Here is a 54420-nt window from a genome sequence, read left to right as displayed (position 1 = left end):
TACCTGAGCGGCCACGCCAACGACCTCTTCGGCGCGCCCTCCCGCTACGTCGGGGCGAAGCACTACACGGACCTGCTGACCTCGGCGGACTTCCGGCGCACCCTGGTCACCACCGCCCTGTTCACGCTGTTCACGGTGCTGCCCGGGGTGCTCGGCGCACTGGCGCTGGTGCTGCTGCTGGAGAACCGGATCAGGGGCGTGCGGCTGCTGCGCTCGGCCTTCGCGCTGCCCTTCGCCTTCTCGGTGGCCAGCGCCTCCGTGGTCTTCGCGGTGTTCTTCAACCCGGCCAGCGGGGTGCTCAACGGCCTGCTCTCGCACCTCGGGCTGGGGCCGATCGGCTGGCTGACCGACTCCCGTTACGCGCTGCTCTCGGTGGCCCTCACCACGGTCTGGATGAGCCTGGGCTACAACGTCCTGGTGCTCTCCGCCGGCATCGGTTCGATCCCGCCGGAGATCGTGGAGGCGGCGCGCATCGACGGGGCGTCGGGCCTGCGACTGGCCGGTTCGATCACCGTGCCGATGCTCGGGCCGCACCTCTTCTTCCTGACCGTGGTCTCCACCGTCCACGCGCTGCAGAGTTTCGGCCAGATCCACATCCTCACCAAGGGCGGCCCGGACGGTGCCACCCGCACGCTCGTCTACTCCGTCTACGAGAAGGCCTTCGCCTACGGCTCCAGCGACTTCGGCACGGCCAGCGCCCAGGCCGTGGTGCTGCTGGTGGTCGTCCTCGCCTGTACGGCGGTCCAGTTCGGCGTCCTGGAGCGGAAGGTGCACTACGCATGACGACCCTCGCCACCGAGGCCCGGGCGGAGACCGGGAGCGAGTCCGGGACGCCGCCGAGCCGGCGCCCCCTGGCCGGCCGCTCGCCGCGCGACCTGATCGGCCGCGCCGCCGTCCACCTGCTGCTCGCCGTCGCCGTCGTCACCGTGGCCTTCCCGGTGTACTACGCCGTCGCCGGTGCCTTCATGGGCCCGTCCGAGCTCTCCTCCTACCCGCCGGCACTCGTCCCGCACTCCGTCACCGGGCGGAACTTCGCCGGAGCCGTCGACACCGTCCCCCTGGCCCGGCAGTACGCCAACTCGGCGATCACGGCGACGGTCATCACGCTCGCCCAGCTGTTCACCTCGATCCTGGCCGCGTACGCCTTCGTCTTCCTGCCGCTCAGGGCGCGGGCCGCGGTGTTCGGGGTGTTCCTGGCGACGCTGATGGTCCCCTGGGAGGCCATCATCATCCCCAACTACCTGACGCTGTCCGGCTGGGGGCTGGGCAACACCTACTTCGGCCTGGTACTGCCCTTCCTCGCCTCCGGCTTCGGCACCTTCATGCTGCGGCAGGCCTTCCGCCAGCTGCCCGGGGAACTGCGGGACGCCGCGCGGATCGACGGCGCGGGGCACTGGCGGTTCCTGTGGCGGATCGTCGTCCCGCTCAACAAGCCCGCCCTGGCGGCGCTGTCGATCTACGTCTTCCTCTCCGCCTGGAACCAGTACTTCTGGCCGCTGATCATCACCCGCACGGCGAACATGCAGACCCTGCAGATCGGCCTCACCTCGTTGCGCGACTCCGAGATGTCGGACCCGGGCCTGATCCTGGCCGGCGTCGTGCTCTCCCTGCTGCCCACCCTCGCCCTCGTGGTGTTCGGCCAGCGCTTCATCGTCCGCGGGCTGACCGCGGGCGCCGTCCGCTGAGCCGTCGACCCGGAGCCCTCCGGCCCGTCGCTCCCGTACCGGGCACCGAGCACCGCGCACCTCGCACGACGCTCCTCGCACCGCGGGTGCCGGCTCCCGCCGCCCGTCCCGTCCGTCCGCGTCCGTCCCTCCCGACAGAGAGAGAACCCCGTGAACAAGAGTGCCCGCGCGCTCGCGGCCCTGCTGGTGGCCGGCCTGACCCTGACCGCCTGCAGCTCCGGCGACTCCACCGCCGGCTCCGGCGGCTCCTCCGACGCCGCCCCCGGCGCCCAGGCGCTCGACCAGGCCACCGGTGTCACCGGCGTCGAGTTCTGGCACTCGATGACCGGCAAGAACGCCGAGGTCCTCACCGGCCTGGTCGGCCAGTTCAACGCGGCCCACCAGGGCAAGATCGAGATCAAGGCGCAGTTCCAGGGCAAGTACGACGACCTGGTCGCCAAGTACAAGGCGGCGGTGCAGCAGAAGGGCACCCCGGCGCTGGTGCAGGTCTACGACATCGGCACCCGGTTCATGATCGACTCCAAGCAGACCGTCCCGGCCCAGGCCTTCGCCGACAAGGACGGCTACCCGCTGGACGACCTCGACGCGAACATCCGCAACTACTACTCGGTCGGCGGCAAGCTCGTCTCGATGCCCTTCAACTCCTCCATGCCGCTGCTCTACCTCAACACCGACGCCTTCAAGGAGGCCGGCCTCGACCCGGCCCAGCCGCCCAAGGACCTCGCCGAGCTCGGCGAGCTGGCGAAGAAGCTGACCAAGAAGGACGCCGACGGCAAGACCGTCCGCTACGGCTTCGGTGCCGCGATCTACGGCTGGTTCGTCGAGCAGCTGCTCGCCGAGTCCGGCACCATGTACTGCGACCAGGACAACGGCCGTGGCAGCAAGGCGGGCAAGGCGGTCTTCGACTCCGCCCAGGGCGCGCAGATCGTCCAGTGGTGGGCCGACCTGGTGAAGGGCGGCTACGCGGCCAACACCGGCCGCACCACGGACGACGCGCAGGCCGCCTTCAAGGCCGGCACCGTCGCCATGCACCTGGAGTCCACCGGCGTGCTGCGCGGCTACACCGAGGCCGCCAAGTTCACCGTCGGCACGGCCGCGTTCCCCAAGGTCGCCGCCACCGACCAGGGCGGCCCGGTGATCGGCGGCGCCTCGCTGTGGATCAGCGGCCCCGGCCACTCCGACGCCGAGAAGCGCGCGGCCTGGGAGTTCGAGAAGTTCCTCACCGCGCCGGAGCAGCAGGCCGTCTGGCACACCGGGACGGGTTACTTCCCGGTCAACCGCAAGTCCCTGGACGACCCCAAGGACAAGGAGTGGGTGGCCAAGTACCCGCAGTTCCAGACCGCCATCGACCAGCTCAAGGCGACCAAGCCGTCCCCGGCCACGGCCGGTTGTCTGCTCGGCGTGATGCCGCAGGCCCGCAAGGGCGTGGAGACCGCCATCGAGCAGACCATCGCCGGCTCGAAGAGCGCCCAGCAGGCGCTCACCGACGCGGCCAAGGAGCTCCAGCCCGCGATCGAGAGCTACAACAGCTCGGTCGGCTGACCCGGCCGCCCCACGACGGCCCGCCCGGCGCGGCACCACCGCCCGCGCGGGCCGTCGTGCGCCAGCCTTCGTGCGTCGAACGCCGTGGGCCGGCCGTCGTGCGTCAGCCGCCGTGGGGCAGCCGTCATGGGGCAGCCGTCGTGGGTCGAACGCCGTGCGTCGGCCGTCACGCCTCGGCCGTCGTGGTCCGTGCGCCGCGCACTCCTTCGCGCACCGGCCGTCGGGCGTCAGGCCGACAGTGCCTCGCCGCCCCCGGGCAGCACGCACGCCGCGGCGAGCTCGTCGAGGGAGAGGTCCAGCGCGAACGCCAGCGCCGCGATGGTGAAGAACGACGGGGTCGGCGCCCGGCCGGTCTCGATCTTGCGCAGCGTCTCCGCCGAGACTCCGGCCACGGCAGCCACCTCGACCATGCTGCGCGCGCCACGCGCCCCGCGCAGCAGCGCGCCGAAGCGCTCGCCGCGCTCGCGCTCCCACGGGGTCAGCGGAGTCCTCACCATGCCGCCGATTCTAGGCCCTCGCCGGCGGCCCCCGCGGGCCCGGCCCCTTCGGGCCGGTGTCCAGGGGCCGCCAGGCCGTGATAGAAATACCGGTATAAGAATTGGAGCAAGGGGAGTCGCATCACCATGGTCGAAATCAAGACGGACGCCGCCCTGGAGGCCATGCGGGAGGCCGGGCGGGTCGTCGCCGACGCCCTCGCCGCGGTCGAGGCCGCGGCGGCGGAGGGCGTCAGCCTGCTGGACCTGGACGAGGTGGCACGCGGGGTGCTGCGGGCCGCCGGGGCCACCTCGCCGTTCCTGGGCTACCGCCCCGACTTCGCGCCGGTGCCCTTCCCCGCCGTCATCTGTGCCTCCGTGAACGACGCCGTCGTGCACGGCGTCCCGGACGGCTACCGGCTGCGCGACGGGGACCTGGTGAGCATCGACTGCGGCGCCGTCCTGGACGGCTGGGCCGGGGACGCCGCCGTCAGCTTCACCGTCGGCACCGCCCGCCCCGAGGACACCGCCCTGATCGAGACCGCCCGGCGGGCCCTGGCCGCCGGGATCGCCGCCGCCGTGGTCGGCAACCGCACCGGCGACATCGGGCACGCCATCGGCGCCGTCGCCCGGGCCGGCCGCTACGGACTGCTGGAGGGCTTCGGCGGCCACGGCATCGGGCGCCGCATGCACGAGGACCCGCACGTCCCCAACGAGGGCCGCCCGGGCCGGGGCTACCCGCTGCGGCCCGGCCTGGTGCTGGCCATCGAACCGATGCTCATCGCCGGCGGCCGGGACGACTACGGCACCGACCCGGACGGCTGGACGCTGCGCACCAACGACGGCAGCCGGGCCGCCCACGTCGAGCACACCGTCGCCATCACCGAGGACGGGCCGCGCATCCTCACCGTCCGTTGATCCCGTGGGGCCCGGCCGGGGCCCGGAAGCCCGTCGCGACCGGAAATAATTGTTCGTCACGAACCTTCCGTGTGACTACAGTTGGCGCGCTCGATCCAACGAACTGGTCCTCGATCGGAAGGCATTCCGGCATGAAGCTCAGCACGTTCAAGGGATCGTCGATCCGGCGAACCGCCTCCCGCGCCGCCCTGGTCGTCGGCGCGGCGGCGACGGCCCTCGGCCTGACGGCCACCGCGGCCGTCGCGGACACCACCGCGGCCAACTTCACGCTCAGCCAGCCCAACTGGCGCTGCGGGGAGTCCCGCATCTCCGGTAACACCAGGCTGACGTTCCAGTGCGACGGCAACCTGGTGCTCTACTACGGCGGGCAGGCGCTCTGGGCGAGCGGCACCTACTGGGGCAACTACATCCCCACCCAGGTCGACTGGTCGCAGAGCGGCTACATCATCCTGATCGACGACTTCGGGCACCACCTCTGCACCATCGGCGCGACCAACTCCGCGCCGGGCGGGCGGGCCAGGATCCAGGACGACGGCAACTTCGTCTTCTACAAGACCAACGGCGGTGCCGCCTGGGCGAGCAACACCTACGGCGCGGGCCAGGGCAACGTGGACTACTGCCACAGCTGACCGGCCCGCGCCTCGGCGCGGGGCGCGGGTGGCCGGAAGCCGGGCACCCGGCTTCCGGCCACCCGGTGGCCCCGCCGGGGTGCCCGGTAGGCTCGGCGGCGTGACCAAAGGTGTGATGTTCGACTTCTCCGGCACCCTCTTCCGGGTCGCCTCGACCGCCCAATGGCTTGACGCCTTCACCGCCGCCGCCGGCCCGGCGCTGAACGCCCGCGAACGCGCCGAACTGCTGGGGCGGCTGGAGGAGTTCGGGGCCCTGCCCGGCGGAGTGCCGCCCCGCCACGTCCCCGCGGAGGTCGCGGAGGCCTGGCGCACCCGCGACCTCACGCCCGAACGGCACCGTGCCGCGTACACCGCGCTCACCCGCGCGGCGGAGCCGCCCGCGGCCCTCGACGTCGACGCGCTCTACGACACCCACATGGCGCCGGAGAGCTGGCGCCCGTACCCGGACACCGCGCCGGTGCTGCGCGAACTGCGCCGCCGGGGCGTGCCGGTCGCGGTCGTCAGCAACATCGGCTGGGACCTGCGGCCGGTCTTCCGGGCCCACGGGCTGGACGGCCTCGTCGACGCCTACGTGCTCTCCTTCGAGCTCGGCGTCCAGAAGCCCGATCCGGCGATCTTCGAGGCCGCCTGCGAGCACCTCGGCCTGGCCCCGGCCGAGGTGCTGATGGTCGGCGACGACCGCACCTGCGACGGCGGCGCGACCGCCCTCGGCTGCGGTTTCCACCCGGTGGAGCACCTGCCGGTCGAGCAGCGCCCGGCCGGTCTCACCCCGCTGCTCGACCGGTTCGCCTGACCGCGCCCCGGACGGGCGTCCCGGCGCGACGCGACGCAGGTCACAGCCCGGCGCCCGGACGCCCGGAGTAGCGTGCGGGGCATGACCGATCAGGACTTCACGACGCGGATCACCGTCCGCGGGTACGAGACCGACGCCCAGGGCCACCTCAACCAGGCGGTCTACCTCCAGTACGCCGAGCACGCCCGCTGGGAGTACCTGCAGGCGGCCGGCATCCGGCAGGCCGAACTGGTGGCCAAGGGGGTGGGCCCGGTCGTGCTGGAGACCACGGTCAAGTACCTGCGGGAGCTGCGCGCGGGTGACGCGGTGGACGTGAGCTGCGCGTTCGTCTGGCGGGGCGGCAAGACCTTCCAGGTGGTGCAGCGCCTGACCCGGGCGGACGGCGTGCTCGCCGCCGAGGTGACCGGGGTCGGCGGCATCCTGGACCTCGCCGAGCGCCGCCTGGTCGCCGACCCGCGCGAGCCGCTGCGCGCGCTGGCCGCCGAACCGAAGCTGCTCGGCCTCTGAACCCCCGGCGGCGCGTGCCCCGATCCGCGGTGCTCGCGCGTGCCTGACAGTCCGCCAGGAGCGGTGCCGGGCCGGGGGATTGCCCCACCCCCGACCGGCCCGCTGCCCGGATGGGCCGGCCGCCCCCGGCGCAGCAGACTTCCCGGCATGCCGAACATCAACCGCACCCTCGCCGCCGCCACCGCGGCCGCCGCCCTCGCCGTCACCGCCCTGGTCGCCCAGCCGGCCGCGGCGGGCCCGGAGACCGCGGGGCGGGACCGCCTCGCCTGGACGTCCTGCCAGGGCGGCGCCGATCCCCGCCAGCAGTGCGCCACCGTCAGCGTCCCGCTGGACTACGCCCACCCGGAGGGCGAGCGGATCACCCTCGCCGTCTCCCGGATCGCGTCGGCGAAGCCGGGCCTGCGCCGGGGCGTGCTGCTGACCGTGCCGGGCGGGCCGGGCGGTTCCGGCGTCGACGTCCCGAGCAGTGCGGTGAAGCGCCTGCCGCAGTCCGTCCTGGACCGCTACGACCTGGTCGGCTTCGACCCGCGCGGGGTGGGCCGCTCCACCCCGGTCAACTGCGGCCTGGAGCACGACGACCTCGCCATGGTGAAGCTGCGCCCGTGGCCGGCCGCGGACGGCTCCGTCGACGGGAACCTGGCCACCGCCCGCAGGGTCGCCGAGACCTGCGCCCGCAACGGCGGCCCGGTGCTGCGCAGCATCTCCACCCGCAACGAGGCCCGGGACATCGACCGGATCCGGGAGGCCCTCGGCGAGCGCCGGCTCTCCGCCTGGGGCACCTCCTACGGCACGTACGCGGGGGCGGTGTACGCCACCCTGTTCCCCGGGCGCACCGACCGGATCGTGCTGGACAGCAACGACGACCCGGACCCGGCGCGGGTGGGGCGCGGCTGGCTGGCCGCCTTCGGCCAGGGCGCCGAGGACCGCTTCCCGGACTTCGCCAGGTGGGCGTCGGCCCCCGGGAACCCGGACCGCCTGGCGGACACCCCGGTGGAGGTCCGCCCGCTCTTCCTGGACCTCGCAGCCCGCCTGGACGCCGCACCGCTGCCCTGGCCGGGCGCCAACCCGGCCGAACTGAACGGCAACGTGCTGCGCGAGACGATGCTGGAGAGCCTGTACGCGGACGCCAGGTTCCCCGGTCTGGCCCGGCTGGTGCTGGCGGGCCTGGGCCGCCGGCCGCTGCCCGCCCCCGTGGCGCCGCCCGAGCAGGTGCTGCAGAACACCATCGCGGTCTCCGTGGGCACGCTCTGCAACGACGTCTCCTGGCCCGCCGACCCGGCCGCCCTCGCCGAGGACGTGGCCGCCGAGCGCGCCGCCCGGCCACTGACCGCGGGCATGCCGGTGAACGCCATGCCCTGCGCCTTCTGGCCGTTCGCGCCCGCCGAGCCGCCGGTGCGGGTGACCGACCGGGGCCCGGCGAACGTCCTGCTGGCGCAGAACCTGCGCGACCCGGCCACCCCGTACCGGGGCGCGCTCCGGCTGCGCGCCGCGCTGGGGGAGCGGGCCCGGATGGTCACGGTGGACTCCGGCGGCCACGACGTGTACGTGGCGAACGGGAACGCCTGCGGTGACGCGGTGGTGACGGACTTCCTGGTCACCGGCCGTCGACCGGCCGGGGACACCTCCTGCCCGGCGGGCTGACCGGGCCGGGCCGGACCGCACTGCGGCGGTGCCGGGGTGACGGACCGTGGACGAACGGCCCTTGCCCCGGCGCGACCGCCCGTGCGACCGACTGGAATGAGCCGAATCTGTGGCGGATTTGTGACAAAGGTTGGCCAACACCCCGCCCTCGCAGGCGATTCGCGGCCGTAGTGTTCCAGCTATGTCACGGAAGAGTCGCATACCTGCCCCGGACGCGGGCGACACCTGGGTGCCGCGCCCCCGGCGCCGTGTGACCCCCCTCGGATTCCTGGGCCACACGGTCACCTTCCTCGGCAGCTGCACCCTCGGCGGGGTGCTGCTGGCCGGCCTGGTCCTCCCCGCGGCCGGCGCGGTCGGACTGGGCGCGAAGAGCGGCGCCGAGAGCTTCGAGAGCATCCCCGACGACTTCAAGACCCCTCCGCTGACCCAGGCGACGCAGATCTACGACGCCAAGGGCGGCCTGATCGCCAAGGTCTACGAGCGCGACCGCACGGTCATCCCGGCCGAGCAGATGTCGCCGCTGATCCGTCAGGCACAGGTGGACATCGAGGACGCCCGGTTCTACGAGCACGGCGCCGTCGACCTCAAGGGCATCCTGCGGGCGGTCACCAAGAACGCCGAGAGCGGCGCGGCCGTGCAGGGCGCGTCGACGCTGACCCAGCAGTACGTGAAGAACGTGAACGTGGAGAAGGCGGGGGACGACCCGGTCGCGGTCCTGGAGGCGCAGCGCAAGACCCTGGGCCGCAAGATCCAGGAACTCCGGTACGCCATCAAGCTGGAGGAGGACCTGACCAAGGAGCAGATCCTCACCAACTACCTCAACATCACCTTCTACGGCCACCAGGCGTACGGCATCGAGGCCGCCTCCCAGCGGTACTTCAGCAAGGACGCCAAGGACCTCACCCTCCCCGAGGCGGCCATGCTCGCCGGGCTGGTGCAGAACCCCTCCCAGTACGACCCGAAGCTGCACCCGGTGGCCGCCCAGAAGCGCCGCGACACCGTCCTCGACAAGATGGTCGAGAACAAGCACATCACCGCGGACCAGGCCAGGGAGGCGAAGGCCGCCCCGCTCGGCCTGAAGTACAAGGACCCGCAGAACGGCTGCATCACCGCCAAGGCCGGCATGGGCTTCTTCTGCGACTACGTGCGCCACGTCGTCAAGCAGGACCCGGTGTTCGGCAAGAACGCCGCCGACCGCAAGAAGCTCTGGGACCAGGGCGGCCTGAACATCTACACCACGCTGGACCCGGAGAAGCAGGCCGCCGCCCAGAACGCCGTCTCCCAGCAGGTGTACGTCACCGACCCGGTGTCGGCGGCGATCACGATGGTCGAGCCCGGCACCGGCAAGATCCTGGCGATGGCCCAGACCCGCCCCTACGGCCTCGCGAAGGAGAAGAACGAGACCGTCGTCAACTACAACGTGGACGCGGCGATGGGCGGCGGCATCGGCTTCCAGCCCGGCTCCAACTTCAAGCCGATCGTGGCCGCCGCCGCCCTGGAGGCCGGCCTGTCGCCCACCCAGCGGTACGACTCCCCGAACCGCATGGACTGGCCGACGATGAAGACCTGCGACGGCACCTGGAAGAACCTCAGCAAGGGCAAGAAGGAGGGCAGCATCCCCAACGAGAGCGCTCGCGAGGTCGGCCCGTACGAGCTCAAGGAGGCGATGGCGCTCTCGGTCAACACCTACTTCGTGCAGATGGAGCAGGAGATCGGCCTCTGCGCCGTCAAGCAGATGGCCAACAAGCTGGGCGTGGCGGGGAAGGCGAGCGGCGACCCGCTGCAGGAGGTGCCCGCCCTCGGCCTCGGCACGCAGGAGGTGAGCCCGCTGGTGATGGCCGATGTGTACGCCACCTTCGCCGCCCGCGGCAGCTACTGCGCGCCGCTGGCGATCAACCGGATCACCACCGTGGACGGCAAGGACGTTCCGGTCAGCCCGGCCAAGTGCTCCGACGTGATGTCGCAGAGCACCGCCGACGTGATCAACAGCGTGCTGCTCGGCGTGACGGAGAAGGGCACCGCCAAGGACCTCGGCCTGGAGGACGGCCGCCAGATCGCCGGCAAGACCGGGACCACGGACGAGAAGAAGTCCGCCTGGTTCACCGGCTACACCGGAAACCTGGCCGCCTCGGTCTGGCTCGGCAGTCCGGGCACCAAGGTGCCGATGAAGAACATCCGGATCGGCGGCCACTACCAGCAGGAGGTGTTCGGGGCGACCGGCCCCGGCCCGATCTGGCAGCAGGCGATGGAGGAGGCCGTCCGGACCATGCCGGAGAAGGACTTCCCGACCGTGTACATCCCGGACCCGCCCAAGCGCGACCCGGCCTGCAGCACGCCCGGCGGGCCCACCAGTCCGACCTGCACGTCCGGCGGGAAGCCGCGCTCCACCAACAGCCCGGTGGGCCGGGCGGGGCCGGCCACCCCGACGGCGCCGGCCGCCCCGCAGGACCCCGAGGACCACTGAACGGCGGCGGCCGGTGATCGCCGCCGGCCGGTGAACGAGGCGATGCGAACCCCGCGGCCCCGCATGAGTACCCGTACTCATGCGGGGCCGCGGTCCGACGGCGCACGATGGCGCCATGCCGCACAGCATCCTCGGAGTCCCGGCCGTGTTCTGGCCCTCGATCGGCTACCTGGCCGGGTGCCTGCCGATCGGGCTGGCCGCCGCCCGGGAACTGCGCACGGGCGGGAGCGCGACCGGCACGGCCGGCCGGTGGGCGGCCGCGGTCTGGACGATGCCCGGCTTCCCGCCGGCGCTGGTCCTCAACCCGCTGCCGGACGGCACCGCGGGCCGCTTCCTCTCCGCCACCGCCGCCGGTGCGGCGGGAAACGCGGTGCTGCTGGTCCTGTTCTCGCACGCCGCCGGACTGCGCTGAGGCGTCGTCCGGGCCTGACCGGGGGACCGGACCGGCCCGACGGACTGCGCCGAGCCGCCGGAGGCGCCCCGGCGCCTACCGCGCCTCGACGGGCTCGCCGCTGTCCTGGTCCAGGTTGAAGACGCGCCGGTACGAGTCGGTGACCACGGTGATCTGGTCCCGCCCCGTCCAGCTGGCCTCCACCAGCCGGGCCTCGTCCGGGGCCCGGCCGATCTCGAGCAGCGACCAGCGCCGCGCCGACCAGCCCTCGCCGGACTCCAGCAGCACCTGCCAGCTGTCGCCCGTCCGCGCCGTGGCCGCGTACGAGCGGTGCACCACGACCAGGGCCCGTTCGGGCCTCGCCGGGGCGGTCTCCCGGCTGCGGGTCTCGGCCGCCGCGACCTTGTGCGCGGCCAGTACGCCGAGCAGGAACACCACCCCGGCGGTCACCGTCACGGTCCGGGTGGCCGTGCGCAGGGCGGTGCGGCGGTCCCCCAGCCAGGCGGCGGCGATCAGTGCGGCCAGGGCCGCGCCGAGTAACAGCTCGGGCCGGTTCAGCAGGTCGGCGACGAGCATCAGCCCGCCCGACCGGCTCTCCCACTGCCCCTCGGTGTACAGCAGCACGGCGGCCACCCCGCCCGCCACCAGCAGCCTGACCAGGATCCGCCGGGCCTTCGGTGTCCGTTTCCTCATCGTCCCCCCGTCCGAGGTGTCACAGCTGCGCGAGCAGTTCGCGGCCCTCCGGCCAGTCACCCAGCCCCGATTCCGAGTTGAGGTGCCCGAACGCGCCCGGCTCGACGTACCGGGCACCCCACGCCCGCGCGAACCGCCGGGCCCGCTCGGGCGCGGCCCACGGGTCGTCGGAGCTGGCCACGACCACGCTCGGGAACGGGATCGGCGCCAGCGCCACCGGGCGGAAGCCCACCAGCTCCGGGACGTCCGCGGTGTCGATGTCGGCCGGAGCCACCAGCAGCGCCCCCCGCACGGCGGAGGTCCGTGCGGCCGGCGCGGTGGCCGCCCAGCGGGCCACCGCGATGCAGCCGAGGCTGTGGGCCACCAGCACCACCGCCCCGTCGGCGGCGGCCCCGGCCACCGCCGCGTCCACCCGGGCCACCCAGTCCTGCGGGTCGGGCCGGTCCCAGTCCGCCTGGACGACCCGCCGGAAGGACTCGGGCTCGGCGGCCTCCCAACGGCTCTGCCAGTGCTCCGGCCCGGAGTTCTGGTAGCCCGGCAGAACGAGGTAGGTGGTGCGGTCCGGCATGGGCTCCCCCGGGAGGCGGTCGGTCGTGGCGGGCAGCAGGAGTCTAGGCCGCGCCCGGCCGTCCGCCGCAGCGGGGCGGTGACCCGGCGCACACGACCCATGCCCGGCGTGCCCCGCCGCTCACGCGCCGCAGCACGCCCGGTGCGCCCTGTTGCCAACGGAGGTGCCGGTGCGGGAGTTTGGACCGGCGCCACGGTGGGTGGGGACATCCGAGGGGCGTGCCAGGTCGGTCGTTCGATCATGTGGAGGGATGTCGGCGATGACATCGAAGATCCTGCTCGTCACCGGGGACGCCGCCGAGTCGCTGGAGGTGTTCTACCCGTACCAGCGGCTGCGCGAGGAGGGCTACCAGGTCGACATCGCCGCCCCGACGAAGAAGCGCCTGCAGTTCGTCGTCCACGACTTCGTCGAGGGCTACGACACCTACACCGAGAAGCCCGGTTACACCTGGCCCGCCGACCTCGCCCTCGCCGACGTCGACCCGGCCGACTACGTGGCCCTGGTCATCCCCGGCGGCCGCGCCCCCGAGTACCTGCGCAACGACCCGGACCTGCAGCGGATCGTCCGGCACTTCTTCGAGGGGGACAAGCCGGTCGCGCAGATCTGCCACGGCCCGCTGATCACCGCGGCCGCCGGGGTGCTGTCCGGCCGCCGCAGCGCCGCCTACCCGGCGCTGGAGCCGGACGTGAAGGCGGCCGGCGCCGAGTACGTCGACGGTGAGGCGGTCGTCGACGGCGTGGTCGTCTCGGCGCGTGCCTGGCCCGACCACCCGGCCTGGCTGCGGGCCTTCGTCGAGGTGCTGCGCACCAAGGCGCCGCTGGCCTGACCCGCCCCGGTCCGGCTGCGGCCCGACCGGGCCCGCCCCCGGCCGCCGCGTCCCCGGAACCGCCCGGGGCGCGGCGGCCGGGCGCGGGTGGTCGAGGCGCGGGTGGTCGAGGCGGGGGCGGTCGCGACGGGGGCCCCGTACGGCGGCGCCGGTGCGTACCCCTACGCTGACCGCCGACAGGAACCGCCGACCGCCACCAGGAGGACGCGCCATGGCAGAGCCGTTGATCGCCGCAGTCGGGGGCCGGGTGCCCGCCGTCGACCCGGGCGCCTTCGTCGCGCCGAACGCGGTCGTGGTGGGGGACGTGACGATCGGCGCGGGCGCCGGCGTCTGGTACGGCGCGGTGCTGCGCGGTGACGCGGAGTCCATCACCGTGGGCCGGGACAGCAACATCCAGGACAACTGCACCCTGCACGCCGATCCCGGGTTCCCGCTGGTGGTCGGCGAGCGGATCTCGGTCGGCCACAACGCGGTGCTGCACGGTTGCCTGGTCGAGGACGATGCCCTGGTCGGGATGAACGCCACCGTGCTCAACGGCGCCCGGATCGGCGCCGGGTCGCTGGTCGCGGCCGGTGCGGTGGTGCCGCAGGGCATGCAGGTGCCGCCGGGCTGCCTGGTCGCGGGCGTGCCGGCCAGGGTCCGCCGGGAGCTGACCGAGGACGAGCGGGCCGGCATCAAGTCCAACGGCCTGGGCTACCTGCTGCTGGCCGAGGCCCACCGGGAGATCGAGCCCCGGGGCGCCGGGGGCTGACGGCCGGGGCTCGCCAGTCCGGCGTCCACACGCGAGACTGGGGTCATGTGCCGCAACATCAAGACGCTGCGACCGCCGGTGACGCCCGACGCCGACGAGGCCGACTTCCGGGCCGCCGCGCTGCAGTACGTCCGCAAGGTGTCCGGGTTCCGCGCCCCGGCGGCGCACAACCGCGAGGCCTTCGACCGGGCGGTGGACGCCGTCGCCGAGGCCACCGCCAGGCTGCTCGCCGAACTCGAGGTCCGGGGCGCACCCGCCCGGGCCGCCGAGGCCACCGCGTAGGACAGGCCCCAGCCGGGCGAGCGGCGGGCCCGCCCGCCGGGACCAGGAGATGGCGATGAACCCACCCGACCGTTACGCGCTGACCTTCCCCGGGACCCCGGGCACGCAGGCCCCGCAGGACGTCGTCGTGGTCACCCGCACCAGCGGGAAGGGCCCCGGCGGACACCCCGTGTACGAGGACGCCAGCGGCATCGTCCGCGCGGAGATCAGCGACGCGGGGGAGGTCCGGATGCTCGCCAGCGGCGGCCACCAGACGCCGCACCTGCCGGTGCACGCACAGCCGCTGCCCTGACGCGTCGACGCGGAGGTCCGTCGGCCGGATTTCGCCGAACCGCCCGGCGCGCGGTGGTGCCCGGGGCAGAATCGCTGCCATGACCACAGCGCGCTGGCAGGGCACCGTCGTCGCCGAGAGCGACCGGACGATCGTCGTCGAGGGCAACCACTACTTCCCGGCCGATTCGGTCCGTGGCGAGTTCCTGCGCCCGTCCGACACCACCACCGTGTGCGGCTGGAAGGGCACGGCCGGCTACTACACGCTGGAGGTGGACGGCCTGACCAACCCCGACGCGGCCTGGTTCTACGCCGATCCGAAGCCGGAGGCCGAGCAGGTGCGCGACCGGGTGGCCTTCTGGCGCGGGGTGGAGATCAGCGAGTAGCGCGTACCGGTGGGGCGGAGGGGGTACCCGACCCCCATGGCACTCTTCCGAAAGAACGGACGTTCGGAGCCCGAGCCGGCCGCCGCTCCCGCCGTCCCGGGGCCGGAGGCCGTTCCCGAGGGCGCCCTGGCGGGCGAGCTCGCCGAACTGGTCGAGGGCGCCGAGCGCCCCCTCGGGGACTGGCAGGTCGCCGAGTACCGGGCCGAGCGCGGCCGCGCCCGCGCCCTGCTGGCCAGGACGGCGCGCCGGCTCGGCAGCGGAGGCAGGGCGGCGGCCAAGGGCGCAACGCTGGGCGGCCGGGCGCTCACCGAGCAGCTGGTGCAGGTCGCGCCCCGGCTCCCGGTGCGCGACCTCGCCACCCTGCGGGCCCAGCACCCCGATGCGGCCCACCCCGAGGCGCTCGCCGACCTGCTGGTGAGCGGTGCGGTCCGGGCCTCCAGCGCACTCGGCGCGGGCGTGGGCGCGATGGCGATGCTGCCGGTGCCGCCCGCGATGGCGCTGGAGATCGCGGCCGAGACGCTCGCGGTGGCGGCCGTGGAGATCAAGCTGATCGCGGAGCTGCACGAGGTCTACGGCGCCCGGGCGCCGGGTTCCGGGGCGCAGCGCGCCGGGGCCTACCTGGGGGCCTGGGCCAACCGGCGGGGCGTGGACGCCGGGGTGCTGGCCCGGCCGGCCGGCTTCGCCGCCTTGGCGGTCGGTGCGGAGGTCCGCCAGCAGGTCGGCCGCCGGCTGACCCGCAGCTCGTTGCGCCGGCTGCCGTCGGTGACCCCGCTGCTGGTGGGGGCGGGGATCGGCGCCACCATGAACCGGCGCGACACCCGCCGGCTGGCCGACGAGGTCCGCGCGGACCTGCGCGCCCGCCGCCCGGTGGAGCGCGGCTACTGGGCCGCCGCGGCGCCGGTGGTCAAGGGCGAGGCGGTCGACGGGGGCTGACGGCCACGGCGTCGACGGCTCGGACGGACGGGGCCGGCGGGGCCGGTGAGCCGGGGGAGCGGCGGGCCCCGGGGCGGAGGCCGGCCCACGCCCGGCCCGGAGAGGGGGCGTGGGCCGGAGAGCGGCCGGGCTCAGGTCCCCGGTGGTCCCGGGGCGCCCGCGCCGCGGCCGGCCTTGACGGCGTTGACCATGGCCTGGTGGATCGCCCGGGCGGTGATCTCGTCGGCGGCCGCCACCGGGCTTCCCGCCACCGTGTACCAGTCCAGTGCGCCGGTGTACTGCACGGTCAGCCGGGCCTCGCCGTCCACCCAGGTGGTGTGCACGGTGAGGTCGCCGGAGATCGGGCCGACCTCGGCGGTGGTGACCCCGCCGGGCCCGCTGATGATCGACTGGGTGGTCCAGGTCGCCCACGTGGTGTGCGGGTCGACGGGCGGTCGGGTCTGCCCGCTGGTTTGATCGTGTTCGGTCATGCGCTTATCCTCCCCCGCCGGTGGGTCGCCGCCGGGGCAGCGACACCTGCGGTCACGAAGGCCGCCCGGTCCCGCCGGGCGGCCGCTGCTCACGGATGTTCAGCCGTCCACGCCCCACTCGTCCGGAGTGGGCTCGCCCTCCGCCTGGGAGGTCTCCTGCGCGTGCAGGTTCTGCATCGAGGTGACGCCCTCCTCGGGATCCGCGGCGCGGACGTCCTCGTCGCGGTCGGTGCTCACCTCGAACCGTTCGCTCATGTCGGTCATCGCGGGCTCCGTCCGATCGGCCGGCCCGGGCGCGCCTGACCGCAGGCGTCACCCGGCCGGGTCTGTCCCTCCCCTCCAGCGTGCCTCCACCCCGCCGCCGGGGCCAGCCGGGTGACCGGTCCGCGGCCCGGCGGGGGCGCCGTCCGGTCGGACTCGGCGGCCCGGCGGAGCGCCGACCGTCCGTGCGGTGCCCGGCCGTGCGGTGCCCCGCCGTCCGCCGCGAGCGTCACCAGGTGACGGGCAGGGACCGCATCCCGTAGATGAGCGCCTCGGAGCGGAACTCCAGCTCCTCCCGCGGGGCCGACAGCCGCAGGCCGGGCAGCCGACGGAAGAGCGTGGCCAGGGCGATCTGGAGCTCCGCGCGGGCCAGCGGCTGTCCGAGGCACTGGTGCACGCCGAAGCCGAAGGCCATGTGCCGCCTGGCGTCCCGGTCCAGGTCGAGCTCGTGGACCGGTCGTCGGTCGGCGCCGCCGAAGAGCTCCTCGTCCTGGTTGGCGGTGGAGAGCAGCGCGATCACGCCCTCCCCGGCCCGGATCAGGGTGCCGCCGAGCTCGACGTCCTCCAGCGCCACCCGGGGCAGTCCGCTGTCCACGATGGTGAGGTGGCGCAGCAGCTCCTCCACCGCGCCGGGCAGCGCGGCGGGATCGGCGAGCCGGGGGATCTGGTCGGGCTGTTCGAGCAGCAGGGCGGTGGACAGCGCGATCATGTTCGCGGTCGTCTCGTGCCCCGCGATCAGCAGCAGCAGGCCGGTGGCGGCGACCTCGCGCGGGGTGAGGTCGTCCCGGACGGCGAGCCGGCTGAGGATGTCCTCGCCCGGCTCCTCCCGCTTGCGGGAGGTGAGGTCGCCGAGGTAGTCCAGCAGCTCGTCCTGGGCGGCGGAGACCTCCTCGACCGGGCTGTGCTTGCTGAGCAGCGTCCGGCTGAGGCCCTGGAAGCGGTCCCGGTCCTGGTACGGGACGCCCAGCAGCAGGCAGATCACCAGCGAGGGGACGGGCAGGGCGAAGTCGGCGACGAGGTCGGCCCCGTCCCTGCCCCCGGTCATCCGGTCGAGCGCCTCGTCGACGATCCGCTGGATGCCGGGGCGCATCGCCTCGACCCGCTTGACCAGGAAGTCGCCGGTGACCATCCGGCGCTGCCGGGCGTGCTCGGGGTCGTCGAGCCGCAGGAAGCTGGGGGGACTGGCAAGGATCAGCTCCCGGCGGCCGGCCACCAGCATCGGGAAGGCCGGGTGGCGGATGTCCGCGCTGAACCGGCGGTCGGACAGCACGGTGCGGACCTCGGCGTAGCCGGTGGCGAGCCAGCAGGACTCGCCGCCCGGCAGGTCGGCGCGGGTGACGGCCGCGGTCGCGGCGGCCTCGGTGTAGGCGGGCGGCGGGCTGAACGGGCAGCCGGTGTCGCGCGGGGCCGGCATCGGCACGGCCCGGGTGGTGGGTGTGCTCGTCAAGGTGGGGTCTCCTTGCGTCGCGTGTCCTCGGTGGGGGAATCGGGTGTCGTGAGTGATGTCGTGATCCGGTGGCGGTCCGGGGCGCCGGCGGGCCGGCGCCCGCGGTCAGCCCGCGTCCGCGGCCGGCTGCGGCTCGGCCTCCACCGCGTGCTCGGACCCGGTCCCCGGCGCGGGCTCGACGACGCTGATCGCGCCGCCGGGGCAGAGCTGGGCCGCGAGTCTCAGCACCGCGAACTGCTCGGGCCGGAACTCGGTCTGACGGAGCCTCACCAGACTGTCCCGGTCGTCCTGGTCGAAGATCTCGGGGGCGTTCATGACGCACATGCCGGAGCTGCAGCAGCGGTCCCGGTCGACGCTCACCTGCATGGGTGGGCACCTCTCGCCAGGGCGGCGCCGGGCGCCCGGCGGCCGCCTCTCGTTGTCATTGCCAACCTAACCGCCAGTCCTGCGTCCACGGAGGGTGCGGTGCCGGGATCGTCCAGATTGGCCGATTCGGTACGGGTTCGGAACTCGACCGCGGTACCGGAGGTTTGAATTGACGTTACTCCGTCAACGTACGGTTCACAGCCCCTCTGCGGCCGCGATTTCCCGGACGGCGGCGAGGGTGTCGGCCTCGGCCGCGGTCTTGTCCGGCCGGTAGCGCACCACCCGGGCGAACCGCAGGGCCAGCCCGGCCGGGTAGCGGGGGCTGCGCTGGACGCCGTCGAAGGCGATCTCCACGACCAGTTCCGGTCGGACCCGAACCGTCCAGTCGTCCCGGTCCGTCTCGCGGGCCAGGAGTTCGGCGGTCTGCCAGGCGAGTACCTCGTCGGTGAGCCCCTTGAAGGTCTTGCCGAGCATCACCCAGGGGGCGGCCCCGGGTTCGTCCGCCGCCCGGGCGCCCAGGTGCAGGTTGCTGAGGAACCCGCGCCGCCGCCCGCTGCCCCACTCGGCGGCCAGCACCACCAGGTCCAGGGTGTGCCGGGGCTTCACCTTGATCCATCCTGCCCCGCGGCGTCCGGCGGCGTAGCCGGCCGCCTGGTCCTTGACCAGCACGCCCTCGTGGCCGAGCGCCAGGGTGTCGCGGAAGAACGCCAGGGCCCGCTCGGTGTCGCCGGTCTCCGTCCTGGCCACCCGCAGGCCGTCCGGGACCGCCTCGGCGAGCGCCGTCCAGCGCTCCCGGCCCGGTCGGTCCACCAGGTCCTCGCCGTCCCGGTGCAGCAGGTCGAAGAAGTAGGCGTGGAGCGGGACCTCGGCCCGCAGCCGGTCCGGATCCCGGCGGGACGCGGTGCGCGCGGCGGTCTCCTGGAACGGGCGCGGCCGTCCGTCGGGCCCGAGCGCGATCGCCTCGCCGTCCAGCACCGCGGAGCGCAGCGGCAGGGCGAGCGCGGCCTCGACCACCTCGGGGACGCGCGCGGTGATGTCGTCCAGGCCGCGGGTGAACACCGCGACCTCCCCGCCGTCCCGGTGCACCTGGATCCGGATGCCGTCCAGCTTCCACTCCAGGGCGGCCGGCCCGGTGCGCTCCAGGGCCGAGACCACGTCCGGCGCGGAGGCGGCGAGCATCGGCCGCACGGCCCGGCCGACCTCCAACCGGAACGCCGTCAGCGCGGGCACCCCGCCGCTCAGCGCGGCCTCGGCCACCGCGCGGGCCGAGCCGCGGAACATCAGCGCCCGCCGCACCTCCGCCGCCGGCACCCCGGCGGCCAGTGCGACGGCGTCGCCGACCACCGCGTCCAGCGCGCCTTGGCGCAGGTCGCCGACCAGCACCGCGCGCAGGAACGCCTGCTCGACCTCCGTCGCCCGCGCGAAGAGCCCGGTGAGCAGCCGCCGCCGCTCGGCCTGCGCGCCCGTCCCGTGCACCGCGGCGATCCGCTCCAGCTCCCGTTCGGTCTCCCGCACGCCGAGGGAGGCCCCGGCGGCGGGCGGCGGCAGGTCGCGCAGGCCGGCCGGGCCGATCCCGGTGCGCAGCCGCTGCGACTCGCCCGAGAGCAGGGCCACCGCCGACGGGGCCTCGGCCGGGCCCAGCTCGCGCAGGCAGTCCGCGAGCAGCGTGGTCTTGGCCCGCCGTCCGGGTTCGGCCGCCACGGCGCGGGAGGTGAGGGCCAGGTGCCGCAGCCGCATGAGGCGCTCCTCGGGTGGTCCCGGTGCGGCCGCCGACGGATCCGGGCGGCCTGGTCCAGGATCGGCGACCGCGGCGGGCCCCGCACGGCGGCGCGCATCCGGTACACCGCCGGAGTGGAGTACGCGGACGGTCGGTCCTGTCCGCGGCGGAGATCGGCGCGGGGCCGACGGGCCGTCATGCTGGCGCCACACGCGGCCCGGCGATCCCGGGCCCGCCCGACCGAGGAGACCGAGTTGACCACCACCACCCGCTGGACCGTCGGTGCGCCGGAAGCCGCCGACTACCCCGCCTGGCGCGAACTCTTCCGCGGCTACTGCGCGTTCTACCGGGTGCCGATGCCGGAGCAGAAGGCCGAACTGGTCTGGTCCTGGCTCACCGACCCGGAGCACGAGCTGTCGGGCCTGCTGGTCCGCGACGCCGGGGGGACGCCGGTCGGCCTGGCCCACTACCGCCCGTTCTCGCGCCCCCTGCACGGCGCCGTCGGCGGTTTCCTGGACGACCTGTTCGTCGCCCCCGGGGTGCGCGGCGGCGGTGCGGTGGACGAGCTGCTGGCGCGCCTGCGGGAGATCGCCGCCGAGCGCGGTTGGACCACCGTCCGCTGGATCACCGCGGACGACAACCACCGGGCCCGCAGCAAGTACGACCAGGTGGCCACCCGGACGATGTTCGTCACCTACGACATGGCCCCCGACCAGTCCTGATCCGCCAGCCCCACCGGCCGCCGGTCCACCGCGGCGGCGTGTCGCCGGGCGCCCGCGCCGCCGCGGACCGCGGCGGGACCGGGCACGTGACGACTCCGCCGGACATTCGTTCGGACTTTCTGTTATCCGCGCGCCGCCGGAGGGTCTCCCAGGTGTCGGCACCCGACGGCCGACCCGGACAGAAAGCGTGGCCACGTGAACAGCGACGACAGGACGACCATCCTCCCGGCGAACGGCGCCGAGGGGGGCGTGCGGGGCGGAGCGCCCGGACGCTCCGCCCGCCGGGCCGCCCAGCGGCACGCGGAACACCACGGAGGCCGGAGCCGAAGGGGCCGGAGGCGCGGCCCGCTCGGACCGGTCACCGCGGTCGTCGCCGCGGTGGCGGGCACCGGGCTGCTCGCCGCCCTCGCCGGGGCCGGCTACGCGGCGTACGGCGGCAAGCAGACCGACCGCGACCAGGCGGGCCAGGAGGCGGTGGCGGCCGCGCTGATCGCCGCGGAGGCCGGCACGCACGACGGCATCCAGGTGCCGGGCGCCGGGGGAGCCGACTTCGGCGCGTCCGGAGCCCCGGTCAACATGTCCGCCACCGAGCCGGCGCCGACCCCGACCGGCTCCACCGCCCCGGCCTCCCCGACCGCGACCGCTACGCCCTCGCCCACCGCCACCGCGACCGCCACCACGAGCCCGACCGCCACCACGAAGCCGAGCCCGACCGCCACCGCCAAGTCCACCGGCACCCCGACCGGCACGCAGCGCAGCGGCGGATCCGCCGCCGCGAGCACCGCTGCGCCCGCTCCGGTGGGCGGCGGCGCCTCCCCCTCGTACGCCCAGCAGGTCGTCGACCTGGTCAACGCCGAACGCGCCAAGGCCGGTTGCGGCCCGGTCACCGCCGAGTCCCGGCTGGCCAGCGCCGCCCAGTCACACAGCGACGACATGGCGAACCGCAACTACTTCGACCACGCCAGCCCCGAGGGGTACCACGCCGACCACCGGATCGAGGCGGTCGGCTACCGCTGGAGCACCTGGGGCGAGAACATCGCCCGCGGCCAGCAGGACCCGGCCGCGGTGATGGACGCCTGGATGAACAGCCCGGGCCACCGCGCGAACATCCTGAACTGCGCGTTCAAGCAGCTCGGGGTGGGCGTGCGGACCGGGTCCGGCGGTCCGTGGTGGACCCAGGTCTTCGCCGCCCCGGCCTGATCGGCCCGCTTGGTCCAGCCTCGGGTCCGACCCCTTGGTCCAGGCCGATTTTCCGATTCCGCGAACATTGTTGTTATCTGATCACTCCCCACGGGTCTCCGAGGAGGCATCGGCGGACGGAACACGGCAAGACGGAGTGCGGACCATGAACGCTGACGTGCAGAACAGGACCGGGACCACCCTGGTACGCGCGGCCCAGGCGGGCGACCGGCAGGCGCAGGAGGCGCTGGTCGCCGCCTGGCTGCCGCTCGTCTACAACGTGGCCGGCCGCGCCCTCGGCGGCCACGCCGACGTCGACGACGTCGCCCAGGAGACGATGATCCGCGCCCTGGACGGCCTCGACGGGCTGCGCGACCCGGACTGCTTCCGGTCCTGGTTGGTCGCCATCACCATGAACCAGGTCCGCCGGCGCCACGCCGCCGGGCAGCAGCAGCCCACCGTCGGCGGCCTCGACGAGACCTGGGAGGTCCCGGACCCGCGGGCCGACTTCACCGACCTCACCATCCTGCGCCTCGGCCTCTCCGGCCAGCGCCGGGAGGTCGCCGAGGCCACCCGCTGGCTCGACCCCGACGACCGCGAACTGCTCTCCCTCTGGTGGCTGGAGGCCAGCGGCGAGCTCACCCGCGCCGAGCTCGCCGAATCCCTCGACCTGAGCCCGCAGCACACCGCCGTCCGGGTCCAGCGGATGAAGAAGCAGCTCGAAGCCGGCCGGGTCGTCGTCCGGGCCCTCGGCGCCTACCCCCGATGCCCCGAACTCGCCGAGGTCACCGTCGGGTTCGACGGCACCCCGAACTCCGTGTGGCGCAAGCGCATCGCCCGCCACATCCGCAGCTGCGTCACCTGCGACCGGCTCGGCCGCGACCTCTTCCCCGCCGAAGGACTGCTGGCCGGCCTCGCCCTCGTCCCGATCCCGTTCGACTCGCCCGCACTGCTGCACTTCCAGCACACCGCCGCCACCGTCGCCGGCGCCCAGGGCTCCGCCGCCGGCCACGGCGCCGCGGGCGCCCACGGCGGCTGGGCCGGGACGGCAGCCCGCAAGGCCGTCCTGGCGAGCGGGGCGGTCGCGGTGGTGGCCGTCACCACCCTCGCCCTGGTCTGGTCGCGCCCCGCCGAGACCCCGGTCGAGGCGGCTCCCGAGCCCACCACCCCGGCCGCCGCCCTCGACACCCCGGTGGTGGACACCCCGACGGCCACCGCCACCCCGGTCGCCGCCCCGGTCACCCTCGCCGCCACGCCGGCGCCCGCGCCGACGCCCACCGACACTCCCACCGGCACGCCCACGCCCAGTGCGACGCCCACCGCCACCCGGTCGGTCGCGGCCCCGCCGCCCAGCCCGGAGCGGCAGCTCGTCGACCTGGTCAACGCCGAGCGCGCCAAGGTCGGCTGCGCCCCGCTGCGGATCGACCCCCGGCTGCACGCCGCCGCCCAGAAGCACGCCGAGGACATGGTCGCGCGCGGGTTCTTCGACCACGTCAACCCCGACGGGGTCCGCACCGACGCCAGGATCACCGCGGCCGGCTACCGCTGGTCCCAGTGGGGCGAGAACCTCGACCGGGGGCCGACCGCGCCCGCCGTGGTGTTCACGCGCTGGATGGACGGCGGCATCCACCAGTCCAACATGCTGGACTGCGGCTTCAAGGACGTCGGCGTCGGTGTGGCCACCGGCCCGGCCGGCGGCTACTGGACCCAGGACCTGGGCGCGCCGCTGAGCTGACGCCCCGGCCGGCCGGGCCGGGGCGGGCCCGGTCGGGCCCGCCGTGGCCGGAAAGCCCCCGGCCGGAGCCGCTGTGGCCGGAGGGGAGGGGCGGTGGGGCGGTGGGGCGGTGGGAGACGGGCCGGAGGGCGGCCTCGCTAGGCGGGGGTGACCCCGACCAGGCCGTCCGCGGACCCGGTCACGAACCCGGTGGCCTCGCCGACGACGCCCCCGGCGTCCCCGACCTGCCCGGGCAGCGCGTCGGGCGCGCTCGTCGACGGCCCGGGCGTACCGTCCTGCCCCCCGACGGCGCTGGCGTGCGCGCTCGGCGCGGTCAGCGAGGCGACGAAGCCCACGGCGAGCGAGGCAACGGCAAGCATGCTGCGCTTCTTCATGGCAGGCCCAACGAGACTGGGCCGCCCGGGTTACGGGTCGGGGCCGACGCCGGGCGACCTTTCCGGTGGCGGGAGGTATGGGAGGGCGGTGGGATGGGGAGGGGTCGGGAACGATTCCGGCAAATCGGTCGATTCGCCGTGTGTCGGAGTCGCCGCCAGGACCTGTCAGGACCTCCACCGCGACACGAAGGGCAACCGATGCACGCAGCCGAGCTCTCCCCGGCCGTCCTCGCCGAGCTGCGCCGCCCCCGGCGCTACCCGGCCGTCTCCGTCCTGCTGCCCACCCACCGCAGCGAGCCCGAAAACAGCCAGGACCCGGTCCGTCTGCGCAACCTCGTCGCCGAGGCGAAGAACCGGTTGCACGCCGACGAGGCCGTCAGCCGGGCCGACCGGCTGGACGTCGTCGAACAGCTGGACCGCGCGCTCACCGAGGTCGACCTCGTGCACGCCGAGGACGGCCTGGTGATCTTCGCGGCGCCCGGCGAGTACCAGGTGTGGTCCCTGCCGCGCCCGGTGCCGGCCCGGGTCGTGGTGTCGGACACCTTCCTGACCCGCAACCTGGTCGCCGCCCACGCCGGGGGTGCGCCCTTCTGGGTGCTGACCGTGGCCGCCGACCGCGCCGCCCTGTTCGGGGGGAGCGGGACGACCCTGGTCGAGCACACCGGGGGAGGCTTCCCCGTCGACCACGTCCGGCCCGACTGGGACGTCGAGCGCCAGGAACGGATCGGGGACGTGCCGAGCACCTTCCGCGACGAGGAGACCCGCCGCTTCCTGCGCTCAGCCGACACCGCGCTGGCCGCCGTGCTGGAGGCGGACAACCGGCCGCTCTTCGTGCTCGGCGAGGCGGCGGCGCTCTCGCTGCTCGACGAGGTCGGCGGCGCCGCCAAGCGGGCCGCCGCCCAGGTCTCCCGCGGCGGCCTCGGCCACGCCTCCGCCGCCGCGGTGGCGGAGGCCGTCCGGGCAGCCGTCGCCGAGCAGGGCCGCAGGGCGGTGACCGAGCTGCAGGAGCGCCTGGACCAGGCCCAGGGCGTGAAGGGCCTGGCCGCCGGCATGGACGAGGTCTGGCAGTCCGTCAGCGAGGGCCGGGCCGCCGTGGTCGTGGTCGAGGAGGACTACTGGGAGCCCGTCCGGGTGACGGACAACCACCTCGTCCCGGCGCCCGCCGGTGAGCCCGACGTCCGCGAGGACATGGTCGACGAGATCGTCGAGCGTGCTCTCGACACCGGCGCCAAGGTGCAGTTCGTCCCCACCGGCGACCTCGCGTCCCGCGGCCGCATCGCCGCCGTCCTGCGGTACTGACCCGCCCGGCCGCGACCCTCCCGGCACCGGTCAGCCCGGCCTCCGGCCACCACCGTCGGGCGGTGCCGACGCGGCCCCGTGGTGCGGGCCCCGACACGTCGGGGCCCGCACGGCCGTGTCACACCGGCGGCCCGGCCAGCCGGTCAGCCCGGGTAGAACGTCCGCCCGGCGGCGCCGGAGGAGACGGACCACACCTCGGTTATCAGCCCGTCGGTGATCCGCAGGGTATCCGTACCGCTCCTGGCCACCACCGCGCCGTCCGCGTCGACGAAACTCGCCCGGTACGGCCGGGCCACCAGGCCGGAGACCGTGCCGCCGGCCGGTTCGAGGTCGACCACCGCGACGCCCTCGGCCTCGAAGCGCAGCCCCGGACCGCGCATGGCACGCCACTGGGCGATCACCTCGGCCAGCCGCTCCGGCGTCCGCACCTCGTCGAACACCTCCGTCCCCGCCTGCGCGTACCGCAGCGTGAACTCGGGTGCCATGATCTCCGCGGCGAGCCGCAGCTCGCCGTTCCACAGCGCCGTCCACCGGTCGTAGACACCGGCTCCGACCCCCCGCAGCTCCGCACCCATGAGAAGACCCCCGTTCGTTCTCCGATTGTGTTCAGGACGCTAGCAGGGCCCACTGACAATCCGTCCCCGGCGGGCGCCGGCCGGTCCCGGCAGGGACCGTGAAGCCCCGGCGGACGGCCGGGTCAGCCGAGGGGGGCGGGGGTGCCCCGCGAAGGGGTCGCCCCCCCGACGGCCTGGATCGAGTCCAGCACCGGCTGGACCAACCCCACGGTGGCGTCGGACGGCTGCCGCAGGCACACCGTCAGCTCGATGAGCGCTGCCCGCGCGCCCGGCCGGGTGATGAGCGTGTGGCCGACGAACTCCCGGTTGCCGCCCCGCACCAGGCACGGCTTCTCCGGCGCCCGCTCGCGGGCGGTGGCCGGCTCGGCGGCGACCTTCCCGACCAGGCCCGGGTCGTCCACCTTCAGGAAGGACAGCACGGCCCCGTCGACCGGGAGCAGCTTCGGCAGCCGGCACGCGTCGGACTCCGTCGTCGGGCAGGGTGTCGGGGGGCCGGACTGCGCGGTGGCCTGCGGCGACTGGCCCGGCGGATCGGTCAGCAGGACGCCGCCCTCCGGGTCGTCGGCGTCGGAGGCCTGGGAGAACCAGCCCTGCGGGACGCGGGCGACGACGTTCCACTCCCGCAGGCCGATGGTGATCCCGACGAGCTCGTCCGGGACGGTCGGGCCGTCGGAGGGTGAGGCCGAGGCGGGTGCCGACACCGGCCCGGCAGGCCGCAGCGCCGTCCCCCGGTCCGGTGCGGGAGCGATCGCCGGCGCGGCCACCAGCGCCGCGACGAGCAGCCCGCCGGTCAGCCCGGCCGCGAGCGCGGCGGCCCGCCGCCTGCGCCGGACCCGGGCGGCCCGGGCCCGGATCCGCTCCATCCGGTCCGCCGGGTCGTCCAGCGCCGGTACGGCCCGCTGGAGCAGAATCCGCAGTTCCTCCTCCGCGGCCCCGTCGCGGTCGCCCCAGTCGTCCTCGCCGCCCGCGCGGCCGTACGCGTCGAGCGGGTCAGTACCGGTCACGAGGTCCCCCGGTGAGCAGCAGTTCCCGGCTGGGCAGCCGGCCGCGCAGCACGGACAGCGCCCGGTGCGTCTGACTCTTGACCGTGCCGGTGCTGCAGCGGAGCACCTCGGCGGTCTCCTCCACGCTGAGGTCCTCGAAGTAGCGCAGCACCACGACCGCCCGCTGACGCGGCGGCAGCGCCCGGACGGCCTGGGCGACCACCTGCTCGACCACGACCTCCTCGTACGGGTCCCCGCCCGTCGGGACGGGCTCCGGCAGCTCGCCGTGCGGCAGCTCGCCGGTCCAGCGCCGGCGCCACCACGAGACGTGGCAGTTGACCAGCACCTTGCGGGTGTAGGCCTCGGGCCGGTCGATGGCGACCCGGTCCCACTTGGGCCAGACCCGGGCGAACGCGGTCTGCAGCAGGTCCTCGGCCTGGTGCGGGTCGCCGGTCAGCAGCCAGGCCACCCGGAGCAGCTTCGGGCCGCAGGCGGCGACGAACTCCTCGAAGTCCGGATTCGCATCGCTCATCGTGCCGTCCCCGCCATGGTGTCCGCGCCGTTCCCGTCGGTCGTGGCGGCCCGGCGGGCCGCGGTCGTGGTGTGCTTCTCACGGCTGCTGAACGCGATGGGCGGCGCTTTCGGTTGCCCGTCGGCGCGGAGAATTTTCCGGCGGTCCGGACCGGCCCGCGGTACACGGCCCGGAACGGTGGCGCGCGGCGCCCGGAACCGTGCGTGCGCGGCGCCCGGGTCCGGTGACGGGGACGACGACCGGTCCTGGTCCGGGGAGCTGGACGGCCCGCGAGCCGGCCGGGACTCGGCCGGGCGGCGGGCGGGCCGTGCCACCACGATGGCCCGCCCCGCCCGGGGGACCAAGGGCGCGCACCGGGCGCCCGGGGGCACGTCGCGGCGCGACCGGGAGCGAGGGCGTGCGGGGGAGGGCGTCAGAGCGTCCCCGAGCCCTGCGGCACCCCGCCGGGGAGCCCGTGGGCGGCGGACGGCGCCCGGCCCACCGGGGTGACAGTCCAGTCGGGGTGACCGGGCATCGGCGGGGTGCGCCGCCCGTACAGCCAGTCGGTGAGGAAGCCGGTGAGGTCCTGCCCGGAGACCTCGGAGGCGGTCCGGAGGTAGTCGCGGGTGGAGGCGGTGGCGTGGCGGTGCTCGCGCAGGAAGGTGCGCTCGATCCGGTCGAAGGTCTCCGCGCCGACCCGCTCGCGCAGCGCGAACAGGACCAGGGCGCCGCCGGTGTAGCGCTGGCTGTCGAAGAGGTCGTCGGCGCCGGGTGCGGCGACCGGGCCGGAGTCGTGGCGCCACTGGTCGCCGAGGCCGTAGACCTCGCGCATCCGGTCGACCAGGGTGGTGTGGCCCGAGGCGTCGGGCCAGCCGCGCTCGTAGCGGTACGTCAGCGCGTAGAAGTCGGCGTGCCCCTCGTTGAGCCAGAGGTCCGCCCAGGTGGCCGGGGAGACGCTGTCGCCGTACCAGGAGTGCACCAGCTCGTGCATCATGTGCGAGCCGATCGCGGACTCCGGCCGGCGCAGGAAGTCCGGCTTGTAGAGGGTGAGCGTCTGGGTCTCCAGGCCGGTGAAGCCGAAGGCGGCCGGGTCGTCGGTGTCGGCGGGCAGCAGTCCGTAGCTCTCGAACGGGAACGCCCCGAGGTGCCGCTCGGCCCAGGCGAGCTGGTCGGCGGTGAGCGCGAGGGCCGGTTCGAGCTCGGCGGCGCGGGCGGTCGGGACGACGTCGCGCAGCGGCAGGCCGCCCGGGCCGGGGCGTTCGCGCACCGTGTAGTCGCCGACCGAGACCTGGAGGAGTTCGGTGGCCATCGGCTCGCGGGAGACGTACCGGCGGGTGGTCCGGCCGTCGCCGAGCCGTTCGGTCGCCGTCAGTTCCCCGTTGGCGACGCCCAGCAGGGGGTCGGGTGCGGTGACGGCGACGGTGAAGCGGGCCTTGTCGCTCGGGTGGTCGTTGCACGGGAAGACGGTGTGCGCGCCGTCCGGCTGGCCGGCCAACGCGAAGCCGTTCGCGGTGGGGACCCAGCCGCTGTGCGGGCGCCGGGCGTGCGGGTCGGCGGAGTAGTCCACCGCCACCTGCACGGCCGCCCCGGGGTGCAGCGGCCGCGGCGGAGCGACCGTCAGCTTGGCGTCGCGGACGGTGAACCCGGCCGGGCGCCCGTCGACCCGGACGGCGCGCACGGTCAGGCCGAGCGCGTCCAGCCGCAGGCTCCGCAGGGTGCGGGACGGTCGGGCGGTGATCACCGCGGTGGCGTCCACGGTGCGGGTGTCGGCCCGGTAGTCGAACGAGAGGTCGTAGGCGAGCGCGTCGTAGCCGGTGTTGCCCAGGGAGGGGAAGACCGGATCGCCCAGGCCGTCCGCCGCGGTGGCCGTCGGGACGCTGGCGGAGAGCAGCGACGCACTGAACGCGAGCGCCACGAGGAGACCGGCGCGGGGCCTGGGCAGGGTGATCACCGTACTTCCGGGTGCTGGTGCCGGGAGACCTGGCAGCTGGGCCGGGCGCGGGGATCCGCCGGCGTGGTCGAGGCGTCGTGCGGTGGGGTGGTCGTGCGGCCCCCCGCCCCCCCGGGCCGCGGTGCGTGTGCGACGCACCGGGCACAGACCCTAGTGGACCGAGGGCGCCCTGCGGGCGGCTTTCCCGGAGGGCCGGCGACACGCGGTCGTCCCCCGGACGGCCCACCGTGCTGGCGGCCCCGTCGCGGGCCGGATAGCGTTCGAAGTGCTTCGTCCCCTGACGGACGGGGCCACGGCCGTCGGAGAACCTGGCCAGGTCCGGCGGCCGTTCCTCGTGCCCGCGTGCAGCCCGTAGGCTGGCGAGCGAGACGCCGCCCGCGTACCGGATGCCAGGAGCCGCCGTGACCACCCCCGATCCGCACGTCCTGGTGATCGGCGAGTGCGTCGCCGACGTCGTCCGATCGGACGGTGCCCCGGACGTGGTCCACCCCGGCGGTAGCCCGGCGAACGTCGCCTACGGGCTGGCCAGACTGGGGCACCCGGCCACCCTGCTCACCGAACTCGGGGCGGACGCCAACGGCCGGCTGATCCGGGCTCACCTGGAGTCGGCCGGGGTGCGGGTGCGGGCCGCCGAGGTGGCCCGGACGCCGTCGGCCGTGGTGCGGCTCGACGGTCGGGGGCGGGCCCGGTACACCTTCGACATCGGCTGGACGCTGCCGCCCACCGAGCCGGTCGACCCCCCGGCGGCGATCCACCTCGGGTCGATCGCCGCGGTCACCGACCCGGGCGCCGCCGCGGTGCTCGACCTGGTCGAGCGGTGGCACGGCCGGGCGCAGATCAGCTACGACCCGAACGTTCGCCCCGCGCTGATGGGCGGGCGGGAGCGGGCCGTGCGGCGGGTGGAGCGCTGGGTGGCGCTGAGCGACGTGGTCAAGGCGAGTGACGAGGACCTGGCCTGGCTCTATCCGGGCGAGGCAGCGGAGGCGGTGGCGGAACGCTGGCTCGCGCTCGGCCCGTCGGTGGTCGCGGTGACCCTCGGAGCCGACGGGGCCTTCGCGCTGGCCCCCGGTGGCGGACTGGTCCGGGCGGGGGCCGTACCGGTGGCCGTCGCCGACACCGTCGGCGCCGGGGACGCGTTCATGGCGGCGCTGCTGCACGCCCGCGCGGCCGGCGCGGACCTCACGGGCTGCCTCACCCGGGCCGTCACCGCCGCGGCCCTCACCGTCGCCCGCCCCGGCGCCAACCCGCCCACGGCCGCCGAACTCGCCGCCGCCCTCGCCGCCGCCGCGTCCTAGAGGGCCCATCCGGCGAGATCGACAGGACCCGCCCGCCGCACCCGGGCCCGGCGGGGCCTACCCGGCGAGCTCCTTGCCGTACCAGACCTGGGCGTACGGGCCGCTGCTGTAGGCCGGGATCTCGTGGTACCCGTGCCGGAGGTAGAGCGAGCGGGCCTCGATCAGGTCGGTGCGGGTGTCGAGGACGATGCGGCGGGCGCCGAGGGCGCGGGCGGCGTCCTCGACGGCGGCGAGCAGCCGGGCGCCGCCGCCGGTGCCGCGCAGCGCGGGCCGGACGTAGACGCGGGTCAGTTCGACGGTGTCGGCGTCGAGCCGGCGCAGTCCGGCGCAGGCGTGGGCGGTGCCCTCGTGACGGCCGATCAGGAAGGCGCCGTCCGGAGCGGCGAGGTCGTCGCTGGGGGAGCCGGCGAGGCCGGCGGCCAGTTCCTCGGGGGCGCCCTCGCGGTCGAAGTGGAGGCGGTAGTAGCGGTTGGCGACGTCGTGGTAGTAGTCGCGCAGCAGGTCCAGGGCCTCGGGTGCGGACACGTCGGCCGTGGTGACGGTCCAGAGGTCGGTGGCGCGGGGCGTGGTCGTCGTCATGGGCGCATGATCGGTGGTCGCGCACGTCCGCGGCAACGGGGTTTTCGCCCGTGCGGCCCCTGTGGGACCCGTGGTTCGGCAAAGGGCGGGCAAGGAGTGCGGCGCGTCGTTGCCCCGCACGGGTGACGGGGGGATTGGCGGGGGTGCACTGCTGGGGAGCAGTGCGTCTATGAACAGACCATCAGATCGTCACATTAATGGGGGTTTGAGGGGGAATCAGCGGGGGAGCGGCACCAGGGTCGTACGGACCGGCCTGCTGGCCACCGTCTGCCTCTCCGCCGTCGCCGCCGGCTGCGCCGGGCCCGCGAGCCCCGCCCGACCGGACGCCGCGCCCGCTGGCGCCAACAGCGCGAAGGCCGCCCGCGCGGTCGCACCCGCGGTGCTGCCGGGCCTGGCCCGCGCCGAGGAGGAGGCCCACGGCGAGGCGGTGGCCCGCCAGGCGGCGGCCCAGCAGGCGGCCCTGGAGACCGCGCACCGCTGGGGCCTGGAGCGCCCGCCACTGAAGACGCCCCCGCGCCCGGCGACCAGGGCGGTCCTCACCCCCGTGCAGGGCGTGAAGCTCAAGGACGGGCGGCCGCCGGTGGTGTACCGGGTGCCGACCGACGACAAGGTGGTCTTCCTGACCGTCGACGACGGTGCCGAGAAGGACCCGGAGTTCTCCCGGATGGCCGCGGAGCTCGGCATCCCGCTCAGCACCTACGTCTCCGACTACCTCGCCCGCGAGAACTACGGCTACTTCCGCGACCTGCACGCCCAGGGAGTGGAGATCAACAACCACACCATCAACCACCGCAACCTGAAGGTCCTCGACTACGAGACCCAGCGCGGCGAGATCTGCCGCCAGCAGGACCAGCTGGAGCAGCAGATCGGCGTCCGGCCCCGGCTGTTCCGCCCCCCGTACGGCGAGTACAACGACGACACCCTGCGCGCGGCGGCGTCCTGCGGGGTCGAGGCGGTGCCGATGTGGAACGAGGAGGCCTTCCCCGACCACATGGAATGGCGGTACTCGGACCGCAGGCTCCACCCGGGCGACATCATCCTCACGCACTTCCGGGGCCCCGACATCTGGAAGGCCTCCATGACGGACCTGCTGCGCAAGGTCGTCAACGACGTCACCGCCGAGGGCTTCTCCCTCGGCCGCCTCGACGACTACCTGTAGCGGAGGTCCGGACCTAGCCGAGCGAGAGGGCGTCCAGGTACACCCAGGCGCCCTCGTGCCGGACGAACCGGCTGTGCTCGGTGAGCACGCCCTGCTCGCGTCCCTCCGTCCAGTGCGCGCGGAACGCGACGGTGCCCTCGGCGTGGAAGGCGCCGCCGTCGGTGGTGGAGACCACCTCCAGCCCGGTCCAGCGCAGCCCCGGATCGAACTCCACCTCGGCGGGGCGGGTGTCCGGGTGCCAGGTGCGCAGCAGGTACGCCTCGTCCTGGGCGACGAAGGCGCTGAACCTCGAGCGCATCAGCGCCTCGGCGGTGCCGGCCGCCGCCAGGCCGCGGTGCAGCCGGCCGCAGCAGTCGCCGTAGGCGGCGGTCAGGCCGCACGGGCAGGGGGAGGAGGGCAGCAGCCGGGGCGCGGCGGAGGCGGCGCGGGGCGCGGGGCGACGTCGGGACATGCGGTCCATTCTCTCCCCTCCCGGCGGGCGTCCGGCATGGGGGCCGTCCGCGGGCCGCAACCGGTGGACCGACCAGGCCGCGGCCGGCCGCGTCGGGTGATCGACCAGTTCCGCGGCGTCCGGCCCGTCCGCGAGGATTCGGCGTGTTCCCGGCCGGTCGGCGGCGCACGCCGGGCGGTCCCACCGGTGCGCCGCGGGAGCGGGGCGGCGCATGGGCACCGGCGGCACGGGCACGGACGGCAGACGGGGTTTCCTCCGGCTGGGGGCGGTCCTCGCCCTCCCGATGGCGGCGCTGGCGGGCTGTTCCCGCGACCGGCGTCCCGAGCAGGGCGCGGACCGGTCGGCCACGGCCGTGCCGACCGCCTCGCCGCGCTCCGCTCCGCCCCCGGCCGACCGCGGCACCGTCCGGCTGACCAGCGTCACCACCGTGCGCGACGGCGGGCTGTACGACGTGCTGCTGCCCGAGTTCGAGGCGCAGAGCGGCCTGAAGGTCCGGCTCACCGTCACCGAGGAGGTCGGCGCCGCGGCCCGGGCCGGGCAGGCCGACGTGGTGCTTTCGCACTTCGGGCACCGCGACGTCACCGGGCTGGTCACCGACGGGCTGGTGCAGTGGCCGCGGACGGTCCTCGCCAACCTGATGTGCCTGGCCGGGCCGGCGGCGGACCCGGCCGGGGTGCGCGGGCTGGCCGACCTCGCCGAGGCGTTCCGCCGGATCGCCGCCGCCGGCCGGCCCCTGGTGGTCAACGACATCGACGGCGTGCGCTACCTGATGCGGACGGTGGCGGCCGAGGCCGGCCTGGGCGAGTCGGTCTTCAGCGACCGCGGGCTGGCGACCGGCGCGGCCGTGGACGAGGCCGCCGCCTCCGGCGGGTACACGCTCTGGGGGCTCACCCCGTTCCGGGAGTACCTGCGCGAGCACCCGGTCGACCTGGTGCCGCTGGTGCTGGACGACCCGCTGCTGCAGCGGGTGATGGTGACGGCGGTGGTGGCTCCGGTGAAGGTCGCGGGGGTCAACGAGGCGGGGGCGAAGGCCTTCCAGGACTACCTGCTGCAGCCGCGGACGCAGGCCCGGATCGGCACCTTCCGGCTGCCGGGGCTGGACGGGCCGGTGTTCGTCCCGGCGGGGCGGCACAACGCCAGGGAGTTCCTGCCGCCGGACCCGGCGGCGCCGGGCGGGCCGACCCGGACGCCGGGCAGCGGCCGGGGCCGGGCGTCCGCGAGCCCGTCCGCGCGGAGCTAGTCGAGGCGCGCGTTCGGCGTCCGGGCCGCTCGGCGAACGCCGGGCTCGCCCCCGCGCAGGGTCGCGGGGGCGAGCCCGGGGAGGTCACTTCGCGCGCTGGAACGCGTAGTTGAAGTCGCCGGTGCCGAGGATCCCGTACATCCGGATCCAGAGCGGCATCATCATCTCGGTCGCGCGGGCGCCGGTGATGTCGCCGAGGTCGATGACCCACCCGGCCGGCCAGCCGAACTCGCCCAGCAGCGCGACCGTCTCGGCCTTGGCGTCGGCGTCGTCGCCGGCGACGAAGACGTTGTGCTCGCCGGCGAGGCGCCCCGGGTCGACCATCACGGCGCAGTTCACGGTGTTGAGCGTCTTGACCACCCGGGCCTCGGGGAACTCGCGCTGGATCCGCTCGCCGACGCTGTCGGTGTTGACCGGGTCGAGGGTCAACCCGCCGTCGGGGCCGAAGACCAGCGGGTTGGAGACGTCGACCAGCAGCTTCCCGGCCAGGTGTTCGGCCCCGGCGGCGCGCAGCGCCTCGACCGCGACCGTCCCGCCGGTGGCGTTCAGGACGACCTCGCCGAAGGCCGCCGCCTCGGCGAAGGTGCCGGCGTGGCCGTCGGCGCCCGCCTGCTCGGCCCAGGCCGCCGCGTTCTCGTTGTCCTTGCTCCGCGAGCCCAGCGTCACCTGGTGGCCGAGCGAGACCAGCTTGCTGCCCAGCGTCCGGCCGACCACACCCGTGCCGATGATTCCGATGCGCACTTGCTTCTCCACCCGTCTCGTGCGACCTCAGCGGCCGCCCCACGGCGGGGCGGCCCGGCGACGACCCTAGTTGACCCGGCCTCAGTCGGCGATCACCGTACGGTCCGTGGACCACACCGCGGTGGTCGGGTGCCCGTCGGGCCCGCCGGGGGCGTTGCGCCCCCGACCCGGACCCGGGGCGGGACCGGCGCCGTGGCCGCCGTGGGTCGGCCGGAGGTTCGGCGAGTCGCCCCGCACCCCCGTTTCGTCACTGGTAGTAGTGGCCTGGTCGCGGAGCGATCTCCGCGTGACGATCCGGCCGACGGCCGGCCGGGGTGCGGTGTGGCGGCCCGACCGGCCGTCCGCACCGGACGGCCCGACAGGACATGAGGAGCGGTCATGGGTGGCAGACGGCGTCCGCCGGGAGCGCGGACCCCTCGGCGGAGCGGGGCCCCGGCGGGCGGCCGGGTGAACGCCCGGGTGGAGATCGCCCGGCTGGAGGGCTACCTGGCCTGGGAGGCGGAGGTGGCGGCGGCCGAACGGGACGCCCGGGCCTTCGCCGGACAGTTCCCGTGGCTGCCCGCCGCGGAGCGCGAGGGACTGGAGCAGGCCTACGCCGCCGACCGGCTGCGCTACGCGGAGGAGGTCGTCGACCGCGCGGTGGACCGCTGCCGCCGGCTGGCCGCCCGCTACCGCGCCGAGTGCCGCCGGATCTGCACCCGCTGGGCCGCGCTCTGCCTCTCCGTCACCATGGCGGCGGCGCTGTTCGCGGTCGTCCCGGCGGCGTTGCGGGGCTGAGCCCGGCCCGTGGAGCGACGGGGGCCCGCCGCGCCGGTGACGGCGCAGCGGGCCTCCGCGGTGTCCGCGGTGCTCAGTGGTGGCCGTGGCCGCTGGTGATCTCCTCGTGCTCCTCGGCGGTGGGCTTGGCGATCTGGCTGCCCTCGCCGTAGAAGCCGCGGGACAGCTTCACCCGGGCGCGGGTGAACAGCCCGGCCTTGCGGGCCACGCCGTTCTCGTCCACCGCGGGCGGCAGGGTCGAGGGCTGCGGCTGGTCGTGCGAGGTGAGGGTGTACAGCCGGCCCTGCGGGAGCGGGGCGTGCACCTCGACGAACTCGCCGTGCTGGAGCCGGTTGATGACGCCGGTCTCGCGGCCGTGCAGCACCTTCTCCTTGTCGCGCCGCTGCAGGCCCAGGCACCAGCGCTTGGTGATCACGAAGACGACGATCGGGAGGGCGAAGAAGCAGATCCGCACCGCGTAGGTGATCGCGTTGATCGACAGGTGAAAGTGGGTGGCGAGCAGGTCGTTGCCGCCGCCGGCGAGCAGGACGAGGTACAGGCTGATCCAGGCCGCGCCGTAGGCGGTGCGCACCGGCGCGTTGCGCGGCCGGTCGGCGATGTGGTGCTCGCCGCGGTCCCCGGTGACCCAGGCCTCGATGAACGGGTAGCCCCAGACGGCCACCAGCACCAGCGGGAAGACGATCAGCGGGACGAACACCCCGAGGTTCAGCGTGTGACCGCCCCAGACGCTGATCTCCCAGCCGGGCATCACCCGGATCAGGCCCTCGGAGAAGCCCATGTACCAGTCCGGCTGGGCGTCGGTGGAGACCTGGTCGGGCCGGTACGGCCCGTACGCCCAGATCGGGTTGACCGTCGCGATCGCCGCCATCACCGAGACGACGCCGAAGACCAGGAAGAAGAACCCGCCGGCCTTCGCCATGTAGACCGGCATCAGGGGCATGCCGACGACGTTGTCGTTGGTCCGTCCGGGGCCCGCGAACTGGGTGTGCTTGTGGTAGAAGACCAGGATCAGGTGGGCCACCAGGAGGCCCAGCATGATGCCGGGGATCAGCAGGATGTGCACGGTGAACAGCCGGGGCACGATCAGGATGCCCGGGAACTGCCCGGCGAAGACGAAGAACTGGATGTACGTGCCGATGATGGGGACCGCGAGGATCGCGCCCTCCATGAACCGGATGCCCGTCCCGGACAGCAGGTCGTCCGGCAGGGAGTAGCCCATGAAGCCGTCGAACATGCCGAGGAACAGCAGGACGGCGCCGAAGATCCAGTTGAGCTCGCGCGGCTTGCGGAACGCGCCGGTGAAGAAGACGCGCATCATGTGCGTGAGCATGGCGGCCACGAACACGATGGCCGACCAGTGGTGGATCTGGCGGATCAGCAGGCCGCCGCGCAGGTCGAAGCTGATGTCGAGGGTCGAGGCGTAGGCCTCCGACATCTCGATGCCCCTGAGCGGGACGTACGAGCCCTCGTAGATCACCTCGGCCATGCTCGGCTTGAAGAACAGCGTCAGCCAGACGCCGGTCAGGATGATGATGACGAAGGTGTACAGGCAGATCTCGCCCAGCATGAAGGACCAGTGGTCCGGGAAGATCTTGCGGAGGTTGGCCTTGGCCAGGGAGTAGACGCCGAGTCGGCCGTCGGCCCAGTCGGCGAGCGCCTCGGCCTTGTTCGCCGGCTTGGCGCGCGTGCTGGTCACCGGTCCCGGCTGCGACTGCTGGTCGGTTCTCACGACGGGCTCCCCGGCGTCCTCGGCGTACCGTGCTGGAGGCCCGTCGGCGGGAACGCCGGCCGGCGAAGTGTTGTGATCATGGGACCTCTCGATACGGGCCCGCCGGTCGGACCGGCGCGCGAAGCGGGTCGACCCGCTGGGCCCGTTGCTCAGGGTGATGAAGCGCTTACTCTGTCATGCTGTCGGCAGGGGGCCGACTGTGCACGTCCATCGGCCCGTCCGGCGGCTCGTGTCGGGCCGGACGGGGGGTTCTGACGTCCGATCGGCCGCTCGGACGGGGGCGATGCTGCGGTCGGGTGCCGCTGAACCGTTTCGGCGCGCGCCGCGTCCGGGCCTCCTGCGGGGGCGGGCCTACGCTGCGCCAATGGTGGATCACCGTGAACTCTTCGAGGACGTCGCCGCGGCCCTCGCCCGCGCCGGGTTCGACACCGCGTCAGGCCCGTCCGGGCTGCGGATCGGCCACTGCCCCCAGGGCGTGGTGGTCGGCTGGTCACCGGGGGAGGGGGCGGACGGGCCGCCCTCCCGGGAGGCGCGCGAGGCGGTCGGCGGCGCGGCCGCGGTCGTGCTGCGCGAGTGCGGCTACCTGGTGGCCGAGACCGGTGACGGCGAGCTGCTGGTCACCCCGGCCGCCGTGCCGGTGACGGTGGCGGCGGAGGCGGAGGGGGTTCCCGAGCAGTGGTGGGGGTGAGCGCGGACGGGTGGGGCGGCGTTGGGCCGTTCGGCCCCCTCATACCGAACCCTTACCCGATCGGGAGGCGCGGTTGACCGTGGCGGATCCAAGGTTTGCCTAAGCTGAGCGGAAACGCCCCGGGCCGCGTGTCCGGGGCGTTCGGCTGTGCCGCGCCGCCGCCACCCGCGGCGGGCCGCTCAGGACAGCCGGCTGCCTCGGGCGGGGGCGGGCGGCCGGTGAGGGGCTGCGGGTGAAGGGTTGCGGGGAGGGCGGGGCCGGTGACGGGCGGCCGGTCCGTCAGGAACCGAGGGTGAAGCCGATCGCCGCGCCGCCGCCGTCCCGGTTGGCGGCGAAGGCGGTGCCGCCGTGCGAGAGGGCCACCTCGTGCACGATGGCCAGGCCCAGCCCCGACCCGGGCAGGCTGCGGGTGGCGGTGGCGCGGTAGAAGCGGTCGAAGACCCGGCCGAGGTCGGCCTCGGCGATGCCCGGCCCGCGGTCCAGCACCTCGACCCGGGGACCGCGCACCACCACCTCGATCGGGGCGGTGCCGCCCGGGTCGAACTTGGCGGCGTTGTCCAGCAGGTTCCCCACCGCGCGGGCCAGTGCCTCGGCCCGCGCGGTCACCGAGGTGTCGTCGGCGTCCACGGTGATCAGCCGTCCGCTGCGCCGCCGGGCCTGCGCGACGGCCTCGCGGACGACCTCGGCCAGCACCAGGACGGTCGGCTGTTCGTCCGCCTTCTGCTCCGCGGCGAGCGCCACCAGCTCCTCCACCAGCAGCGTCAACTCCCTGGCCTCCTCGGCCAGGTCGTTCATCAGCGCGGACCGCTCGGCGGCCGGCAGGCGGTCCAGGCTGGGCAGCACCGCGAGGTTGGTGCGCAGGCTGGTCAGCGGGGTGCGGAGCTCGTGCCCGGCGTCCTGGACGAGCCGGCGCTGGTTCTCCCGGGCCGCGGCCAGCCGGTCCAGCATCCGGTCGAAGGCCCGGCCGAGGCGGCCGATCTCGTCCGTCCCGGCGGCCGGCACCGGGACGTCCAACCGGCCGCTGGCGGCGACCAGTTCGGCCACCTCGGTGAGCCGGACCAGCCGTCGGGTCACCCGCCGGGCCAGCAGCCCTCCGGCCGCTCCGGCGAGCACCGCGACCACCGCCACCGACAGCACCGTGCGGGCCCGCAGGACCCCCAACAGGTGCTCGGTCGGGCCGAGTTGCTGGGCGATCTGGACCGCACCGCGGCCGCCGCCGAGGGAGACGACGGCCACCCGGTAGGTGTCGCCGTCCGCACGCCGCAGTCCCGTGGCGGTCCGGCCGGGGTCGTCGGCGCGGGCGAGCTCGCGGTCGTCCGGGACGGGCGGGAGGTCGATCCGGGCGGTGCCGGGCAGCACCCCGCCGTCGGGGCCGAGCGCCTGCGGGGTCACCCGGATCGGGCGCAGGAGGTCCGGGCTGAGCCCGTCCGAGCCGTTGAAGTCGCCGGGGAACAGCTTCTGCCGGCCGACCTGCTGGTGCACCGCCTGCAGCGCCGCGGTGAAGTCCGCCCCCTCGTCGTTCCGGATCAGCCGCGCGGCGGCGTGGTAGCCGAGCATGCCGATCAACACCGCGACCAGCGCGGCCATCGCGGCGAACGCCAGCGAGATGGTGGTGCGCAGCCCCGGGCCGGGCCACCGCAGCCCCGGGCCCGGCCACCGCAGCCGCGGCCGGAACCAGCCGGTCACGAGGCGCGCAGCGTGTAGCCGACGCCGCGGACGGTGTGGATCAGCGGTGCCAGCCCGGGCCGGTCGAGCTTGCGGCGCAGGTAGCCGATGAACACCGCGAGGTTCTTCGAGCCGGGGCCGAAGTCGTAGCCCCAGATCTGCTCGTACACCGTGGCCTGGTCGAGCACCGCGCCGGCGTGCCGGACCAGCAGCTCCAGCAGGTCGAACTCGGTGCGGGAGAGCTCCAGCTCGTGGCCGTCCCGCCAGGCGCGCCGGGCGTGCGGCTCGACCCGCAGGTCGGCCACGGCGAGGACGTCCTCCTCGGGCCCGGGCGGGTTGCGGCGCAGCAGTGCGCGCAGTCGGGCGAACAGCTCGCCCACGTCGAAGGGCTTGACCAGGTAGTCGTCGGCCCCGGCGTCGAGGCCGGCGATCCGGTGCGGGACGTCCACCCGGGCGGTGAGCATCAGCACCGGGGTACGGTCGCCGTCCGCGCGCAGTCGTCGGCAGACCTCCAGGCCGTCCGGTCCGGGCATCATCACGTCCAGCACCAGCACGTCCGGGCGCTGTGCGGCGAGTGCGGCGAGGGTCTGCGCGCCGTCCGCGGCGGTGCTCACCCGGTAGCCCTCGAGTTGGAGGGCGCGGGTGAGGGAGTCGCGGATGGCCCGATCGTCCTCGGCGATCAGCACGGTGTGGGTCATGGGGCCGATTCTCCCTGGCGTGCTCACGACGGTTTCGGGCGGGTCGGGCCCGCGGGGCCGACCGCCCCCGGGGTGCCGCGGGCGCCCGGACGGGCCCGGCACGGGCGGGCGGTCGGCGGGGCCGGGGGCACGGGCGGGCGTGGCCGCGGGCACGGCGGACGGCGGCGGCCGGGCGGTCGTCCGGCCGCCGGCCGGGGCGCGCAGCAGACGGCCGGACCTCACCGACGCACGATGCCAGCGGCGCCGGTGCGGCGTCCAGACCGCGGAGCGCGGGCCGGCCGCCGCCGGGAGCTTCCGCGCGCTCGTTCGGGGGCGTACGGTGGCCACACGGTGGCGCGTCCGTCGGACGCGGCCGCGGTGCGCGTCCCGGCGTCCGGCCGGTGCCCTCCGCGACCGCCCGGGCCGCCCGTGCCGCCGGGTTCGAGTCGGCACGCACCGCCGGAGGCCGTGATGGCGGACCGGATGGCCTTCCTGACCACCCCGCGCGCGGAGCGGGAGCGGCGGGACGCGCGGGAGCGGCTGGGGGACCGCCGGGAGGTCTACCGGCCCGGGGCGCTGCTGCCGGTGGTGGGCGGGCAGGCGGCCCGGTGCATGGACTGCGGGCTGCCGTTCTGCCACAGCGCCTGCCCGCTCGGCAACCTCGTCCCGGAGTGGAACCGGCTGGTGGCGGAGGCGGACTGGCGGGCCGCGGCGGCCCGGCTGCTGGCCACCAACAACTTCCCCGAGTTCACCGGCCGGCTCTGCCCGGCGCCCTGCGAGAGCGCCTGCGTGCTGGCGATCGACACCGCCGCGGTGACGATCAAGAACATCGAGCTGGCGATCGCCGACCGGGCCTGGGAGGAGGGCTGGGACTGCCCGCAGCCGGCCGAGCGCGCCAGCGGCCACCGGGTCGCGGTGGTCGGCTCGGGCCCGGCCGGGCTGGCCGCCGCCCAGCAGCTCACCCGGGCCGGCCACGCCACCACGGTGTACGAGCGGGCCGATCGCCCGGGCGGGCTGCTGCGCTACGGTATCCCGCCGTTCCGGCTGGAGAAGCACCGGCTGGACCGCCGCCTGGAACAGATGCGGGCCGAGGGCACCGTCTTCCGCACCGGGGTGCTGGTCGGCCGGGACGTCCCGGCGGACCGGCTGCGGGCCGACTGCGACGCGCTGGTGGTCGCGGTCGGCGCGACGGCCTGCCGCGAGCTGCCCGCCCCCGGTCGCGCGCTGCCCGGGGTGCACCAGGCCATCGACTACCTGACCTGGGCGAACCGGGTGGACGAGGGGGACCTCCCGGCCCCGCCGCTCTCCGCCGAGGGCCGGCAGGTGGTGATCGTCGGGGGCGGCGACACCGCCGCGGACTGCCTGGGCACGGCCCTGCGCCAGGGCGCGGCCTCCGTCACCCAACTCGACATCAACGTCCGCCCGCCCGCGCACCGCGCCCCCGGCCAGCCCTGGCCGACCCACCCCAAGCTGTACCGGGAGACCACCTCGCACGAGGAGTCCGGCACGGCGGAGGAGGGCGGCCGGATCTTCGCGACGACCACGCTCGGCTTCCGGCCCGGTCCGGACGGCCGGCTGGCGGCCGTCCACGTCGCCGAGGCCGAGCCGCCCGACCGAACGCCCCGGGCGGGCACCGGGCGGACCCTTCCGGCCCAACTGGTCCTCCTCGCCCTCGGCTTCACCGGACCGGACCCGGACCAGCCGCTCGCCGCCCAACTCGGCCTGACCACCGCCCCGGACGGCACCCTGGCGCGGGACGACGACTTCGCGGCGCCCGCCCCGGGCGTCTTCGTCGCCGGCGACGCCGGCCGCGGCCAGTCCCTGCTGGTCTGGGCGATCGCCGAGGGGCGGTCCACCGCCGCCGCCGTCGACCGCTACCTGCGCGGTGCCACCGAACTGCCCGCCCCGATCCGAGCCTCGGCCCGCTCCCTCGTCCTGTGACCGACGGTCCGTCAGGGTGCGCAGGAGGTCGGTGGCGCGGGCGGGACCGGCGCAGCACCGCTTCTGCCGCGGCGACCAGCGGCGCTGCTCGGCGCTGCTCGGCCCTACTCGGTCCGCAGCGCGGTGGCGGTCCGCGACCGGGCCGCCCGGCCGGCCGGCAGCACTGCCCCGAGCAGGGCGATCACGATCCCGCCGGCCAGCAGGGGGGCGAGCAGCCCGGCGGTGTAGACGTGGGACACGCTCGGCGGCAGATGCCGGCCGATCGCGCTCCCCATCGGGGCCAGCGTCGCCCTCTCCACCGCGACCCCGAGCGGGACCCCGATCAGGCCGGCGATCAGGCCGGTGAGTGCCACCGAGGTCAGGACCATCGCGACGGTCTGCCTGGGCGTCATCCCGAGGGCCTTGAGGATCCCCAGGTCATGGACCCGCTCCCGGGTGTCCTGCACCACCACGCTCAGCACCCCGAGCGCGGCGACCGCGACCATCATCAGCGTGAGTGCGACCACCAGGGCGCCCATGGTGATCACCACGATGTTCTTGCCCCCGTCCGAGTGCGGCTGGACCGAGGCGTTCAGCGGGGTCAGCGCGGCGGCGGCCGAGGCGGACCAGTCCGGTCCGTCGACGTCGTCGGCCAGCTCGACGTTGAACTGGTCGATGTGCGGGGCGAGACCGGCGGTGGTGAAGGTGGCCGCATCCGTCATGACCGTGTAGTCGCCCTGGTTGGTGTCGAAGTTGATGCCGACGACCTTCAGCGACAGGTGCGCGTTCTGCTGCACCACGGCGACGTCGTCACCGACGTGGATCCCGACCGCCGAGGCCAGCTTGTCGCCGACCACGGCCTCGCCGGGCGCCGAGTACCAGCGGCCGGACAGCAGCTCCATGCGCGTCCAGGAGAAGTCGCCGGTGACCGTGAACACCCTCGGCGGTTCGCCGCCGGGCGGGGCGCCGACCATGGTCGCGCCGCTTTCGCCCCAGCCGAACGCGGCCTTCGTGCCCGGGATCCCGGCGAGCGCGGCGGCCACCTCGTCGGCATCCAGGTACGGGTGGCGCGGGTCGTCGGGGCCGTAGAGGCCCCACGGGACGCCCAGGGCGGCCGTGGGGATCACGAACTCCGACCCGACGTTGAAGCCTGCGGTGCTGGCGTCCAGGTACTTGTTGAACCCGGTCTCCAGACCCGCCGCGAACGTGGCACTCACCACGCCGAACAGCACCGCCGCACCGACCAGTACGGCCCGGACCGGCTTGGCGAACGGCTGGGCCAGCCCCAACGACACGGCCCGGGGCAGCGGCAGCCGCGAGGCCAGACGCTGCGCCGCCCGACCGCCGCCGGTCTCGGGGGCACGGCCGACCACCAGGGCCCGGACCGTCGGCATCCGGCCGGCCCGCAGTGCCGGGATCGAGGCCGTGACGCCGACGACCAGCAGGGTGCCCAGCGGCACCACGGCACTGACCCACCACGGGATCGTGGCACTGGCCGCGCCGAGCTGCTTCGTGGCGCCGTCCAGGATCGGCACGGCCAGGAGGTTGCCGGAGACCGTGCCGAGCACCAGGCCGAGTGTCGCCGGGATCACGGCCTGCGCGGTGTAGGCGCGGGCCACCTGCGACGGGGTGAAGCCCAAGGACTTCAGGATCCCGATGCGCCGGGTTCCCGAGGCCGCGGCCCCGCCGACCACGATCGAGATGATCAGCACCGACATGAGCAGGCCGAGGATCCCGAACGCGACCAGGAACGGCACGTACGCCTTGGCGTTGCCGGTCGCCTGCTGCTCCGCGGTCAGGTACGACTGTCCGGCCTCGACCGCGCCGGCCGGCGCGGCCGAGGCCACCGCCTGCTTGTCGACGGCGATGTCGGCGGCGGTCCCGGCCTCGGCGAACCGGTAGAGCATCTGCTCGTCGGACGTGGCACCGGCGGCGGTGAGCCGCGCGAAACCGTCGGCGGTGGCGAAGGCGGTCGCGCTGTCGGTCACCGAGCCGCCGAAGCCGACGACCTTGAACGACGGCTTGCCCGGCAGGGAGGAGAACACCACCGAACTGCCGAAGCAGTCGACGGCATAGTGCTGCCACGGCAGGGCGATCTCGCCCGGGCCGGTCGGCCAGCGCCCCCGGGTCAGCGCCAGCTGGTCCATCCCGGAGGTGCTGCCGAGGTCGGGCCGGGTGGTGACGGTGATCGGATGGTTCTCCGTACCGGCGAAGTCGTTCTCGGGGCAGTCCGTGCCGACGGTCGTGTCCAGGGCGGCGGCTACCGGGTACGGCCCGGCCGCCTCGGTGACGCCGGCGGCGTGAGCCGTGGCGGCGGCCTGCGCGGCCGTGACCTTCGAAGCGTCGAACTGGACCGCCAGGTGCGCCCCGTTCCGAGCGCTGAAGGCGTGCTGGAACGGGGCCTGCACGACAGCCAGCAGACCGAGGGAGAGCACGGAGGACGTCACCGCGGCGAACGTCGTCAGAGCGATGACGAGGGACTGGACCCGACGGCGGCCCACGCCGGAACGTACGACCCTGCCCAGGGCGCTCACCGGCTCACCGCCGGCAGCGGGCGGGCCACGGCCCGGAATCCGACCCCGGAGACGCGCCGAGGCATCGGCGGCTTGCGCAGCGTCATCCGACCGCTCCCGCCGGACGGGTCAGCGGCGTGCGGGCGGCCTGGCCGGTACCGATGCCGTCGTCGACGACGTCCCGCTCGACCGCGCCGTCCACCAACTCGATCGTGCGGCGCGCGGTGCTCGCGGCCAGCTGCACGTCGTGGGTGACCAGCAGGATGGTCTGGCCGTCGGCGTTCAGCTCCAGCAGCAGCCGGCGCACGTCCTCGGCCGAGCTCGAGTCCAGAGCGCCGGTCGGCTCGTCGGCCAGCAGCAGCGCCGGCTCGTTCATCAGGGCCCTGGCCACCGCCACCCGCTGCCGTTGCCCGCCGGACAGCCGCTGCGGATAGGCCTGGGCGTGCCGGTCGATGTCCAGCGAGCCGAGCAGCTCGACGGCCCGCCGCTGCGCCTCGCGCCTGCCCATCCCGGCCAGCTGCGCCGGAACCATGACGTTGTCCAGCACGGTCAGGTCGTCCAGCAGGTTGAAGAACTGGAAGACCATGCCGACGGAGGCCCGGCGGTACCTCGCCGAATCGGCCTCGCCGAGCTGGTCGACGCGGGTGCCGTCGACGGTCACGGTGCCACTGGAAGGCTTGTCCAGACCCGCGATCAGGTTCAGCAGCGTGGACTTGCCGCTGCCGGAATGGCCGAGGATCGCCACGCACTCACCGGCCGCCACGGACAGGGTGACGCCGGCCAGTGCGGGCGGGCCGTCGTCGTACGTCTTCGTCGTGTCGCGAAGATCGATCATCGGTGCGTTCGTCATGGCCACGAACCTAGGAACGGACCGCGATCCACCGCGTCGGCCGGCGGATGTCACCTCTTCCGGGCCATCGGCCCGGCGGCGTACCCGGCGTACATCCCCGGGGCGACGCGAGGAGCCGGGGCCACTGAATACGATCTCCGCATGGAACAGCTTCTCCAGCGTCTGTCGACATCGAAGCGCGTGACCTGGCTGATGTCGCAGGCCGCGGTGCTGGCCACCGCATGCCTGTACGCGCTGATCCTCGCCCTGACGATGCTGCCCACCGACTGGGCGCACTACGACGGCCTGTTCCGGTTCCCCGACATCGAGCCCTTCCAGATGCTCGGTCTCTGCGTCGTGCTCGCCCTGCCGGTGCTTCTGGTGCGCCGTCTGCCGGCGGCGGTCTTCGCCGCGGTCCTGGGCGAAGCGGTCCTCGGCGATCTCTTCGGCGCGCGGCCCTTGATCGTGTTCGTCCTGCTCGTCGGCCTGGGCTGGTACCTCGCCGTCCGGCGGCCGAAGGCTGCCGCCCTCGGCTCCGTCGCGGCCGTCGCGGCCGCGTTCCTCAACTGTCTCCACGGCCGCGAGCAGACCGTCGGCGACGCGTCCCAGTGGGCCGGGCAGTTCGCGTTGTGGTTCGCGGTCGCGTGGGTCTTCGGCGGGGTCTACCGCAAACGCGGTGAATACCTCGAAGCCCTGCAGGAGCAGACCGCGGCCCGCGTCGTCATGGCCGAGCGGCTGCGGATCGCCCGCGAGCTGCACGACAGCGTCGCGCACAGCATCGGGATCATCACGGTGCTGTCGGGAGCGGCGGCGCGGGTCGTGGAGACCAAGCCCGAGCAGACGCGGCAGGCGCTGACCGGCATCGAGACCACCAGCCGGGAGACGCTGCTGGAGCTGCAGCGCATGCTCGGGGCGCTCCGCCGCGCCGAGCCGGACGACGCCACGCCGCAGGCCGCTCCGCTGGCGCCGGCCGGCAGCCTGGCCGACGTCCCGCAGCTCGCCGAACGCACGGCCGGCGCCGGGGTGCGGGTTCAGGTGACCTGGCGGGGCGAGCGGCGTCCACTGCCGCCGGAGATCGAACTGTCGGCGTTCCGGATCATCCAGGAGTCGGTGACGAACGTGGTGCGGCATTCCAGGGCGCGGATGTGCCGGGTCGCGGTCGGCTACGAGCCGGAAGGGGTGACGATCGAGGTGGTGGACGACGGGGACGACGGTCTCGGGGGGCCGGGCCGTCCGAGGCCCTCCGCGGCCGGCGGGAGCGGCTTCGGCCTGCTCGGCATGCGCGAACGGGTGACGTTGCTGTCCGGCCAGTTCAGCGCCGGCCAGCGCCCGGAGGGCGGATTCCGGGTGACGGCGAGGCTCCCGGCATGAGCGTGCGGGTACTGCTGGTCGACGACCAGCCGCTGATGCTGGTCGGGCTCGGGATCCTGATCGGCGACACCGACGACCTGGAGGTGGTCGGCCAGGCCGGCGACGGCCGCGAGGCGGTGCGCCTGGTGCGCGAACTGCGGCCGGACGTCGTGGTGATGGACATCCGGATGCCGGGCGTGGACGGGATCGAGGCGACCCGGCAGGCGACCGCCGAGCCGGACCCGCCCAAGGTCCTGGTGCTGACGACCTTCGACCACGACGAGTACGTCTACGGCGCACTGCGCGCCGGGGCCAGCGGATTCCTGCTCAAGAGCATGGCCCTGGACGCGATCCTGGAAGCGATCCGCGTGGTGGCCGCGGGCGACGCGCTGATCGCGCCGAGCGTGACCAGACGGCTGATCGCGGACTTCGCCGGAACGTCCGGCCCCGCGGCCCCCGAACCGGACGACGGGCCCGCCGTGGACCCGAGTCCCCTCGCGGGGATCACCGACCGGGAGCGCGAGGTGCTGGCACTGGTCGGACAGGGACTGTCGAACACCGAGATAGCCGAGCGGCTGGTGATCAGCGCGGCGACCGCGAAGACCCATGTCGCGCGGCTGTTCGCCAAGCTCGAAGCCCGGGACCGCGTCCACTTGGCGATCATCGCCTTCGACACCGGACTCGTGCCGCGTCGACGGTAGGGGCGGACGACGGGGGCCGGATCGGAAGAACGACCGCGACCACGGGTCCGCTCACGCCACCGTCCTACCAGCACGCTGACCAGCCCGTTCAGGACGGCGCGAGCGCACTGTTCCGGGTGCGTTCACCGAATGCTCGCCCGACGTCTTGTGCGGTGTGCGGGCGGCGACGTTGGATGGACGGCATTCCGCCGTCCGTCGCGTTCACGTCACCTGTCACGGAGCCCCGATGCCCCTGTCGTCCGTCCGCCACGCCACCCGCAAGGCCGCCGCGGTCTGCGCGGCCGCCGCCGTGCTCGGCACCGTCGCCGCCGCCCCCGCCACGGCCGCCACCGGCGTGGCGGCCGAGACCGCCCCGGTCACCGCGCCCGCCCTGGACGTCCTCACGTACAACGTGTTCCTGATGAGCACGTCCCTCTACCCGAACTGGGGTCAGGACCACCGCGCCCAGGCGATCGCCGCCGCGGACTTCTTCCAGGGCCACGACGTGGTCGTGCTCGAGGAGGCCTTCGACAACGCGGCCTCCGACGCGCTGACCGCCAGGGCCTCGGCCGCGTACCCGTACCACACGCCCGTGGTGGGCCGCTCCACCGGCGGATGGGACGCCACCTCCGGCAGCTACAGCTCCACCACCCCCGAGGACGGCGGCGTCACGCTGCTCAGCAAGTGGCCGATCCTGCGCAAGGAGCAGTACGTCTTCAAGGACGCCTGCGGATCCGACTGGTGGTCCAACAAGGGCTTCGTCTACGCCGTGCTGAACGTCAACGGGCTGCGCACCCACGTGGTCGGCACCCACCTGCAGTCCACCGACTCCGGCTGCTCCAGCGGCCAGCCGGCCGACGTCCGGGCCAAGCAGCTCACCGCCATGCGGGACTTCCTGGACGCGAAGCGGATCCCGGCGGACGAGCCGGTGCTGCTCGCCGGCGACCTCAACATCGACTCGCACGGCTCCGAGTACCAGGCCCTGCTCGACAACGGGAACCTCGCCCCGGCCTCCGCCCGCACCGGCTGGCCGTACTCCTTCGACACCGTGGACAACTCCATCGCCGCCTACCGCTACCCGGGCGAGCCCAAGGAGGACCTGGACTACGTGCTCTACCGGGCCGACCACGCCCGGCCGCAGCAGTACACCAACCAGGTCGTGCGCACCCACAGCGCGCCGTGGACGGTGAGTAGCTGGGGCAAGAGCTACACCTACACCGACCTCTCCGACCACTACCCGCTCGCCGCGCACTGAGCCGGGCGCGGGCCGTCCGCGCGCTCGCCCCTGTCCTCGCCCGCGCCGCGTCAGGGTCCGGGCACGGGTGCGGGAAACCGGGGTGCGGCGGCCCGCGCCGGTCTGGGACCATGCGGGGATGTCCCAGCTCCTGGAGGCCATGGTCCTCCGTCACACGCACCGCGTCCCGGTGCCGCCCGGCCCGGCGGGCGACGGTGCCGCCGCGGCGCGGCAGTTCGACTCCGCACTGATGTCCGTGGGCTTCAAGCTGTCGGCGGAGCTGCTGGAACGGCTGTCGGGGACGGCCGAGGAGGCCGTCCGCGAGACCGCCGTGCGCACCCTGGCGACCGTCCGCGCCATGGTGGGCGACCACGTCGCGCACAACGTCTACTTCGTCGACTTCCCGCGCCACGTGCCGGACACCCTCGACTTCTGGATGCGGTGCATCGTCGGCGCGCTCGACGACCACGCGTCGCGCGAGGGCGTGCTCGCGCAACTGAGCACCGGCACGGTCGACCTGCTGACCCTCCCCGGGTACGGCGTCTACGGGCACGCGTACGCCGAGGTGCTCGCCGCCCACGACGAGCTGATCGCCGCCGCCGGCGACCGGCTGACGGTCCTGCACCTCGGCGGCGCCCCGGACGACGAGGTGACGGCGCTCTACCTGGCCCTGGCCGGCAGCGCCACCCCGCTCGGCGAGGAGCACCTGCGCGACCTCGGCGTGCTCGCCGGGCACTGCGTCGCCGGCCCGCAGCCCGCGGAGATACCGGTGCGGGAGAACCGCGCCGTCGTCAACCGCGTGCGCCTCGACGCCGGCGCGGACCTCCTGCTGGACACCGTCACCGACGTGCTCCGGCTGGCCTGCGCGCTGTCCGGGGGCGACGTCACCCTGATCGAGCCGACCAGGTTCCGGTCGATGCCCCGCCCCGTCCGCCGCGCGCTGCTGGCCGGCCTGGACGCGGTGGTCGCCGCGGCACCCGCCAAGCTCGCCGACGTCACCGCGCACCGCGAGGCGTTCAAGCGGCTCGGCGAGCGCCTGCACCCGCACGAGCACCCGCGCTGGCCGCACGCCGCCGAGGTGTTCGCCGTCGCCCGGGGCGAGCGGGCGGCCCGCTCCCTCGACAGCCTGGTCCAGGAGCTGCTCGGCGCGGGCGACGTCACCGGAGCGGTGCGACTGCTGGCCGCCGCCCCCGGCCGGCTGTTCCGCGCCCTGGACCACCTGCTGCGCGCCTGCCGCACCCGGGACGAGCGGGACGCCGTGGTCGCCGCCGTCGAGCGGGCCGCCCCGCAGGTCTCCGGCCGGGTCCTCCTCTCGCTCCGGGAACACCTGCAGAACCGCACCGGGGCGACGGACGGGCGCCGGCTCTTCGTGAACCGGCTCGGCCGCGCCTGGGCCGCCGCGGACACCCGCGTGCCGCTGCCCGAGCCCGAGCGCAAGCGGCTGATCGAGGCACTGGACGCGGAGACCGGCCGCCGGCTGCCCGCCCCGGGGCACCTGCTCGTCGACCCCGCCGTCCTCGACGTCGCGCTGCCGCTCAGCGGCCGGGCGACGACCGGCGGCCTCGGCGTGCTGCCGCGCGGCTCGCTCTCGCCGGTCGACGGCGAGCTGCTGCGGTTCTTCGTGTACTGGAAGCAGACCAGGAAGAGCACCGACTTCGACCTGTCCGCGCTGATGCTGGACGGCGCCTACCGGACGGTCTGCTGGCTGTCGTACACCACGCTGACCCAGGTCGAGGGCGAGCACTCCGGCGACATCACGGACGCCACCCACGGCGCCTCGGAGTTCATCAACCTGCGCCTGGGCGCGGTGCGCGGCTCCTTCATCGTGCCGCAGGTCAACATCTACGACGGCGAGGGCTTCGAGGAGGTCGAGGAGTCCTTCTTCGGCTTCATGCTGCGGGAGTCCGAGCAGCAGGGCATGCCGTTCGAGGCGCGCACCGTCCGGATGAAGTCGGAGTTGCGCGGCCCGGGCCGGGTCGCGCTGCCGCTGGCGTTCCTGCGCGACGGGGACGGCCGCTGGCACGCCAAGTGGCTGCACCTGTACCTCCGGGGCACCCCGAGCGCCAACCAGGTCGAGGGGAACCGGGTGTCGGTGGCCACGCTGCTGCGCGGCATCGTCGAACGGGATTTCCTGACGGTCCGTCATCTCGCGGGCCTGCTGGGCGAGCGGGCCGCGGCCACCACGCTCTGGGACGGCGGGGCGGTGCCGCCCGGCCCCGTCACCTACGTCGGTCTGGCGCGGCCGGAGGGGCTGCACCCCGACTCCGTGGTGGTCACGCCGGAAAACCTGCGCGACCTGATCCCCGCCTGACTGCTACGGTGGACCTCGGTGAGGCCATGAACGGGCTTCCTTCTCACTCCACTTGAACTAGTCCGTTCGCTTTCCTCGCCCTCGACGCACGCCGGGGGTGCCGCCACGGCACCCCCGGCGTCGTCGTTCCCGGTGCTTGCGGTGCTTCCGGTGTTCCGGGTGTTCCGGGTGTTCCGGGGTGTTCCGGGTGGACGAGCGCGGTCGGCGCGCCGGCCGTGGGCTCCCGCCGGTCGGTCCACCGGCCCGGGCCCGTCGGTCACTTGACGCCGCGGCCGGGGCGGCCCGGCACGGCCCCGCGGGGCCGGGGAACGGTGCCGAAACGGGCAGGCGCGGAGAAGCGCACGCCCCGCGGCTGCCCCTAGCATGGGCAGTATGGACATCACCATCTTCACGACCGTCCTCCCGCACGACGACCCCGACGCGTCGCTGCTCTTCTACCGCGACACCCTGGGGTTCGAGGTCCGCAGCGACGTCGGACACGGCAGGATGCGGTGGATCACCGTCGGCCCCGTCAACCAGCCCGGCACGTCCATCCTGCTGGCGCCGCCGGCCGCCGACCCCGGGATCACCGAGGACGAGCGCCGCACCATCGCCGAGATGATGGCCAAGGGCACCTACGGCTGGATCCAGCTGGCCACCCCCGACCTCGACGCCACCTTCGAGAAGGTGCAGGCCAGCCGGGCCGAGGTGGTCCAGGAGCCGACCGACCAGCCCTACGGGGTCCGCGACTGCGCGTTCCGCGACCCCGCCGGCAACATGATCCGGATCCAGGAGGTGCGCTGAGCCCGACGCCGGCGCGGACCGGCGGGCACCCCGCCGCCGAGCAGGAAGTCACCCCAGGCACGTGTCGACGTCGACGAGAGGAGTTCTGTCATGTGTCACCCCGGGTGGGGGCGCGCCCGCGCCGCGGCGCAGCGCCTGAACGACCTGGCGCTGCTGCGCCGCGTCCGTGACCGGATCGATCGGGAGTACGCACAGCCCCTGGACGTCGAGGCGCTCGCCCGAGGCGCCGGGATGTCGACCGGGAACCTGAGCAGCGCGTTCCGGCTCGCGTACGGCGAATCGCCGTACGGGTACCTGATGGCGCGCCGGATCGAGCGTGCCGCGGCGTTGCTGCGGCGTGGTGAGCTCAGCGTCACCGAGGTCTGCTCCGCGGTCGGCTGCTCGTCGCCGGCCAGCTTCAGCGCGCGCTTCACCGAGCTGGTCGGGATGTCCCCCGGCGCCTACCTCCGCCGCACGTCGGGCGGTGCGGCACAGGGGCCGGTACGGCTGCCCGCGCAGTCGGCGAGACCGGTCAGGAATCGAGAAGCGCCGGTCAGCGGGCTGCAACTAGCTTGATGGACATGACCTCCATCGAAAGCATCATCCTCGAGGCCGCCGACCCCACGGCCGCCAAGCACTTCTACACCACCGCCTTCGGCCTGGACGCGCAGCTGCGGGTGCAGGGCATCCAGGCCCCGACCGACGGTTACCGTGGGTTCACGCTCTCGCTCACGGTGGCCCAGCCGGGTGACGTCGACAGCCTCGTCGGCTCCGCCCTGGAGAACGGCGCCACCGCCCTGAAGCCCGCCGCGAAGTCCCTCTGGGGCTACGGCGCCGTCCTCCAGGCCCCGGACGGGGCGATCTGGAAGATCGCGACCTCGGCCAAGAAGGACACCGGCCCGGTCACCCGGAAGATCGACCAGTTCGTGATCCTGATCGGCGTCGCGGACGTGGGCGCGAGCAAGCGCTTCTACGTCGAGCAGGGGCTCACCGTGGCGAAGAGCTTCAGCAAGATGTACGTGGAGTTCGACGGCGGCGGGGGCGCGGTCAAGCTCGCGCTGTACCGGCGTCGCGCGCTCGCCAAGGACGCGGGCGTCTCCCCGGAGGGCGACGGGCCGCACGGCCTCGTGATCGGCAGCTCCGGCACGTCGTTCACCGACCCCGACGGGTTCGCCTGGCAGCCCGCCGCCTCCCTCGCGGCCGCGTCCTGAGGTGCGACCGCCGTCCCTCCGGTCGTCGGGCCACCCGGCCCGGTGCGGTGCACCGGGCCGGGACCGGCACCGGCCGGGGGCTTCGGAGTGGCGCGGGGCCGTAGGAGCGGACCGCCGCGCGGCTCAGGCGAGGCCGAGGACGGACAGGGCGGTGGTCCAGTCGGTGGCGATCGCCCGCTGGGCGGGCACCAGGTCCACCTGGTGGTTGCAGACGGCCCGGTAGAGCTTGTACTCGACGGAGTCCTTGTCGAGGGACGTCCCGTCGCCGGAGCCGGTGGCGTAGTGCGGCTCGGGCCACAGGTTGCGCGGGTCGGTCGGGTGGCCGCCGAGCGACAGCGGGATGAAGTGGTCCTCCTCGTAGTCGGCGGTGCTGGTGTCGGCGTAGCCGTACTGGGCGATCTGCTGGACCTTCAGCCGGTTGGTGTAACTGGTGGAGGGGCGGATCGAGGTGCTGTAGCCGCCGACGCAGATGGTGTCGTCGATCGTGTCCTGGGTGACGTCGGGGTTGGTGGCGCCGGGCGTACAGGCCGGGTCGGGCAGCGGCAGGTAGGCCTGCGAGCAGGTGGCGGCCGTGGCGGCGCGTCCGGCGGTGTGGGTCGCGGGGGCGGCGTGCGCGGTGCCGCCGGTGGCGAGGGCGGCCGCGGCGAGCACGGCGGTGGCCAGGGCGGGGGCGAGACGGTGGGGGCGAGGCATGGGGGCTCCCTGAAGGGCTCGGCTCGGTCGGCCAAGCGGTGTGTCCATGCCATCACCGGTCGGTCTATGCGGGTAGACCGGAAGTGGTGAATATTTGACCAAGCGTCAGTCAATGATCCTTTGGGTGTTCTTGGCTTGACGGGGCAGGGCAGTGCGGTGCCCGCGCGGCGCCGGTCGGCCCGGGTGGACGGGCGACGGGCGGCCGGGTGGCGCGCGGCTCGACGGGCGGTGAACGGGTGGGTGGCGCCGGTCCCGACGGGTGGTGAGGACGGACGCCGGACGCCGCCCCACCCGGTGCGGGCGGGGCGGCGTCCGGCGTCCGGTGAGCGCCGAGCGGCGTCAGAACAGCGGGAGCCGGCGCAGGAAGACGTCCGTCACGCCGTTGGTGTCGCCCGGGGCGAGCGTGCCGTCCTCCGAGGTGAACAGCACCGTGGTGCCGAGGGCGTCGACGAACGGGTCGTCCGAGGCGCCCGCGGTCTGCGAGCCGTCGCCCGCCACGCTGACCCGCTCGGTGCGGCCCGTCCAGAGGTCGCGCCGGAAGACGTCCCGGGTGTTGTTGGTGTCGCCGGGCACC

The 54420-nt window shown here is 74.6% G+C and carries 56 protein-coding genes (2 of these 56 cut by a window edge); 33 read left to right on the top strand and 23 right to left on the bottom strand.

Annotation, left to right across the window (positions count from 1 at the left end; genetic code table 11):
- The 3 genes from ACIRS1_RS21025 to ACIRS1_RS21015 form a co-directional block, all read left to right on the top strand.
- Positions 1–783 carry the 3' portion of a carbohydrate ABC transporter permease gene (locus tag ACIRS1_RS21025; protein WP_402841939.1) on the top strand. The gene continues 138 nt to the left of window position 1, outside the view, so the window shows 783 of its 921 coding nt (coding positions 139–921); the start codon falls outside the window, past its left edge; the stop codon is at positions 781–783.
- Positions 780–1685, top strand: coding sequence for a carbohydrate ABC transporter permease (locus ACIRS1_RS21020; protein WP_402841936.1), 906 nt, complete (start codon positions 780–782; stop codon positions 1683–1685). The genes ACIRS1_RS21025 and ACIRS1_RS21020 overlap by 4 nt, the downstream gene beginning before the upstream one ends.
- Positions 1686–1835: 150 nt before the next feature.
- The gene (locus ACIRS1_RS21015; protein WP_402841933.1) at positions 1836–3227 is read left to right on the top strand and encodes an ABC transporter substrate-binding protein; all 1392 of its coding nucleotides are present in this window, start codon (positions 1836–1838) and stop codon (positions 3225–3227) included.
- A gap of 227 nt (positions 3228–3454) precedes the next feature.
- Here ACIRS1_RS21015 and ACIRS1_RS21010 read toward each other — a convergent pair whose 3' ends face one another.
- Positions 3455–3724 carry a helix-turn-helix domain-containing protein gene (locus ACIRS1_RS21010; RefSeq protein WP_402841930.1) on the bottom strand — a complete coding sequence of 90 codons (270 nt, stop codon included), beginning with the start codon at positions 3722–3724 and terminating at the stop codon, positions 3455–3457.
- A gap of 126 nt (positions 3725–3850) precedes the next feature.
- On the opposite strand from ACIRS1_RS21010, the gene map reads away from it, so the two are divergent.
- From map to ACIRS1_RS20975, 7 genes are all read left to right on the top strand, one after another.
- On the top strand, positions 3851–4618 hold the full coding sequence (gene map, locus ACIRS1_RS21005; RefSeq protein WP_360220246.1) for a type I methionyl aminopeptidase: 768 nt from the start codon (positions 3851–3853) through the stop codon (positions 4616–4618).
- A 131-nt stretch (positions 4619–4749) separates the two neighbouring features.
- Positions 4750–5247, top strand: coding sequence for a hypothetical protein (locus tag ACIRS1_RS21000; RefSeq protein ID WP_360220249.1), 498 nt, complete (start codon positions 4750–4752; stop codon positions 5245–5247).
- Positions 5248–5347: 100 nt separating this feature from the next.
- The gene (locus ACIRS1_RS20995; RefSeq protein ID WP_360220252.1) at positions 5348–6040 is read left to right on the top strand and encodes an HAD-IA family hydrolase; all 693 of its coding nucleotides are present in this window, start codon (positions 5348–5350) and stop codon (positions 6038–6040) included.
- Between the two features lie 81 nt (positions 6041–6121).
- Positions 6122–6547 (top strand): acyl-CoA thioesterase, encoded by a 426-nt coding sequence (locus tag ACIRS1_RS20990; protein WP_360220255.1) that lies wholly within the window; start codon positions 6122–6124, stop codon positions 6545–6547.
- 147 nt (positions 6548–6694) lie between these two features.
- The gene (locus ACIRS1_RS20985; protein ID WP_402841924.1) at positions 6695–8188 is read left to right on the top strand and encodes an alpha/beta hydrolase; all 1494 of its coding nucleotides are present in this window, start codon (positions 6695–6697) and stop codon (positions 8186–8188) included.
- A 250-nt stretch (positions 8189–8438) separates the two neighbouring features.
- On the top strand, positions 8439–10652 hold the full coding sequence (locus ACIRS1_RS20980) for a transglycosylase domain-containing protein (protein ID WP_402841922.1): 2214 nt from the start codon (positions 8439–8441) through the stop codon (positions 10650–10652).
- 115 nt (positions 10653–10767) lie between these two features.
- A complete protein-coding gene (locus ACIRS1_RS20975) occupies positions 10768–11064 on the top strand; it encodes a hypothetical protein (protein ID WP_402841919.1) in 297 nt (98 codons plus the stop codon).
- A 75-nt stretch (positions 11065–11139) separates the two neighbouring features.
- On the opposite strand, the gene ACIRS1_RS20970 is transcribed toward ACIRS1_RS20975, so the two are convergent.
- Together ACIRS1_RS20970 and ACIRS1_RS20965 are read right to left on the bottom strand one after the other, a co-directional pair.
- On the bottom strand, positions 11140–11736 hold the full coding sequence (locus tag ACIRS1_RS20970) for a hypothetical protein (RefSeq protein ID WP_360220266.1): 597 nt from the start codon (positions 11734–11736) through the stop codon (positions 11140–11142).
- Between the two features lie 19 nt (positions 11737–11755).
- Positions 11756–12304: an RBBP9/YdeN family alpha/beta hydrolase gene (locus ACIRS1_RS20965; RefSeq protein ID WP_387904122.1), complete on the bottom strand. Its 549-nt coding sequence runs from the start codon at positions 12302–12304 to the stop codon at positions 11756–11758.
- 259 nt (positions 12305–12563) lie between these two features.
- Between ACIRS1_RS20965 and ACIRS1_RS20960 the strand changes: the two genes are divergently transcribed.
- From ACIRS1_RS20960 to ACIRS1_RS20935, 6 genes are all read left to right on the top strand, one after another.
- Positions 12564–13130: a DJ-1/PfpI family protein gene (locus ACIRS1_RS20960; protein WP_360220272.1), complete on the top strand. Its 567-nt coding sequence runs from the start codon at positions 12564–12566 to the stop codon at positions 13128–13130.
- Between the two features lie 211 nt (positions 13131–13341).
- Complete coding sequence (locus ACIRS1_RS20955; RefSeq protein ID WP_360213635.1) at positions 13342–13881, top strand: gamma carbonic anhydrase family protein; 540 nt, start codon at positions 13342–13344, stop codon at positions 13879–13881.
- Positions 13882–13926: 45 nt separating this feature from the next.
- Complete coding sequence (locus ACIRS1_RS20950) at positions 13927–14163, top strand: DUF2277 domain-containing protein (protein WP_360213637.1); 237 nt, start codon at positions 13927–13929, stop codon at positions 14161–14163.
- A 55-nt stretch (positions 14164–14218) separates the two neighbouring features.
- A complete protein-coding gene (locus tag ACIRS1_RS20945; RefSeq protein ID WP_360213639.1) occupies positions 14219–14455 on the top strand; it encodes a DUF6296 family protein in 237 nt (78 codons plus the stop codon).
- A 79-nt stretch (positions 14456–14534) separates the two neighbouring features.
- Positions 14535–14819, top strand: a complete 285-nt coding sequence (locus tag ACIRS1_RS20940) for a DUF427 domain-containing protein (RefSeq protein ID WP_360213641.1) — start codon at positions 14535–14537, stop codon at positions 14817–14819.
- Between the two features lie 36 nt (positions 14820–14855).
- Positions 14856–15752 (top strand): hypothetical protein, encoded by an 897-nt coding sequence (locus ACIRS1_RS20935; RefSeq protein ID WP_402841912.1) that lies wholly within the window; start codon positions 14856–14858, stop codon positions 15750–15752.
- Positions 15753–15883: 131 nt separating this feature from the next.
- Here the strand turns inward: ACIRS1_RS20935 and ACIRS1_RS20930 are convergent, their stop codons facing one another.
- The 5 genes from ACIRS1_RS20930 to ACIRS1_RS20910 form a co-directional block, all read right to left on the bottom strand.
- Positions 15884–16222: a hypothetical protein gene (locus ACIRS1_RS20930; RefSeq protein ID WP_360213645.1), complete on the bottom strand. Its 339-nt coding sequence runs from the start codon at positions 16220–16222 to the stop codon at positions 15884–15886.
- A gap of 99 nt (positions 16223–16321) precedes the next feature.
- A complete protein-coding gene (locus ACIRS1_RS20925) occupies positions 16322–16486 on the bottom strand; it encodes a hypothetical protein (protein ID WP_360213647.1) in 165 nt (54 codons plus the stop codon).
- A 226-nt stretch (positions 16487–16712) separates the two neighbouring features.
- Positions 16713–17930, bottom strand: a complete 1218-nt coding sequence (locus tag ACIRS1_RS20920; protein WP_402841907.1) for a cytochrome P450 — start codon at positions 17928–17930, stop codon at positions 16713–16715.
- A gap of 105 nt (positions 17931–18035) precedes the next feature.
- Positions 18036–18296 (bottom strand): ferredoxin, encoded by a 261-nt coding sequence (locus tag ACIRS1_RS20915; protein WP_402841904.1) that lies wholly within the window; start codon positions 18294–18296, stop codon positions 18036–18038.
- 195 nt (positions 18297–18491) lie between these two features.
- On the bottom strand, positions 18492–20033 hold the full coding sequence (locus ACIRS1_RS20910) for an ATP-dependent DNA ligase (protein ID WP_402841901.1): 1542 nt from the start codon (positions 20031–20033) through the stop codon (positions 18492–18494).
- Positions 20034–20267: 234 nt separating this feature from the next.
- On the opposite strand from ACIRS1_RS20910, the gene ACIRS1_RS20905 reads away from it, so the two are divergent.
- From ACIRS1_RS20905 to ACIRS1_RS20895, 3 genes are all read left to right on the top strand, one after another.
- On the top strand, positions 20268–20735 hold the full coding sequence (locus ACIRS1_RS20905) for a GNAT family N-acetyltransferase (RefSeq protein WP_402841899.1): 468 nt from the start codon (positions 20268–20270) through the stop codon (positions 20733–20735).
- Positions 20736–20930: 195 nt separating this feature from the next.
- Positions 20931–21935, top strand: coding sequence for a CAP domain-containing protein (locus ACIRS1_RS20900; RefSeq protein ID WP_402841896.1), 1005 nt, complete (start codon positions 20931–20933; stop codon positions 21933–21935).
- 145 nt (positions 21936–22080) lie between these two features.
- Positions 22081–23649: a sigma-70 family RNA polymerase sigma factor gene (locus tag ACIRS1_RS20895; RefSeq protein ID WP_402841893.1), complete on the top strand. Its 1569-nt coding sequence runs from the start codon at positions 22081–22083 to the stop codon at positions 23647–23649.
- 137 nt (positions 23650–23786) lie between these two features.
- Here the strand turns inward: ACIRS1_RS20895 and ACIRS1_RS20890 are convergent, their stop codons facing one another.
- Positions 23787–24008: a hypothetical protein gene (locus tag ACIRS1_RS20890; protein WP_360213659.1), complete on the bottom strand. Its 222-nt coding sequence runs from the start codon at positions 24006–24008 to the stop codon at positions 23787–23789.
- A 213-nt stretch (positions 24009–24221) separates the two neighbouring features.
- Here ACIRS1_RS20890 and ACIRS1_RS20885 point away from each other — a divergent pair, with 213 nt between their 5' ends.
- Entirely contained in the window at positions 24222–25322 is a 1101-nt protein-coding gene (locus ACIRS1_RS20885) for a chemotaxis protein (RefSeq protein WP_402841890.1), read from the top strand.
- A gap of 143 nt (positions 25323–25465) precedes the next feature.
- On the opposite strand, the gene ACIRS1_RS20880 is transcribed toward ACIRS1_RS20885, so the two are convergent.
- From ACIRS1_RS20880 to ACIRS1_RS20865, 4 genes are all read right to left on the bottom strand, one after another.
- Entirely contained in the window at positions 25466–25897 is a 432-nt protein-coding gene (locus tag ACIRS1_RS20880) for a nuclear transport factor 2 family protein (RefSeq protein ID WP_360213663.1), read from the bottom strand.
- Between the two features lie 122 nt (positions 25898–26019).
- Positions 26020–26901, bottom strand: coding sequence for a hypothetical protein (locus ACIRS1_RS20875; RefSeq protein ID WP_402841887.1), 882 nt, complete (start codon positions 26899–26901; stop codon positions 26020–26022).
- Entirely contained in the window at positions 26888–27412 is a 525-nt protein-coding gene (locus ACIRS1_RS20870; RefSeq protein WP_360213667.1) for a SigE family RNA polymerase sigma factor, read from the bottom strand. Before ACIRS1_RS20870 ends, ACIRS1_RS20875 begins: the two co-directional genes overlap by 14 nt.
- A 412-nt stretch (positions 27413–27824) precedes the next feature.
- The gene (locus ACIRS1_RS20865) at positions 27825–29342 is read right to left on the bottom strand and encodes a M1 family metallopeptidase (RefSeq protein ID WP_402841884.1); all 1518 of its coding nucleotides are present in this window, start codon (positions 29340–29342) and stop codon (positions 27825–27827) included.
- A 401-nt stretch (positions 29343–29743) separates the two neighbouring features.
- Here ACIRS1_RS20865 and ACIRS1_RS20860 point away from each other — a divergent pair, with 401 nt between their 5' ends.
- Positions 29744–30637 carry a carbohydrate kinase gene (locus ACIRS1_RS20860; protein WP_402841882.1) on the top strand — a complete coding sequence of 298 codons (894 nt, stop codon included), beginning with the start codon at positions 29744–29746 and terminating at the stop codon, positions 30635–30637.
- A gap of 57 nt (positions 30638–30694) precedes the next feature.
- Here the strand turns inward: ACIRS1_RS20860 and ACIRS1_RS20855 are convergent, their stop codons facing one another.
- Positions 30695–31216, bottom strand: coding sequence for a GNAT family N-acetyltransferase (locus ACIRS1_RS20855; RefSeq protein WP_402841879.1), 522 nt, complete (start codon positions 31214–31216; stop codon positions 30695–30697).
- Positions 31217–31421: 205 nt separating this feature from the next.
- On the opposite strand from ACIRS1_RS20855, the gene ACIRS1_RS20850 reads away from it, so the two are divergent.
- A complete protein-coding gene (locus ACIRS1_RS20850) occupies positions 31422–32375 on the top strand; it encodes a polysaccharide deacetylase family protein (protein ID WP_402841876.1) in 954 nt (317 codons plus the stop codon).
- A gap of 13 nt (positions 32376–32388) precedes the next feature.
- Here the strand turns inward: ACIRS1_RS20850 and ACIRS1_RS20845 are convergent, their stop codons facing one another.
- Positions 32389–32826: a YchJ family metal-binding protein gene (locus ACIRS1_RS20845; RefSeq protein ID WP_360213675.1), complete on the bottom strand. Its 438-nt coding sequence runs from the start codon at positions 32824–32826 to the stop codon at positions 32389–32391.
- Positions 32827–33037: 211 nt separating this feature from the next.
- On the opposite strand from ACIRS1_RS20845, the gene ACIRS1_RS20840 reads away from it, so the two are divergent.
- The gene (locus ACIRS1_RS20840; RefSeq protein ID WP_402841871.1) at positions 33038–34066 is read left to right on the top strand and encodes a substrate-binding domain-containing protein; all 1029 of its coding nucleotides are present in this window, start codon (positions 33038–33040) and stop codon (positions 34064–34066) included.
- A gap of 84 nt (positions 34067–34150) precedes the next feature.
- Here the strand turns inward: ACIRS1_RS20840 and ACIRS1_RS20835 are convergent, their stop codons facing one another.
- A complete protein-coding gene (locus ACIRS1_RS20835; RefSeq protein WP_402841869.1) occupies positions 34151–34807 on the bottom strand; it encodes an NADPH-dependent F420 reductase in 657 nt (218 codons plus the stop codon).
- 447 nt (positions 34808–35254) lie between these two features.
- Between ACIRS1_RS20835 and ACIRS1_RS20830 the strand changes: the two genes are divergently transcribed.
- Positions 35255–35584, top strand: coding sequence for a hypothetical protein (locus ACIRS1_RS20830; protein ID WP_402841867.1), 330 nt, complete (start codon positions 35255–35257; stop codon positions 35582–35584).
- A gap of 73 nt (positions 35585–35657) precedes the next feature.
- On the opposite strand, the gene ACIRS1_RS20825 is transcribed toward ACIRS1_RS20830, so the two are convergent.
- Complete coding sequence (locus tag ACIRS1_RS20825) at positions 35658–37280, bottom strand: cytochrome bc complex cytochrome b subunit (RefSeq protein ID WP_402842001.1); 1623 nt, start codon at positions 37278–37280, stop codon at positions 35658–35660.
- A gap of 397 nt (positions 37281–37677) precedes the next feature.
- Here ACIRS1_RS20825 and ACIRS1_RS20820 point away from each other — a divergent pair, with 397 nt between their 5' ends.
- On the top strand, positions 37678–38001 hold the full coding sequence (locus ACIRS1_RS20820; RefSeq protein ID WP_402841864.1) for a hypothetical protein: 324 nt from the start codon (positions 37678–37680) through the stop codon (positions 37999–38001).
- A gap of 279 nt (positions 38002–38280) precedes the next feature.
- On the opposite strand, the gene ACIRS1_RS20815 is transcribed toward ACIRS1_RS20820, so the two are convergent.
- Both ACIRS1_RS20815 and ACIRS1_RS20810 read right to left on the bottom strand, forming a co-directional pair.
- Complete coding sequence (locus tag ACIRS1_RS20815) at positions 38281–39687, bottom strand: ATP-binding protein (protein ID WP_402841862.1); 1407 nt, start codon at positions 39685–39687, stop codon at positions 38281–38283.
- Complete coding sequence (locus ACIRS1_RS20810) at positions 39684–40364, bottom strand: response regulator transcription factor (RefSeq protein ID WP_360213693.1); 681 nt, start codon at positions 40362–40364, stop codon at positions 39684–39686. Before ACIRS1_RS20810 ends, ACIRS1_RS20815 begins: the two co-directional genes overlap by 4 nt.
- A 450-nt stretch (positions 40365–40814) precedes the next feature.
- Here ACIRS1_RS20810 and ACIRS1_RS20805 point away from each other — a divergent pair, with 450 nt between their 5' ends.
- Positions 40815–42284 carry a glutamate synthase subunit beta gene (locus ACIRS1_RS20805; protein ID WP_402841859.1) on the top strand — a complete coding sequence of 490 codons (1470 nt, stop codon included), beginning with the start codon at positions 40815–40817 and terminating at the stop codon, positions 42282–42284.
- Between the two features lie 104 nt (positions 42285–42388).
- Here the strand turns inward: ACIRS1_RS20805 and ACIRS1_RS20800 are convergent, their stop codons facing one another.
- Positions 42389–44710 (bottom strand): ABC transporter permease, encoded by a 2322-nt coding sequence (locus ACIRS1_RS20800; protein WP_402841857.1) that lies wholly within the window; start codon positions 44708–44710, stop codon positions 42389–42391.
- Positions 44711–44879: 169 nt separating this feature from the next.
- The gene (locus ACIRS1_RS20795) at positions 44880–45626 is read right to left on the bottom strand and encodes an ABC transporter ATP-binding protein (RefSeq protein ID WP_402841855.1); all 747 of its coding nucleotides are present in this window, start codon (positions 45624–45626) and stop codon (positions 44880–44882) included.
- 141 nt (positions 45627–45767) lie between these two features.
- Between ACIRS1_RS20795 and ACIRS1_RS20790 the strand changes: the two genes are divergently transcribed.
- From ACIRS1_RS20790 to ACIRS1_RS20760, 7 genes are all read left to right on the top strand, one after another.
- The gene (locus ACIRS1_RS20790; protein WP_402841853.1) at positions 45768–46976 is read left to right on the top strand and encodes a sensor histidine kinase; all 1209 of its coding nucleotides are present in this window, start codon (positions 45768–45770) and stop codon (positions 46974–46976) included.
- Complete coding sequence (locus ACIRS1_RS20785; protein ID WP_402841850.1) at positions 46973–47656, top strand: response regulator; 684 nt, start codon at positions 46973–46975, stop codon at positions 47654–47656. The genes ACIRS1_RS20790 and ACIRS1_RS20785 overlap by 4 nt, the downstream gene beginning before the upstream one ends.
- Before the next feature lie 226 nt (positions 47657–47882).
- A complete protein-coding gene (gene sph / locus ACIRS1_RS20780) occupies positions 47883–48890 on the top strand; it encodes a sphingomyelin phosphodiesterase (RefSeq protein ID WP_402841847.1) in 1008 nt (335 codons plus the stop codon).
- Between the two features lie 118 nt (positions 48891–49008).
- Entirely contained in the window at positions 49009–51180 is a 2172-nt protein-coding gene (locus tag ACIRS1_RS20775) for a hypothetical protein (RefSeq protein ID WP_402841844.1), read from the top strand.
- Between the two features lie 372 nt (positions 51181–51552).
- Positions 51553–51963: a VOC family protein gene (locus ACIRS1_RS20770; protein ID WP_402841841.1), complete on the top strand. Its 411-nt coding sequence runs from the start codon at positions 51553–51555 to the stop codon at positions 51961–51963.
- Positions 51964–52053: 90 nt separating this feature from the next.
- On the top strand, positions 52054–52518 hold the full coding sequence (locus ACIRS1_RS20765) for a helix-turn-helix transcriptional regulator (protein ID WP_360213711.1): 465 nt from the start codon (positions 52054–52056) through the stop codon (positions 52516–52518).
- 5 nt (positions 52519–52523) lie between these two features.
- Positions 52524–53153, top strand: a complete 630-nt coding sequence (locus tag ACIRS1_RS20760; protein ID WP_360213713.1) for a glyoxalase — start codon at positions 52524–52526, stop codon at positions 53151–53153.
- A 123-nt stretch (positions 53154–53276) separates the two neighbouring features.
- Here ACIRS1_RS20760 and ACIRS1_RS20755 read toward each other — a convergent pair whose 3' ends face one another.
- Both ACIRS1_RS20755 and ACIRS1_RS20750 read right to left on the bottom strand, forming a co-directional pair.
- Entirely contained in the window at positions 53277–53846 is a 570-nt protein-coding gene (locus ACIRS1_RS20755) for a hypothetical protein (protein ID WP_402841838.1), read from the bottom strand.
- A 339-nt stretch (positions 53847–54185) separates the two neighbouring features.
- Positions 54186–54420: the final stretch of a TolB family protein gene (locus tag ACIRS1_RS20750; RefSeq protein ID WP_402841836.1), read on the bottom strand. 1223 nt of this gene lie beyond the right edge of the window; only the last 235 of its 1458 coding nucleotides appear in the window; its start codon lies off the right edge, out of view — the gene reads right to left on this strand; its stop codon occupies positions 54186–54188.

The sequence above is a fragment of the Kitasatospora sp. NPDC101176 genome, assembly GCF_044768035.1.
Classification (GTDB): Bacteria; Actinomycetota; Actinomycetes; order Streptomycetales; family Streptomycetaceae; genus Kitasatospora.
This window is presented reverse-complemented; position numbering and strand designations above follow the sequence as displayed.

Excerpts from the sequence above, each read along its gene's own strand:
- ACIRS1_RS21020 (WP_402841936.1), top strand. The coding sequence starts at position 780 with ATGACGACCCTCGCCACCGAGGCCCGGGCGGAGACCGGGAGCGAGTCC.
- ACIRS1_RS21010 (WP_402841930.1), bottom strand. The coding sequence starts at position 3,724 with ATGGTGAGGACTCCGCTGACCCCGTGGGAGCGCGAGCGCGGCGAGCGC.
- map (WP_360220246.1), top strand. The coding sequence starts at position 3,851 with ATGGTCGAAATCAAGACGGACGCCGCCCTGGAGGCCATGCGGGAGGCC.
- ACIRS1_RS21000 (WP_360220249.1), top strand. The coding sequence starts at position 4,750 with ATGAAGCTCAGCACGTTCAAGGGATCGTCGATCCGGCGAACCGCCTCC.
- ACIRS1_RS20990 (WP_360220255.1), top strand. The coding sequence starts at position 6,122 with ATGACCGATCAGGACTTCACGACGCGGATCACCGTCCGCGGGTACGAG.
- ACIRS1_RS20985 (WP_402841924.1), top strand. The coding sequence starts at position 6,695 with ATGCCGAACATCAACCGCACCCTCGCCGCCGCCACCGCGGCCGCCGCC.
- ACIRS1_RS20975 (WP_402841919.1), top strand. The coding sequence starts at position 10,768 with ATGCCGCACAGCATCCTCGGAGTCCCGGCCGTGTTCTGGCCCTCGATC.
- ACIRS1_RS20970 (WP_360220266.1), bottom strand. The coding sequence starts at position 11,736 with ATGAGGAAACGGACACCGAAGGCCCGGCGGATCCTGGTCAGGCTGCTG.
- ACIRS1_RS20965 (WP_387904122.1), bottom strand. The coding sequence starts at position 12,304 with ATGCCGGACCGCACCACCTACCTCGTTCTGCCGGGCTACCAGAACTCC.
- ACIRS1_RS20960 (WP_360220272.1), top strand. The coding sequence starts at position 12,564 with ATGACATCGAAGATCCTGCTCGTCACCGGGGACGCCGCCGAGTCGCTG.
- ACIRS1_RS20955 (WP_360213635.1), top strand. The coding sequence starts at position 13,342 with ATGGCAGAGCCGTTGATCGCCGCAGTCGGGGGCCGGGTGCCCGCCGTC.
- ACIRS1_RS20950 (WP_360213637.1), top strand. The coding sequence starts at position 13,927 with ATGTGCCGCAACATCAAGACGCTGCGACCGCCGGTGACGCCCGACGCC.
- ACIRS1_RS20945 (WP_360213639.1), top strand. The coding sequence starts at position 14,219 with ATGAACCCACCCGACCGTTACGCGCTGACCTTCCCCGGGACCCCGGGC.
- ACIRS1_RS20940 (WP_360213641.1), top strand. The coding sequence starts at position 14,535 with ATGACCACAGCGCGCTGGCAGGGCACCGTCGTCGCCGAGAGCGACCGG.
- ACIRS1_RS20935 (WP_402841912.1), top strand. The coding sequence starts at position 14,856 with ATGGCACTCTTCCGAAAGAACGGACGTTCGGAGCCCGAGCCGGCCGCC.
- ACIRS1_RS20930 (WP_360213645.1), bottom strand. The coding sequence starts at position 16,222 with ATGACCGAACACGATCAAACCAGCGGGCAGACCCGACCGCCCGTCGAC.
- ACIRS1_RS20925 (WP_360213647.1), bottom strand. The coding sequence starts at position 16,486 with ATGACCGACATGAGCGAACGGTTCGAGGTGAGCACCGACCGCGACGAG.
- ACIRS1_RS20915 (WP_402841904.1), bottom strand. The coding sequence starts at position 18,296 with ATGCAGGTGAGCGTCGACCGGGACCGCTGCTGCAGCTCCGGCATGTGC.
- ACIRS1_RS20910 (WP_402841901.1), bottom strand. The coding sequence starts at position 20,033 with ATGCGGCTGCGGCACCTGGCCCTCACCTCCCGCGCCGTGGCGGCCGAA.
- ACIRS1_RS20895 (WP_402841893.1), top strand. The coding sequence starts at position 22,081 with ATGAACGCTGACGTGCAGAACAGGACCGGGACCACCCTGGTACGCGCG.
- ACIRS1_RS20890 (WP_360213659.1), bottom strand. The coding sequence starts at position 24,008 with ATGCTTGCCGTTGCCTCGCTCGCCGTGGGCTTCGTCGCCTCGCTGACC.
- ACIRS1_RS20885 (WP_402841890.1), top strand. The coding sequence starts at position 24,222 with ATGCACGCAGCCGAGCTCTCCCCGGCCGTCCTCGCCGAGCTGCGCCGC.
- ACIRS1_RS20880 (WP_360213663.1), bottom strand. The coding sequence starts at position 25,897 with ATGGGTGCGGAGCTGCGGGGGGTCGGAGCCGGTGTCTACGACCGGTGG.
- ACIRS1_RS20870 (WP_360213667.1), bottom strand. The coding sequence starts at position 27,412 with ATGAGCGATGCGAATCCGGACTTCGAGGAGTTCGTCGCCGCCTGCGGC.
- ACIRS1_RS20855 (WP_402841879.1), bottom strand. The coding sequence starts at position 31,216 with ATGACGACGACCACGCCCCGCGCCACCGACCTCTGGACCGTCACCACG.
- ACIRS1_RS20845 (WP_360213675.1), bottom strand. The coding sequence starts at position 32,826 with ATGTCCCGACGTCGCCCCGCGCCCCGCGCCGCCTCCGCCGCGCCCCGG.
- ACIRS1_RS20840 (WP_402841871.1), top strand. The coding sequence starts at position 33,038 with ATGGGCACCGGCGGCACGGGCACGGACGGCAGACGGGGTTTCCTCCGG.
- ACIRS1_RS20820 (WP_402841864.1), top strand. The coding sequence starts at position 37,678 with ATGGTGGATCACCGTGAACTCTTCGAGGACGTCGCCGCGGCCCTCGCC.
- ACIRS1_RS20810 (WP_360213693.1), bottom strand. The coding sequence starts at position 40,364 with ATGACCCACACCGTGCTGATCGCCGAGGACGATCGGGCCATCCGCGAC.
- ACIRS1_RS20805 (WP_402841859.1), top strand. The coding sequence starts at position 40,815 with ATGGCGGACCGGATGGCCTTCCTGACCACCCCGCGCGCGGAGCGGGAG.
- ACIRS1_RS20795 (WP_402841855.1), bottom strand. The coding sequence starts at position 45,626 with ATGACGAACGCACCGATGATCGATCTTCGCGACACGACGAAGACGTAC.
- ACIRS1_RS20790 (WP_402841853.1), top strand. The coding sequence starts at position 45,768 with ATGGAACAGCTTCTCCAGCGTCTGTCGACATCGAAGCGCGTGACCTGG.
- ACIRS1_RS20785 (WP_402841850.1), top strand. The coding sequence starts at position 46,973 with ATGAGCGTGCGGGTACTGCTGGTCGACGACCAGCCGCTGATGCTGGTC.
- sph (WP_402841847.1), top strand. The coding sequence starts at position 47,883 with ATGCCCCTGTCGTCCGTCCGCCACGCCACCCGCAAGGCCGCCGCGGTC.
- ACIRS1_RS20775 (WP_402841844.1), top strand. The coding sequence starts at position 49,009 with ATGTCCCAGCTCCTGGAGGCCATGGTCCTCCGTCACACGCACCGCGTC.
- ACIRS1_RS20770 (WP_402841841.1), top strand. The coding sequence starts at position 51,553 with ATGGACATCACCATCTTCACGACCGTCCTCCCGCACGACGACCCCGAC.
- ACIRS1_RS20765 (WP_360213711.1), top strand. The coding sequence starts at position 52,054 with ATGTGTCACCCCGGGTGGGGGCGCGCCCGCGCCGCGGCGCAGCGCCTG.
- ACIRS1_RS20760 (WP_360213713.1), top strand. The coding sequence starts at position 52,524 with ATGACCTCCATCGAAAGCATCATCCTCGAGGCCGCCGACCCCACGGCC.
- ACIRS1_RS20755 (WP_402841838.1), bottom strand. The coding sequence starts at position 53,846 with ATGCCTCGCCCCCACCGTCTCGCCCCCGCCCTGGCCACCGCCGTGCTC.